This is a genomic window from Pseudoalteromonas sp. S3431 (assembly GCF_000690035.1).
Classification (GTDB): Bacteria; Pseudomonadota; Gammaproteobacteria; order Enterobacterales; family Alteromonadaceae; genus Pseudoalteromonas; species Pseudoalteromonas fuliginea.
Genome location: NZ_JJNY01000009.1, coordinates 1 through 57,671, shown reverse-complemented (window position 1 = coordinate 57,671; position 57,671 = coordinate 1). Strand labels below are relative to the sequence as shown.

The following is a 57,671-nucleotide window of genomic DNA, read 5'->3' as shown; positions in this document are numbered from 1 at the left end:
ATCATGTCCATAGCTACGCTTCCTACAATACCATAACGCTGCTTACCAATTATTACCGGTGTCCCCTCTTTAGCATGCCGAGGATAACCATCGCCATAACCCATAGCCACAACAGCTAACTTGGTTGGTTTATCGCTTTTCCAACGACCACCATATCCAACAGCCTCATTAGCAGGCACATCACGCACTGCAATTACGCGCGTAGTTAAACGCATAACTGGTTTTAATTTGTGTTGTTGCCCAATGCTATTTGCCATTGGCGATACACCATAGAGCATAAGCCCAGGACGTACCCAATCACCATGACCGCTTGGCCAGGCAATAATACCAGCCGAATTTGATAAACAATGCGCTTGCTCAATGCCATTCACTAAATTATCAAACAACGTAATTTGTTGAACCGTCTTAGCATTATCAACGTCATCAGCACACGAAAAGTGGGTCATTAAATTAACGGTATTTTTAGCGTTAGGTGTTTTTTGTAAGCGGTTATAAAACGCTTCAAACTGCTCTGGCGCAATACCTAATCGATGCATACCTGTATTTACTTTTAACCAGCATGTTATTGGCGCATCGAGCTTTGCTTTTTCAAGCGCAGCTAATTGGTATTCATCATGAATAATAGTTTGAAAGTTATTAGCGAGTAAAATAGGTAAGTCAGCTTTGTTAAAAAAGCCTTCTAGTAAAACTATTGGCTTTGTTAAGCCCCCAGCTCGAAGGGCAAGCCCTTCATCAATACGCGCCACAGCAAATGCGTCAGCATTATTTAAATGCTGCGCAATCGTTACTAATCCATGCCCGTAAGCATTTGCTTTTAGCACCGCCATTACTTTGCTGTTAGGTGCAAAGCCCTTAACTTGCGCTAAATTATGCGCAAGTGCAGCTAAATTAATTTCAGCAGTGGCTAAGCGCATTAGTAATCGTCATCTACCGCTGGTCCCGCATAGTTATCAAAGCGAGAAAATTGACCTTGGAATGTTAAACGCACTTTACCAATTGGGCCGTTACGTTGTTTACCTATGATGATTTCGGCAATACCTTTATCGGTACTGTCTTCGTTATAAACTTCGTCACGGTAAATAAACATGATTAAATCGGCATCCTGCTCTATCGACCCTGACTCACGTAAATCTGAGTTAATTGGGCGTTTATCGGCACGTTGCTCTAGCGTACGGTTTAGCTGCGAAAGCGCAACAACCGGACATTTTAGCTCTTTTGCTAGCGATTTAAGTGAACGCGAAATTTCAGCAATTTCAAGCGTTCGGTTATCAGCAAGGCTAGGTACGCGCATTAGCTGCAAGTAATCGACCATGATCATACTAATGCCGCCGTGGTCACGCGCAATACGACGTGCACGAGAACGAACATCGGTAGGTGTTAAGCCCGAGGCATCATCAACATACATTTTGCCTTTTTCCATCAACAAGCCCATTGTTGATGAAAGTCGCGCCCAATCGTCATCATCTAACTGACCTGTACGTACCTTAGTTTGGTTAATACGGCCAAGAGACGCTAGCATCCTCATCATAATTTGTTCTGAAGGCATCTCTAGCGAGTAAATTAGCACGGGTTTGTCTTGAGTCATTGCGGCATGTTCTGCAAGGTTCATCGCAAAAGTGGTTTTACCCATAGATGGACGCGCTGCAACAATAATTAAGTCAGAAGGTTGCAGGCCTGTCGTCATTTTATCTAGATCGGCATAACCTGTACTTACACCCGTAACACCATCTTGTGGTGATTGATAAAGCTCTTCTATTTTATCAACGGTTTTTTCGAGTATGTTATGAATACTTTGCGGGCCTTCTGTACTTTTTGTACGTTGCTCGGCAATTTTAAATACTTTGCTTTCGGCAAAATCGAGTAGGTCGTGACTAGTACGCCCTTCGGTATTAAAACCCGCTTCGGCTATTTCATTTGCCACGCCAATCATTTCACGTACAACAGCACGCTCACGTACAATGTTTGCGTAGGCATCAATGTTGGCTGCACTTGGGGTATTTTTAGCAATTTCGGCTAAGTAAGCAAAACCACCAATGCCTGCAAGTTTATTATTTTTTTCTAAACTTTCAGAAATAGTGATTAAATCTATCGGATCGCCAATCTCAGCAAGTGCCGTCATCGCCTCAAAAATTAACTTGTGCGTGCGGGTATAAAAATCCTGTGATACAACAAGCTCAGCTACGCGGTCAAAAGCTTGGTTATCAAGCATTAAGCCACCTAAAACAGATTGTTCAGCTTCTATTGAATGGGGAGGAACTTTAAGAGTATCGACTTGCTTATCTGGTTTGGCCATAACTTCACAGTAGTAAAATTGAATGGCTCTATTCTATCGACTTGCAGGGGCTGTGCAAATAGAAAAGCAGGAAATCTTTCCTGCTTTTTGTAATCGTGATGGGGAATGAGTGTTATTTGGTACGCAGCTCTATTCGCCCACTAATTGTATCCATTTCAACATTTGCATTACCGCCATTAATACTAAACTCTAAATCACTGGCTGGGCCATATTTAGCTTTACTGACTTTGTCACTACTGACTTTGTTAATGATTTTACCATTAGCATGGGCTTTAATTTCAAACTTTGCTGATACACTTTGTGGGAAATAAAAGTCGGCATCACCACTTACTGATTCAAAACGTACATCACCGCCTTTTAAAAGCTCGTTAATCTGTACTTCTGCTTCGCCATTGACCGTATTAATACGTAGGTTTTTAATAGCCGATAGCGTAAATTTTATATCGCCATTTACGTTTTCAAGGCGTACATCATTAGCGCTTGAAGTTGATTTAATATCACCATTAACAGCGCTAAAACGCAGCTCTCCACCTGATTGCCTATCGTTAATTTCACCATTTACGGTTTCAAATTGAATATTACCGTTTAAGTTTTCAGCGTTCACATCACCATTTACAGTGGTGAGCTTAATGTTGCCAGTAATATCATCTACCGTAATTTCGCCGTTAACCACATCAACTTCAGCGCCATTTTTAAGCTCTTTTGCAGTCACCGATACATTTACGCCAGCAAACTCTAAGCTACTGCTTTTAGGCATAAATATGGTTAAGCTTGAGCCATCGCCATTATTACCCCAATTTGATTTACGTGGCATTTTTACAATAAACTGTGTTTTATCGCCATTTGTTTTAAGCTCATAACCCTCGGCTTTGTCATCAAGCTCGCCAGAGACTTTAAATTCGTTTTTATCCCAGCCTGTAATATGTATATCACCGCGTTGGTTTTCAATAAAAATAGTGCCGCCACTTGGTACGTCTATTTGCTTATCTATTTTTTCACCCGCAAATACTGCCAATGGAAATAAGCTCAGTCCTAATAAAATCGCTTTCATGTCGTACTCCTAAATGTGCTGCCAACGTGGCGCGTGCACCTTGTTAATTAAATCAAGTTGTTGTTGATATATTTGCGCTAACATTGTCAGTAGCGCTTGGTTTTGTGGTTCGTTTTCAAGAGCTTGCTTTATTGCTTGCTCAGCTTCTTCCAGTTCTTGTAGCTGCGTTTGCCAGTTAGTGGTCAATGCTTCTTTATTTTCGTATTCAACTAACAAACTATTTTTTTGAGCCGAAAAGTAATCACTTATAGCCACTACGGGCAGTGGTTCAGGTGCTATAAAAAATATATTTACAGCAATTAAAGCAGCCACAGTACACGCAGCTATTGCCGTTAGTTTTGGCCAAATAATAGTTCCTTTTAGGTCCTGCTTATTACTAACCATTGCTCGCTCAATTCCCGCCCACAGGTCTTTTTGCGGCGTAATGTCTTTATCAAGCGTGTTTAATGACTCATTTAAATAGTCGTCAAAATTTGGTTTATTCATTTTCATACCACTCTTGTAATAACTGCCTAGCACGATGATACTGTGACTTACTTGAACCAACAGCCATACCTAATTGCTCCGCGATTTCCTCGTGCCTGTAACCTTCAATAGCAAATAATACAAATACCATACGTGCGCGCTCAGGAAGCCTTACTATTAACTTATCGAGGCCATTTAAGCCTTTGCAGTCGTTAGCTGATTGCTCATCCATACCGCTGTGTTCAATACTTACTACTTTTTGTAACCAGTTTTTTTGCTTGCGCAGGTAACTTATCGCTACATTACTGGCAACACTGTAAAGCCAAGTAGAAAACTGCGAACGCCCATCAAACAATGCTATTTTATGCCATACCTGTACAAATACCTCTTGGGCGGCGTCTTCTGCGTGTGCTTGGTCTGCTAATAAGCGTAAACATAAACCGTATACTCGTTTTATATGTAACTCATAAAGCGTTGTGTATGCGCCTTGATCACCCGATTTAACTCGCTCAATGAGTGCAGCTTCGCACAAAAGCGTTGGTTCGGGTTTAACGTGTAACATCCGTGATGCCGCCTTTTAATTATTATTGTTGAATTGCTATTTAAGTGTATTGATAAGTTAGACGTAATGACAGTTCGAAAAGGTTTAAGGAGAATGAAAGAATAATTGAATAAAAAAGGGGCTTATACGAGGCTTTATACCAATTCGCTTAATTAAGTGATCTATTTTGAGGATGGAAAAACGTGTTGATAGCTAGACAAAAAATTCGCTATTTAGTTGTTCTCGGCAATTGCTCCTGCATTGCTCTACCTTCTGCATCCATGCAGTCGTAAATGAGAATTTTTTAACACAGGTAGCGACACGTTTAGCCCCGCAAAATGATTAAGTATTATTGCGGATTAGTATTATTTAACAGTGCCCTTAACTAATAAAGTTAGCCAAATTATAGGCACAAAAAAGCCGTGCTAATAGCACGGCTTTTGTCGCTTAATTAAAAATTAAGCTTCAGCGATTACGATTACTTTGATAGTAGCCGTTACGTCTGAGTGAACTGAAATTGATACGTCAAATTCACCTGTCTCACGGATAGTACCTAGAGGCAAACGAACTTCTGACTTAGCAACTTCAACACCAACAGCTGAGATAGCGTCAGCGATGTCACGAGTACCGATTGAACCGAATAACTTACCTTCGTCACCAGCTTTAGATACTAATGTAACTTCTGCTAATGCTTCTAGTTTTTCAGCGCGTGCTTGTGCAGCAACTAACTGTTCAGCGATTTTCGCTTCAAGTTCTGCACGACGAGCGTCAAACGTTTCAATGTTAGCTTTAGTCGCAGGAACTGCCTTACCTTGAGGGAAAAGGAAGTTACGTGCGAAACCAGATTTAACTACAACCTGTTCACCTAGGCTACCTAGGTTAGCGATCTTATCTAGTAGAATAACTTGCATGTTTCTACACCTTTTAAAAACTGTTAATCCGCTGCTTACTTATGTAAGTCAGTGTATGGAAGAAGGGCTAAGTAGCGAGCACGCTTAATAGCAGTTGCTAGCTGGCGCTGAAATTTAGCGCTAGTACCTGTGATACGGCTAGGTACGATTTTGCCACTTTCTGTAACATAGTTTCTAAGAGTAGCTAGATCTTTGTAATCGATTTGTTTTACGCCTTCCGCTTTAAAGCGGCAGAACTTACGACGTCTGAAATAACGTGCCATGAGATTAATTCCTCAAATAATTCTTTCGATATGCTGAGCATGCAAAACCAATTGGCTAAGGCCGTTACGACCTTCGTGGCGATTTAAAAAACCACTCACTTGCAATGCCTGCCCAACGTGCAAATGTTGAGTCTGTTGTTGCATTTGCTTTCCACTGGCAACTACCTGAAGCCTCACGTAACTATTACGGTTAAGGTCTGCTTCGGTTTGCATCGATTTATGTTCTACAACAAAAATACAATGCGGGATGCCAGCTGGGCTTTGGCTAAACTTGGGCGTTTTACAAACTACCCCAGATATAACCAGCTGATTCATAAAAGGGCTAACCATTTATATTTACCGCCAGTTAAACGCCATGCTTGGACTCAAAACAATTAAGCAGCTGGTGCTTCTTTCTTCTCTTCTCTTGCAAGAGGAGACGCTTCAGTTTCAGCAGTTTTAGTGCGGATAACTAAGTTACGAAGCACTGCATCGTTGTAGCGGAAAGTAGTTTCTAGCTCGCTGATTACTTCAGTTGGTGCTTCAACGTTCATTAGAACATAGTGAGCTTTATGAAGCTTGTTAATTGGGTAAGCCAATTGACGACGGCCCCAATCTTCAAGACGGTGGATAACACCACCAGCTTCAGTGATAGAACCAGTATAACGTTCGATCATACCAGCAACTTGCTCACTCTGATCTGGGTGAACCATGAATACGATTTCGTAATGACGCATGGATATTCCTTACGGTTAATAGAGCCTTCTACCGTTTCGGCCGGTCGGTTTAAGGCAAGGAATTAATAGTTTAAAAGCCGAAATGAGCGCGCATTTTACGCTTAGTAGGATAATTAAGCAAGCAAGTTTTTAAAGCTTTTATAGATAAGTGTATATAGGTAAGTATTACGAGCTTTGCTCGTCGCGTCAGCAAGCTGTACGCCTACAGGTAAAGCTAAACTTGGGGTTTAATATTTATTGTAGACGCCGAGCTTGCTCGCGTGAAAAGCGCAGCTTTTAATCAAATCGTTTATTCTAGTTACGCTTACAACCAAAAAACATTACGAGCTTTGCTCGTCGCGTCAGCAAGCTGTACGCCTACAGGTAAAGCTGAACTCGGGGTTTAATATTTATTGTAGACGCCGAGCTTGCTCGCGTGAAAAGCGCAGCTTTTAATCAAATCGTTTATTCTAGTTACGCTTACAACCAAAAAACATTACGAGCTTTGCTCGTCGCGTCAGCAAGCTGTACGCCTACAGGTAAAGCTGAACTCGGGGTTTAATATTTACTGTAGACGCCGAGCTTGCTCGCGTGAAAGCGCAGCTTTTAATCAAATCGTTATAGTTACGATTACAACCAAAAAACATTACGAGCTTTGCTCGTCGCGTCAGCAAGCTGTACGCCTACAAATAAAGCTAAACTCGGGTTTAATATTTATTGCAGACGCCGAGCTTGCTCGAGTGAAAAGCGCAGCTTTTAATTAAATCGTTTATTCTAGTTACGCTTATAACCAAAAATTAAGCACTTATGATTCAATCAATATGTTGTTTAAAATATAGCCTTGCCATTTATTTAACAGCAATTTATTCTAGGTTACAGTTGATGTAGTCGCATAAAAGGTGATCAATAAAATATAAACTAAAATCAAAAGGATTTTTAAAATGATATCACTAACATCACTTGATCGCGTTGTTCCTTCCTCATATTTAGCACCAGCTAAAGCCCACGACTTACTCGAAAGCCTATCTTCTGCCGCAAATTTAAAAAAGTACTTTAATATTGATGAAGCAAATAGCACTAAGCTTTCTGATATTATTACTTTGGTTAACAGTGCTTATGGAATTATTAAAGACCCCAATATAGATGACCTAGTCGAGGAAATAAAAAAGGTCATTGAAAATATAGTCGTACTTTTTTCAGCTGAACAAATAAAAAAAATTAAAAGCTCTGAAATTTATCAAGAAGCCTATAAAGCATTTCAACTTTGGTCTGTTCTTGAAACACCAATTGGTGAACAAACTAACGGATTAAAAAAAGAGTTTGAATTTACTAAAGAGCACAAATCAAAAATTGATCAACTTAGTGTTGGTGTAACAGCTGGTGCCTACGGTGAATTTAGTATCTCTGTTTTAAATGACACAAAGCGCCCAACATTTTTATCCAAAACACTTCCAAATGGGTTTTGCCTCGTCAATCAAGATGTAAAAGCTGCCTATGATATTAATGTATCAACATCAACCTCTGCTAATATTTTTAAAATAGGTGCCGGTTTAGATAAATCAGGTAGTGTGGAGTTTGATTCGTACTACCAAGTAAATGAAGAAACTACTAGCTATAAAACCCTGTGGAGTATGTTTAAAAAACCAGTTCGCCCTTGGAACTTGAACGATATAAACACTCAATTAGTCAAGCGTACTAGTAGTGATGCTAGAGAGGGATATCGTGCATTTTCAATTAAAATGGCATCTTCTCTAATATTATCTGGCGAATTAGAAATTGGAAAATCGCTCGCTTCAAAAACAAATCTTAAAGGGCATCTTATTGGAGTAGACGCCTCCGTAGCAGTCTCACTTTCAAGGCGCCAAGAAATAGCTGGTGACTTGGAACTTGATGTATATCGTAATGATCAACAGCAAATAGAACTATTACTAACTTTAAGAGAAACAGAGCAGACAAAAAACACCTTAAAACTAGCACTTGAAGCAGAAATTGAAGGAATGGATGCACTCGCCAAACAGTACATAGAAATGCTGCTTGGTAAAGGTAATGAACTGGTTAGTAAGCTTGAGGAATACAGTAACCCTGGCCAAATCTTGGTTGATGACATATTACATACAATTGATGAAGATACATGGTACAAGCCAATAGCCGAAATCACACTAGGACAAAATGAGATCGATGATGTAATTAAAAAGTTACTTGATGATGAGCTAATCGTGCAATTCAATAAGACATTGCTCTCAACAGAAGCGGCCCCAGACGACTTAGCAACATCTATAATTAATAGATTACTGAGTTTATTTGGCGTTGTGCAATCAAATGCTGACCCTATTTTTATGGCTGCTCAGCACAAGTCAGAAAAATATCTGTCTGAAAAAATAAAAATATTACAGCAAAAACTTCGTGAGAAAGCGGATGAGTTTGCTAACGATTTAAAAGAGAAAACAGCTTCCCAACTAAAACCTATCGCTTCGCTCGGCGATGACGTAGCACAGACGATTGCTAATTTTGATCAAAATATAGAAGCTAATTTTAATCGTGTAATAAATCGATACCAGATATTTAAAAAGAACATCACTGAAAAATTAGAAAAAGCAGCCAACATTAAGTTTGGTCTTAATTTAGAATCGATTAAACAACAACGTTTATTCGAACTTCAAAAATTAAAAATAACAATCCTCCAACCAGAAAATAAACAAGTACAAACCTTATTCCGCTGTTTAGCGATAGGCGACGGGAAAAAAGCCTCATTACTTATGCAAGCATTAAACAGAGCGGGTGCAATAAACTTAATACCTATCACTACACGGTTTGAAACAGCACTTAATAGTTCAACTCGGCTGGGCCTAAACATTATTGGCTTTGATATTAGTAAAGTACGCGATATTAATCGAGACTTAACGGTTGAAGTTGATGCCAATGGTAACTTATATGTTAAACACGATTACACCATTAAAGGAACTGCATCAGGGCTTTCAGAATCCAGACAAGCAAAATTAGGAATCATCTTTGGTGTTGCGCAATCAGCATTAGATCCCGAGTTTAATGGTGCTATTTCACTTGAATATACAAATCAAGATAACAAACTGCACAATTTAAGAGAGATTGAAGACTTCTTTGATTCCCTTGATTTGTCGACCCACCGTCATGCCGACTCTTTACCAATAGATGTACCCATACTTATTCCCGAGCAAAATATAAAAGTCGCAATTAGTCGTTATCAACATAGTATTGAAAACAGCAACATTTATACTAGTAGCGTCATAGCAATGACGATGCGTTCTGGGCATGAAGTCTATGCACAATTTGAACAGCTAAATGGCGATAAGCTATATCATAATGCAGCACGTTATTTAATTTACTTACAAAGTGGTTCGCCTTTTGAAAGGAAAGTTATTTTTAATATACTGCATTTATATGCCCTAAAAGATGAATCATATAATGATCTAAGTATATTGTTTGACCATTTATTAGATGGGGATTCTAGTAGAACCGTTGATTACCGTCGTATTAAAAAAGATTTAAAAAATACAGATAAATGGGATGACTATCTTGCGCTTGTCCCTGATTCTCAAAATGGTGCCAATGCAAATAAGTCGTGGAAGGGAGTAGCTAAACGCCTTACAACCATTGGAAAAGCTGCAAGAGCGCTAAAGCGTTTTCCAACAACATTAAAAAATGTAAAAAAAGCAGTTAAAGCATTTGATGCCAGTACAAACCATTTTGAAACGCTAGAAAAACTAAATCAAACCTTACTAAAACTCACTCACGAATTGGAAGAAGACTTAGATTATTGGATTGGGGTTAAAAGCATAACGCAAAACCTGATAGATGATTTATTCTCAAAATTAGGATGGGGTAAAGCAGGAATAAATACGCGTTTACTTATTTTTTGTATTTTACTAGAGGACTCTATCGAACATGAGAGTTCACTATTTTTAACGACCATCACGTTAAGTAATCAGTCCAACAATAGAGAAATCATTAAAATTTGATAATTAACCTGAATTCTGGTTAAGATACTTACTAACCTACTGAATTATATTGATATTTAAATTTATTTTCTCTAGCCAGAGATTTTCAGTGAAAACAAGGCGAATTTACGCGTCAATAGCTGACCTATTGCAAGTAAATTCAACGCAGTGAGCGCTGAAAATAGTTGCTTGAGGTAGATTTATTATCCAGAGTTCAGGTTAACTAGCGGCCCATAATAAGCTCGCTTACTATAGTTATTGTTTAGGGTAATTGGAAGGGAAAAATGCTTTTTTAGCATCTTCATCAAACTCTTTTTTAAAGGCTATATCAGTACCAATTACGCGTGCACGTGCAACCGCTGGGCGGCTATCAATGCTTTCAAACCAACGTTTAAGATTAGGATAAGGCGCTAAGCCCTCTTCACCTAATACAACCGACGCTTTATCAATCCACCCCCATGCAGATACATCAGCAATGGTATATGTATCACCCACAATAAAGTCACGACCTTCAAGGTGCGTATCAAGCACTTCGTAGTGACGCTGTGCTTCACGCAAATATCGATTAACCGCGTAATCAAGCCCTTCTGGCGCCATATGTCTAAAGTGTACACTTTGCCCAGAATACGGACCCAAACCAGATGCAATAAACATTAACCACGACAGCATTTCAGCGCGGTCATCGGCCTTCCCCTCTAGCTTTGCATATTTTTCAGAAAGGTACATTAAAATAGCATTCGAATCGAACACACGCGTTTCACCATCAACAATGGCAGGTGCTTTAGCGTTTGGATTAATTGCTTTAAATTCAGGTGTATGTTGCTCACCTTTCAAAGTATCAAGAGGAACAAGCTCAAACGGCAAGCCTGTTTCTTCTAAAAAGAGTGCCACCTTCATTGGGTTAGGCGTATGGTGAAAATAAAATTTAATCATGTAAAGTCCCTCAATAATTGAACAATGATTAAAGCACAACTTGAGCGGGTGTTCAAATTAAGTTTTTAATAGATAAATATACGGTTAAAACGTGATTTAATTGTGAGTATTTCGTGATACTTCATCTACAAATATCACTTATGCTACAGACAGTATAAATCTTTTCGAGAAGTAACATGCCTTTTAAAACACTGTCTCAATCGCTTTTTCCAGCATTGGCTGGGTTAATAATATTTTGCTCTCAAAGCCAAGCTGCTGAGCAAGTAACCATTACAAGTACAGCTAATCCAACTACCTTTTTAGAGCTTTACACATCGCAAGGCTGCAGTAGTTGCCCACCAGCAGAGCGCTGGATTTCAACGTTTACAGATGATGAAAAACTATGGACTGATTTAATCCCTATTAATTTTCATGTTACTTATTGGGATTATTTAGGATGGAAAGACCCCTTTGCCTCTGCTGTTTTTAGTAAAAGACAACGCACCTATAAAGCCTTAGGTAAAAGCCGTATTGTAGCAACACCCGGGTTTATGGTTAACGGCAGCGGATGGCAAGGTTGGTTTTATAAACAAACCATACCTATAACTAAAACCCCTTATTTAGGTAATTTAAAAGCGACTATAAACAACAGTAAAATTAACCTCGAATACGATACCGTTAATACCAAAGATGATACTAACCAAAACTTAACAGCTCATGTAGCTCTGTTAGGCTTTGGTATAGAAACACAAATACACAGCGGCGAAAACGCAGGCCATAAGTTAAAACACGACTTTGTCGTTATAGGTTACGAGCAAAGTAACATGCAAACTAAGCAGCAATTATCATTAACTGACTTAACCCTGCCTCGCGCTAAAAAAATATCGCCAACAAAGCAAGCATTAGTGTTTTGGGTATCTAAAAAAGGCGACCCGACTCCACTGCAAGTTGCAGCAGATTGGTTTTAATATGGATAAAATAAAAAGCTAAAGTTTAAAAAGTATCAGCTGTTTAAAATCTATCTCAAAAAAGTCTAAAAGTAGGCCACCATAATGCCTTTAACTATACAACTTGTTAGTAATCCACTCATGGTCATATACGTAAATATAAAGCGTTGCTAGGTATCTCTTTTTAAAACAAAAGAGACTAAAAATAGGGTCGCGATAATAACCACACTCAGCACAACTCCATAAATAAATGAGCCGCAAAAATGTGATAAAACAGATAAGGAGAGCGCGGTTAAGTTAGTGCCAAAGAATGCTATTGGTTCTTTAACTTTTCGTAATAAAGCGAATAGGAATATGGCGAAAGTTAGGTCATATAATAGAATAACAGCTGTATGTTGCAGTACTGGCTAATTCAAATCACATAAACACTATTTTTATCAACGTAAAACTGACATCCAGAGCTCTAAATACTGCACTCCCAGAGTTTAAAAAGTTTTACCCGATTAAAAAAGTAACTTACTAAAAAATTTACTGCTGACTCAATAACCACTCTTTTGGCGCTTGCCCCGTTTTTTTCCTAAATACACGGGCAAGTGCGGAGCCATTTTCGTACCCAACTTGATTAGCCACTAAATCCATATTTTGATTTTTTAAAATAAGCTTTTTAGCAACCGATAAACGCCAATCAGCCAAATAGTCAGCCGGTGTTTGCTCAATTACTCGCTTAAAGGTATCGGCAAATTTAGAACGCGACATACCACACTCCTCAGCCATAGCGCTAAGCGACCAGCTTTGCTCTGGGGTTTGATGTATTTTAATTAATACCTTAGCCAACTGAGGATGGGCAAACCCTGCCATCATTCCGCTTTTAATTGTGCCTTCTTCTAGTACTTTTCGCAGCACACTAATTAAAAATACATCGCATAAGCGATCTATAATTAAATGCTTACCGCTGGCGTCTTTAAATGCCTCATCAAAAATCCAAAAAGCACTTTGCGCTAATAATCCATCACCCGTTAATTCGTAATTTAAGCAATAAGGCAGCGCCTGCAATAAAGGGCTATGCCCACCGCTTTGATAGCTAATTTGTGCACACACTAAATCAGCCCCCTCCCCCTTATCCGAAAATAAACAGTGCCCTGTAGAGTGAGGAAAAAATATAACCGAAGGCTTAGACAAAACGACTTCGAAGCCATTATTACTGCGCACTTTTAACGTACCTGAGCGCAATAAATGTAAATGCCCAACACCTTTATCGTCACTAAAGTCGCTAGTACCACACATGTTCCCACTAAAAAACACATTGGCATTAAGTGAAAAATGCCTCAGCACACTCGAAAGTACGTCCATAAACGCCTCTTTGGATTATTGGTATGAAAATGCAGACTAATAGACGCATATTAACCAAACAATAACGATAAAGTACAGTTGAGTTTTAAACAAACACACTAATTAAATTCCCCTTTGGAGATACACATGAAATTTTCGACACTCACTAGATCAGCTTTTTTTGCAGCATCGGTACTTGCAAGTTCACTAAGCTTTGCAGCAGACATAGACACAAATGCCGACGTTAACGACATTGCAATTAGTGGTTACGATACCGTTGCTTACTTTACCCAAAACAAAGCGGTAACAGGCAGTTCTGAATATACTGCAACGCATAAAAATGCCATTTATAAGTTCAGCTCAGCTAAGCACCGCGACTTATTTAGAGCTAACCCAGAAAAATACGCCCCACAATTTGGTGGCTTTTGTGCATTTGGTGTATCAATGGAGAAAAAGTTTGACGTAGATCCAGAGGCTTTCAAAATTGTTGAAAACAAACTTTATTTAAATCTTGATAAATCGGTTCAAAAACAATGGCTAAAAGACGTACCAGGCTTTATTAATTCAGCCGATTCAAACTGGTTTGACATAAAAGACAAAACAGCCAAAGAGCTTTAATTAGTAAAATTTAACTTAAATATAATATTATGAGGTTGCTTTAGCTTACGCCAGCAACCTTAAGTTTAGTGCGTTTTAGAATTAGTAAAAGAGAGTTTTATGTTGAAATCGTTGTTAGTTATTATAAGTGTTACCTTTTTATCGTTCAGTGCACACGCAGATAAAGCCTCTGATAAAGTCGCGATAAAAGCTGCAGTAAACGACTACTTTCAGGGTCAAGGTGAGGCGAATAAAGAGCGTTTATTTCGCGCATTTGCAGCAGAGCACGCAACAATGGTTGGTGTAGTAAAAAACGACGACGGTAAAAACGTTATTAAGTCGTATAAAGATATGACCAGTGTGCTTAACCAATGGGCATCAAACAAAAATCCAGCGGGTGGAAACCTCGATGGTGAAATTATTAGTATGAACATAGTTGACGATCGTTTAGCTGTTGTTTTATTTCGTTCTACTAACCGTTTTTATGATGCACTAACATTATCTAAATTAGATAATGAATGGAAAATAATCGCTAAAGCTTACATTTTGCAATAACTGTTAAGCCAGTAATCGCCGTTATAAATTTTAGCCTATTTATTTAATCATTAACTTGGTTCAAATATTACTTTGATTTATTTAACAGCGATTTTAAATCAGCAAACGGAGAATGCGTTGCAGCCTCTACTTTTCGCTCTGTAGTCGACCCGCCATACATAATGTGTTCGTGGTATTTATTGTGCTCATTATCGTGGCAATAAATACACAATAACTCCCAATTACTGCCATCCTCAGGATTATTACTGTGGTTGTGATCAACATGATGCACCGTTAACTCACGTAAATTAGAGTACTCAAACTCACGAGCACAACGCCCGCATACCCAAGGGTACAATCTTAAGGCTTTTATTCGATAGCCTTCCTCTTGCTTCACATAAGCTTGAGGTACATCGTTATTCTTACTCATAATATTCCTGCTAAATTCACTATTACGGTGCTCAATACTAAAAAACTTAATTACTGACAAGTCACCAAAAGAAGTATCTATATACCGGCCTGTTTGTTCTCAAGCGCGTAGTACGACCATAAGTTTTTTATTGTCGGAAGTCCAAGAAATTTCACCGCTGTATGTCGCTACCCAGATCTTTTAAACCTAGATCTGGATTTGTATTATTGAAGGTATAAGAGTTGTGTTGGCCAGATAGCTCAAACTTAGTTGAACATGTATTTTTCGAGAAAATTGTCCTAACTAATTGCCGCCTAAATTGCTAGCCGTGCCTTGCAGCCCTTCAAGCGTTTGATAGTTAAAAGTGATGTTAGAATTTTTAAATTTTCTATAAGAAAGCAGTATATCTTGTGTTTTTGTTTCAACATCATCTTCAAAAATATCGGCTGAATAACCAATTTCAATGTCGTTAATAGCAAAAAAACGCCCAGCCAAATCATCGTATAGTTATGTGTACTGACTTTAAATAAAGCTCTTTATCTAACTTTTTTAAGTGCTTTCAAAACCAGACTTACTTACACGCTTAATTAGATCCGGAAAAAACGCTAGAAACACGGCTTCTAATTCATCGTAGTTACGCGCTATATCATCAGCCGCGCCCGAAAAAGTGTTAGTGAAACGAATACGCTTGGCAATATTATCAAGTGCTAGCCCTATTCCATCAATGGTTTCGTATTCTTTAAACCAATCGTTTTTAGTCATACTTGTTATAACATGCTGCATACGCGTTGGCATAACAGGTATGCGCTGATTTAAAAGCTGGTAGCCGGTGTACTTAAACTCACTTAAAGATTGCTTGCTAAAGTGTTGCCAATGCACAATTAAAAAGTAATCAAACACCACATCAATAGCCACACCAGCAAATCGCTTACGCTCGGGTGAAAAGTACTGCTTGGCGTGTTTAACTAAAGGATGGGAGTCGGTAAATTTATCGACTAAATAGTGGTTATCGAGCCCATTTTTAACCGTGTTTGGTAAGTGTTCTACATGCCTTTTACCACCAAAGTCGCCCAATAAGTTCCCAAAGTGAGAATCGGCTGTAGGCTGTGCTAAATAAAGGTGAGCTAAATAATTCAAAGTGTTCTCGGGCTTGGTATTAATACAGTTAAAATAATAACTTAATTGTAAGCGCTACTTAAAGTGAGATTTATGCCTAATCAAAAGCAAAATAGCATAAAAAAGGTGAAACTAAGTTTCACCTTTTTTATTAATTTTGAAACTAATTAATTAGCATTACGCTGTAGAAACATTACTTGCGCCTGCATTGTTAAGTATTTCTTCAATAGCATTTTTGTTGTCACTATCGTACTTAATACCAATTAATATAGAGCCTTTTTCAATGGCATCTTCGTAATACTTAATTTCATGCTCAGGGATAAACGCACCAACTGCGGCCCCTAAAGTACCACCTACTGCAGCGCCTGCACCACCAGCAGCAAATGCAGCGACTAATGGCCCGGCAACTAATAAGCCTGTACCACCGGTTGCTACAGTCCCTACGGCAGTAAATCCACCAATAATTGCAGCAAGAATACCACCTGAAGCTGCGCCTATAATGCCGCCCTCGGCAGCTTTAGTACCTTCGTCTACAGCAAAATCTTCCTTTGCGTATGAGTCGTTGGCTACAATGCTTATGTCAGCTTCGTTGATACCTAAAGCTTCTAATCTGTAAATTGCGAGTGTTGCTTGTGATGCACTTTCGAATAACCCAGTAATAACGGTACTCATAATAACTCCTTTATTTATTTAAGAGAATACACTTACTACTGAGCAAAACTCGAACCAAATAAATTATTATTTTAAATCAATGAGATAAATTAAAATCCAGTTCTAACATTCTTATTATTAAAGTAAAAATTACTAAATTTTGTAAAAAACTCCTACCCATATAATTACACTCATCAACAAGTAGTGCGCGTTTTTATATAAATAACATGAACTCTAGTTAAGTAGATCCCAGAGTTCACTTACAGCACATAAAGGTATTGATGCCCTGTGGCAAGCATGAATAGCGTAACTATAAATAAAAACGAGCTTCCAAGTCACCATGCCCTGGACATAAGCAACTGACGAGTAATTTATTTCATGACGTTTACGTTCAAATCACTTAATTGCCTCCGGCATCAAACGTAATGATCGGGGCCAGAGAAAGCGAAGACTCCTTCCTTTTCACTGTAATCTGTACCACTGCAATCCTAGGGCGAAAAAACCTTAAACAAGGTTTTAGTCATTGCCTAAATTAATTGCCCAACAAAGTTAACACTATTATGGGCTAGGATTGGAAATACCAAGCTCCCCGTTCGCTCTCTTAGCCACAGTAAAATAAAACCATAACCTCCGGTTAATAAAATAGAGGTAAACGAAAAGTACCACTCACCAGCGCTAAACATAACGCCGTGCACCAAGCCAAATAACAAAACTAAAAGTAATCCACCTATATTTATCGGCGCGCTCGCCAAACTGTATCGCTTAGATACTATTGCCAAGGAAATACAAAATAGTAAGACCCCTCTAAACATCGGTTCTTCGTCAAACCCTGGCATGGTTGCTTGATAAAGTAATGTTTCTAAATCATAGCGAGGCTCGCCACTCCAGAACCATGAAACAATGACTTGGAGAACTACAAACAAGCACAGAACAATAAAAGCAGGTTTTAAAGAACCTTCACTTTGTTTGAAAGTAAAACCAGCATCAGCAATACGAAAGCCATGTTTATATTTCGCTAAGGCTAGGATTGCACTCCCCCACAGGATAATTACAGCTATTTTTCCTGACCAATTCCAAGACATATCAGTAAAAAATATATCCAAAGGAATTACCTCGGCGCCTCTAAATAGAGCAAAAACGTAACACGTAAAAATGCCTAATGAGATTAAAGACCACGTTATATTTATATCGACTTTATTAAATACTTTTAATGTTAAAGCTAAAATTAAGATAGCACCGACATTTGCAAATACGGCTATGAATGCATCTTCCATGTATACCTCTTTAGTAAAAGCGCATTGCTTCTTACTTTTATTATTGTTTAAGTAGTTTCTAATACTAATCCTAAATTGGATATTATTAAACAACTACTTAGTTAGTAAAGTAGCCTTAGGCTTCATAAATTACAGAGGCGTATTTGGAGAGCTTTTGTAAACGCAGTAAACTTTGAATAAAATTTTATACCTTGAGCGAAACACTTAAGCACTGGCGGTAGAATCCGCTTATTGAGCTATCACCCAACGCATCGGCAAACTATGCGCCAACAACGAATAACATTCACATTTATCTATAGCTCTGTTTGTTACATTAGCTATGCGTTGGGTTTCGTTTAACTCAAATCAACCTACGGTTGTTGCTTGCCTACAAGCTTGCGTATAATGGCCCCATTCCGGCTGCATTTTTTAGCCGCTAACTTGGATTTTAATAATGAAAAAACTCTCTGCGGTGCAAATAAAACAGCAAGCACTTGTACTTAATACAGCTGAAAAATTAGAAGAACTAGGCCGCGCTGAGCTCCCAGGCATGCTGCAATGCTGGTTTGATGTTCAATATCATTTATTTCCAAGTTCACTACTTTTGTGTTTTCAGTTTGAAAGCGAGCAAGCCTTAGCGGCCGCAGAGCCAAATTTATTAAAATGGCAAAAACGCTTAAGTGGCGAAATGCTTAAAAAAGGCGTTATTTTAAAAGATATGCGCAAGCATTTAATATTTACGCTCAAAGGGCTTGATGACTAAATTAGGCTTAGGTAATAGTGAGCAATCCCAACTAAAACCCATGATTAAAAAAGTGGATACTGCCACGCTCGTTTATAAATCGATATTTGGATCTGTAATACGAGCAAAAACCAGCTTAAGCTTATCTAGCGGCAATCGATTACTGAGCTTCTGATATTGCCCTGGGATCAACTGCTGATCTTTTTGTTCAGCAACCACAAATGAAAATACATAGTTGCCCTCTACCCCCATTCTTAAATCACTAATAACAACCTGTTCATTTTGCTGATAAACACCGTAAAGCCCTTTGGTAAATCGTTTTAATAACACGATCTGCTTTGCATCATTGAGCTTAGTTAACAACGCGTTTTCTGTAGGGTAAAATTGAATATCAACGTTTTTAACTTCATCAAACACAGATACATAAATCTCATAATGACCTTGCTTAGTAATAGCCACAGCGCGCCACAGCAAAGTATTAAGCGGAGTCGGCGTGCTTTCAAAATGTGAGAATGTGATATTTTTTTGATTCAGCGCCTGATAAATTTTACTATTAATGTGGTATTTAGCCGCAAAGCCCCAAATTAAATACAACGAACTAATGACTAACGCGCTCGTGTTTATAAGTTGTGCATGCGGTCGCATACGTGCAAAACACAGCGCTATACAAGACAACACAAGAGGCAAAGTATACGCAGGGTCAATAATAAATATACTCGAAATACTAAAAGGATATGTCGACAACGGCCATAACAACTGCGTACCGTAAACGGTAAAATTATCGAGTAATGAATGCGTACTTAAAATTAAAAAAATGCCAGCCGACCAACGCGTCATCGTTATACATTTAGCCCAATTCATTTTGAGTAAAAGCCACGCAAATAAGGGGCTCAATAACAGTTGTATAAACAAAGAATGACTAAAGCTACGATGATAAACAAAATTTTCAACATCGCCACCAAAATTAATTAGCACATCTAAATCTGGTAAAGTGCCAAACGCCGCCCCAATTAATAAAGATTTGCGACCTAATTTACTGCCCAATGTTGCATAAGCAACTGCACTGCCAAGCACCACTTGTGTGAGTGAATCCAATTAAATCCCCTTTTTTCAAATCAATTAAAGCACGCATTATAATGTACTGCTTCGCAGGCTCTGTCGATCTTAAAAAATAGACACTTGTTGGGTTTGGCAAAATATACATTAGCGAGAAAGACGCAAAGTGAGACCCCTCAAGCGACTCATTATCTATTGCATCGTGTTTGGATTAGTAATTAAAAAACACTAAATCACTGTGTTATAAAATGAAAAAGGCAAGATACAAAAAGCTCAAGGTGGCATTTTGGCGATAAATTTGGAGTAGTAAGATTTACCTCGTTTAAATTTGTAAGCCCTGAATACGTATGTAATGGGTATCTATCGCACCACCTGAACAGTAACATAATTATAACGTATATTTAACGAGCGATGATTTTTGTCTATGTCTTCATATATTTCTCATTTACAAGCCTTTAGAGGCATTGCGATTTTAAGTATTGTCGCAGCACATGCGTGGTCATTTGCTATTTTTTGGACTGGCGATTTAGATTCCCTCGGTTTAAAAACGCTTTTTTACTCAACTGAACTATTGTTTCACGGCAGCACACTATACTTCGCCATTATCTCGGGATTACTTTTCAGCAAAATTTTACAGAATAAAGGGTGGATTTCATTTTATAAGAGTAAAATACTAAATGTTGTTTTACCCTATGTTGCCGCAAGCACAATAGCGACAGCTGTGTACTGGCAATATTATCTTGCCGATGGTGCAGCAACCGATATATCGTTTATTATCACAGTCGCCACAAACCTAGTATCCGGAACCGCAGCTATTCAATTTTGGTACATCCCGATTTTATTAGTACTTTTCATATTGACACCATTGCTAGATTTTGTGAATAAACGCACACCAAAGCTGATGTTTTTTCTTGCATGCGTGCCCTTGGTTATATCCCGCAGCGCCTTTCCTGATTTTCTAAGCATGCAGAGTTTGGTGTATTTTTGTGGTGCATATTGTTTCGGAATGATAATAGGGAGTCATTACGAAAAGACAATGGCTAAGGTCAATCAATATAAAACGTGGTTAATCGCTTTTATTGCCTTGATCAGCGCAGCCATCCTTACCCAATATATTAATGAATATAAAGTAGATGGGTGGTATTCATCTCGACAAACTCTTTTCTACATTCAAAAAATATTAGCTTGTTTACTACTCTTAAAGTGGCTTCAAAATATTGAAACACGTCTACCCAAAACCATATGCAACATTGGTGAATATTCGTTTTCTATTTATTTTTACCATGTTTTCTTCGTTGGTTTTCTAATTATGGGCCTGCAAGACTATATTCAAAGTCATCGAGATGCTTTCATTATCGGCTTATTAGGTATTGCAAATATGATTATTGGTGTCGGTGCAACGATGGCCTTCGCATGGCTAATAAAGAAACCAATAGGGCGACACTCACGGAAGCTAATCGGTACCTAACGTATTGGTACAATTAAATAAGGGTTGTGGTGAGTACTTGTCGTTCGGATAAAAATGTGGGGTTCCTCAAGGTTTGGTCCTTTTGGATTTCAAGTAAAAAATTTGTCATGCCAAACACCGCCTACTAAAAAAGTAACTTAACAGTAAAGTGGAGTGCTTATGTTACGGTGTCATTAATTGAGAGCATTGGTGTTATCCAATAAACCTTCATAACTATTAAAAGCAAAAATATCATAATTTATAAGGCCACAAATGTGGCCTTATAATACAAAATTAAACGTAATTATTAATCTAATTCAGCATTTAAAAATACATATACGTAATTACTAAATTCAGGCTTAGTTAAATGCCCGCCTTCAGTAATCGTATCTAAAAGCTTTGCATAACTGTTTGCATCAGTTGCATTACCTGCGTAACCAAACAGAAATAATGTGAGTTCTTCTAATATAACTTCATCAGTAGGTTCAGGAAACACAGTACCAAAAGATAAATCTGGAATTTGACCGCTTATGCCACCTCTTATTGTCCAATCAAATCGGCTTTCTGCTTCATCATCAACCAAAAAGCTGTAATCCCATACTGCTCTTGCAAATCGGCTATCAACATTACTAAAATCAAAGCTTGAATCATTGCTTTCAGTAAATTGAAGTAAACTGAATCCTAAATCTTCGGTTATAGTAGGTAGCTCTGTCAACTCATAACTACCATCTGAATCTACACTACTTCGAGCATAACTATGCATGTCGATTCGGGCACCATCAACTGTTGTTGGCTCAACCGATGAATCTGTTTGTACATAAAAGTTATGCTCAGTCACCGTTGGGAAAACAAATAGCGGTTCAGGGGAGTTAATGTATGTAAACTGTACAAACTCATAGGAATTTATATCTTCTATATACCCTCGAGTACTAACAGAAGTTGCATTAAAACTGCCTTGATTAGCCACCTCCACACCATCATGGCTAAAATCTGTATCCGTTATTTTTATCACAGACGCATTTTGCGGAACTTCAATAACAGCCACTTTAGCGTCATTTGAAAAGTAAGATTTTGCGGTAAGGTAAAGGTTTTCTGTAGTTGGGCAAATAAAAACAGAATCTGAAATTTCTGAGCCTTCGTATTGATACACCCTGTAATCATTAGGTATTGTATTTAGTTCAGATGTATCTATGCTCACTGCGCGACAACCACAGCTTTCGCTAAACTTATTAAAATGGTATTTACCTAAATTAGTTCTATTTTCAATATCAAGCTCTGTAAATATGTGCGTATAAGCACCATCGGCTTCATCAACAACATCACCCAGTACTGATACATGTTTTGTACCAGAAGGTAGTTCACCTGAAAAACTACCTTGGGCGTCGGTTTTAACAGAGCCGATAGCATCACCATCATCATTGTGAAATACCACATCAGTTTGATACGCAGAATCGGTTCCACACTGGCGAGTTAATGTTTGTAATGAAATGGTTTGAAGCTGAGCAGTACTGCCGCCATTTGATGAGCTTGCAGAGTTCCCCTCTGATGAAGAGCCGCCACATGCGCTGAGCGTTAAAGAAAGTGCAATAGCGAGTGGGGTAAGTATAAATTTATTCATTTTTATTAGTCCATTATGTTTATTCCATTTCATTATCTCAATTTAATTAGGTCAAAAACAGGTTAGTAAGTAACTAAATTGAAATGATTTGTAAACAAAAATAAAACATACACCTCACAAACAAAGCCAACAAATAGTCATCCCTGCAAAGTTAAACATTTATTAAAGCTAAAGTTACTCGCTAAAACCTAGAATACAGAAGAATGCTAAGTGTCAGGTCTTGTTTCTTGCCAAGACCAAAAAGTATCACGTTTAACACCTTCCCACGTCACCATGCCCTAAAAATAGGCAAGCATGGATATGTTTTCACGGACTTGGGGGCAAATCCTGAGGGATCTTATTGGTAATACTCAAAAACTATAAGTAGCGGAAGCTTTTAAATAAAAGGGGATAAATAGCAACTAACTCAACAAGCTCTAATATTCTCATTATAATTGCCCTTTCGTTTACGATATTCGTTAGGAATACCGCCGACAATATCTTTAAACACACGATTAAACGTAGCAAGAGAAGAAAAACCACTTTCAAGTGCAATGCTCAAAATACTCCACTCTTTGGCTTGTTCACTTGCTAATAATGTCTTCGCATAATTTACACGGTATTGGTTAATAAACAGATTAAAGTTGGCTACTTTGTAGTGATAGCGAATTGCTCTACTAATTTTGTATTCCGGCACTTTGAGCGCTTGTGCAAAATCTGAAATTTTAACGCTAGTTTGTAAAAATAACTGCTGCTCGTTCATCAGTTCAGCAATACCTCCTATTAATTCTGGGGGCACTTGCTGTTGGTGATGAACACTATCGCAACACTCTTTTACATCATCAGTATCAAAAACAGTCTTGCTCTTACTATTGTGATGTAACTTTTGCTTATTAGTAGTAATTGCTTGAAGCAGCATAACTCCCTGCATTGCAAATACAATTAAAAGTGCAGACGAAGTTATGATAATGGGGTTATACAGCTCAATTTCAGCCGCACTAAAAATAAACTTAGGAAAAATACTTGCATTAAACACAGCTAAAACCCAAGCGCTCCCAAAGATGACTGATTGCATTTTTTGTGACTGTGTTTTTTTACTATAACCTCTAAACGCCTCCCAAAAAGAAAGCGCAAGGATACTTGATGAAAGCAATATGGTGACCTCATTCACCCCTTGCTTTAAGCGCCACATTATATCACTGGTAGGTAAAGGGTGAGGATCAAGGCTCACTAAGTAGTGCCATGTTTGATTAAACATGATCAAGCCGGCAATGGTTGCAGCAAAAGCCACATGCCTGCGGGAAATTGGCGAATGCTCACGAAATAACGTTCTTGCAATCAGCCATGAAACATTACATGTTGCGCAAGTGAACAACCCGATTAGATATTGATACGCGCCAATACTTTGCGCACTGAGCTTTTGTGCTGCCACCATACAAAGGGAGCCACAAAATATCACAAATAAATAATGAACCAGCTGCTTATCTTTTTTCAGCGCATTTAAAAACATTAACCCCATGCAAACAAAAAGAAGAAGATAATAAGGGGAATAATTTTGCATAATAGCGTGCTCTTAAAATGACGTTTTAACCAATAACGTGGCCTGAATTACATGGTACAAATTAACATGCATGTTGGCAAAAAAACTTTGTTAGTGAATGTGCCTATACCGCCCTAGCTAATTACAAAAAATTATCAATATATCGTTGCTCAAATTCCGAATTTGAGAAGCAATCACCATGAAAGTCTTTATATTTGTGCTATTGAAAAGATTTTCTGGAAAAGCACATGTTAATGCAAATAATAAAAAAAACGCCCAATGAGCTACTTGAGATGAGTAAAAAAATGTGGTTCACGTGCCTGTTAATGGCACAAATCTGCTTTGTTATTTACCTCTCCTTGGGATACGGGCTTACGGGGATCACTACGGGAATATCTGGCTGGAGTCGTCTAAATAGCACCGCCTATGTTGCCAGCGATCCCACCGGTAATTCAATGTACGCTCTGCATGTGTTACTCGCCATCGTGATGATAATTGGCGGTAGCTTACAGCTAACACCCGCAATAAGAGCAAAGTATACTAAGTTTCACCGCTATAATGGCCGCGTGTTCGTAATGTTAGCCTGTACCATCTCTTTAGCAGGTATGTACCTTATGATAGCCAGAGGAACCGTTGGTAACACCTTGATGCATGCGTTGACTATGCTTGGTGGTTGCGTGGTTATTTTAGCGAGTATATTAACCGTACAAGCAGCCAGAAAGCGGAATATCACTAAACATAAAATTTGGGCGATACGTTTATACCTTGCAGCAAACGGCGTTTTATTTTTTAGGCTAATGATTTTTGCCTGGTTGTTAATATTCGGCTCACTAGGAATTGATACTGCAACGTTTACAGGTCCAACCGTGTTAACTATTAGCGTATGTTCTTATATTATGCCGCTGCTTATAGCTGAGTTAGTCAGGTACGCAGGTAAAACGTCTAATAGAGTAATAATAATCGCCACCACTGCTTCAATGATGTTGATATCCATTGTATTTTTAGTCGGCTTATTTGGTGTAGTGTTTGCAAGTTGGTACCCAGCGATAGTTGGCTAACATACTCAATAATCATTGAAGAAGAAAAGAGAACGATGTAAGTGGACAAATACAGTGTAAAAAAAAGTTAAAAAACGTCATCACTTAAAAAGTGTATTTTTTTATTCTATTCATAGCGGTCTAGACATAGTAATTAACTCAACGAGCAACAAACTAAAAACCTAGGCACTTGATGTGTATTCAAAGTTTAGTGCCTTTGGTTTCAATAAAGCCTTGGATAAGATTTTTATTAATAGAAGCTTGATTCAACTTCTTTTAGAGCTTCTTCGTCTGACAATTTTGAAGTCTCACAACGAACATAGCCTTTTACCCTCGAAATTATATACTTTGCGGCTCCAGCAGTTTCAACATGCTCAAACTCATCTTCTGCTGATTTGATTACGTTATAATTGCCAGCACATAACTCTTTAGCTCTACGATTAAACGTTTCATTGGCTGCATCAAAGTTAGTCCATGGTGCAAAATTTGTCTGAGCAGTGATTTTATAGACACCATCAGCAATAATACGATCTTTAAATCCCCCACCTAATGAGCTTTCACCGTCTTCATTTATATTGTGATAACTAGAGCACCCTGTAAGTATGAATAAACTTAAAACAGTCAGTATTTTTTTCATTATTAAAACCTATTTTTATTAATATAATTATTTAAACTTCTGCATTTTAGGGGAAGTTAAATGAAAAAAACACTATGACTTTTACTAACCCTCATATATCTGCTTAATTGCGATGTTCAGCAAAGCTGAACCTGAAATAAAAAATATATTCTCGTGCCTTATTTCACGGTTCATCACATCATAAAACGCATTTTCATACTCTTTTCGCAGCACTCTAGGCATAGTAATTAATCTAATGAGCAACAAACTATAAATCTAGACCTTTAACATGTAGTCAAAATTTGGCGCCTTTGGTTCCACTAGAAAGTCGACTTGCTGCACAAATATTATGGGGCTTTAAGGAATTGCATGAAGGCTAAATCCTTTTACCATACTATAGAAATAATTACCCCCTCGCAGGGCTCTGAGCTTACGGGTAGCGGGAGGGGTGTTGTTAAGGGCAATAATAGAGATTATAAGTATAATTTCAAGGCATTTTTTGGTTGGGCCGATATTGGCACTAAACGATGACTGAGGCGAAAGCCAAGGGCCTTAATTAATCATCAATAATGCTTAATTAAACTGCCTAAATTCATATGGCGTTCTTTATTCAAGCCACGGTGAATATTCACACCAATCGACGTCATTAATAGTTGTATAGGGTACAGTGCGTAGTCATATTTAAATTGAGTTTAAATAATAAGAACACTTGGTTTTTTGAATAAAAAGTTCAAGAAAACACAGCTGCCTGCTTGACCGGAACTTTCTAATGGGTGGTTACCTTGGTTAGAGACTCCCTTGGTTAAACGGATTACTGGGGGGAAGGCTTTACACTTCCCCTTAATCACAATTAGTAGAAAGACCGCCCCCTGCCGAATGCTATAATTGCTGGTAATCGAATTAAGTTAAGCCTTAGATAAAACATTTCACTGAAACTTTCTTATTAACTGATTTGCATTATTTATATGTATTTGGCACTTTTCTTTAGTTAATAAGCTTTCACCTAAAGATTTATCTTTATCTGCATTTTCAAATGAATTAATGAAATCAACCTGCGCACTATAAAACCCATTACTTAAATCAGAGTTTGACTCCAACTCAGAGCTTAAATAACTATTGAGCTCATTATATAACTTGCTATATTTTTTTATTTTTTCGACAGTGGCTTTATTATTTAAATTTTCACAAAGTATTAATCCTGCCGAAGTTTTTCCAGCAAGATGAAAGTCCGCACTTAGCGAAGCTATTAGAAAAAAGCTAAACATAATTTAAAATTCCTTTTTAAATATATAAAAATAAATTGTGATAAACTCGGATAATATAGCAAGAAACATAACGAGCAATAAAAGCCACTCAGAAACAGGAAATATAGCTATTATTGGTAGTATAAAACCCAAACCTAAGGCTATTCCATTATGAATACCATAAAGAATTAAAGTTTTATTAACCCCAAATTTAACAGCTTCGCTTGTAGGCTTAAAAAGCTTAATTCTTCCATAGTAAATTAATAGAACTACGCCTAATATTATAAGCCCTATCATTTTGGTTCAATTAAACCTCTGAGATATAATTCATTTAAAGCTTTTTCTTCATCAACCATAGCCATAGTTCGTACTCCACTTGCAAGTACTGTAACTAAAGCTGCGAACATACCGAGCTTAGCAGCTGTTGTGGTTCTAATTTTAGCTTGAGCAGCTATATCAGCAGTTAACTTACTATTTGAAACAGAATTAAAAGCAGCTTTCCCTCCTGCTTTAACTCCATTTTTAGAGATCTCCAGTAATATTCCTCCAATTACTGGAGCTTGACCAACAAGCGTTCTCATATCTAAACCAATAAAACTCAAAGCAGATGATACTCCATTGCTACTTTCGTAATGTGCTTTTAACTCCGAATTACTTAATGACCATTTAAATTTATACTTATCAGCAACTAGCTGCGGAGGTATTGAAAACAATGTACCATGTAGCTTCGGGTTTTTTTCTCGAACATTAGCGATTGCCTTCATAACTTGCATGCGCTCTATATGGTTTAGTTGGTTGTATACTACTATGCCTGTCAATATATAATAAATATTATCAACTTTACGTAGCTCTTTTTCTTGCGACTTCAACCCTATTAATTTGATGTAAAAGCCTAATGGATCTGATTGTGCTAATTTAGTTGCGTAATTCCTTTCACTCATATTTATCCCTAGATTATTTTAAGATGCTTCATTAAACTATAAATTACCTTATATAAAATAAAACTACAACATCAATGTAAGCTAATAAGTTCAATATGATAATTATTAAAACCTGTGGGAAATAGAACTTCCAAAAAATATTTTTAACATTAACAATCTGTATTATTCCCGAATTCAGATAATAAGTTCACCAATCATGGTTCAACGAACCGAAAGGGGTCCAAGCGATGGGGTCGGTCCGGGGCTTGAGGTCACCCATTGGTTCCATTTGAGGGATTTTTGTGTTGAATATAAATTCATGTCATATCTTTATTATATCTTTTTCTGTAAAATCTAACCTAGCAGCCCAATTTAACTGTACAAAAAAATAGTGTTATTCTACAGTTAGAATAAAAAGGCATTTCGACAAATAATAATAGGTTGTAGCTATATGGAAAACTTGGAAGTCCTTGAATATTCGTTACATAGAGTTGATGTTAAAACAGACGCACCAGTGTCAATGGCACTAGATGGTACAGCTGAAGGTTTAAAAACATATACTGAATTAGTTTTGAAAGAATTGTTAGAAAGCCCTCGTAGTCGTTATTTTCAATTTAAAGATATGGATGAGCTTGTACCATCATCGCTTGTTGCAATATCTAGTGGTGAAGATTGGACAGCTAAATCAACTCAAATAGCCCAGAAATTGTATGATGTTGAACTTATAGTTCAGGATAAAATTAAACAGTTAACTGATGTTCGAATGGGTGGATTACTACAACTTAAAATCAGACATGATGAATCTTTAAAGTTTGTTATTATCAAAATTGACAATAGTGAATACCTTGATGAAGACAATTTAGATTTAAAGTCTGGTTTACCTACATCAAAAAGTCGTTTGCAAAAAGCTGCTGTAATTACTTTTACACCAGAACATACTGTAGATGAAGTTATTGTATCTGATAGTAAATCAACAATTACTAAATATTGGTATTTATCCTTTCTAATCGCAGAGCAATTGCAAGACTCTGAAACCAATACAAAGAATGCATTTAATGCAATCGACAATTTACTCACAAAAGAAGTAAAGAAGATATCACCCGTTGATTATTGGTTCCTAAGAAATGATATTGTTAATCACTTTAGAAATGAAGATTCTCTAGCTTATGATGAGCTTGTTGATAAGGTTAAAGCTCACAAACCTGAAACTGATGAATTCAAAGAAAAATTTGATTCTTTTGTCAAAAAGTTTGAAGAGCTACCCATAAAAGCAGCAAAGACATTTGATACACAATTTGATCTAGTATCTAGTTCAATCAAGGCCAGAATTGTTAGAAAAGTTATGTTAGATACAAACTTTGAACTACGTATAAATGGTGAAGTTGACGATTTGAAATCGCGAATTTTTGCTAGACATGATGATAAAGGTAAATTCATTAAAATATATTCTGACAAAGGGTATGATGAATTTAAAACTGCTGAGGACAACTGATGTCTATTGTCAAGGAAATTTTAAAGCTTTTTGGTGAATTAAATGAAATTAGAATCGTAGAAAACTTTAGCATATACGAGTCTACGCATACGTTTAATTCATCAGCGGCTTTAAATGGGCTAAATGAAGAGTTAACTGAATATCTATCTGCTTTAAATGAGCTTGGAGTTGAGTTAACTCTGACTATTGAAGTGCAAGATCCAGTAAGGTTTATTACTAGTAACCTGGATACTGTGGCTGAAAAAGTTGAGTCACTAATTGATCAATTAGTATATCTTGATGATGACAAGATTAAGATTGAACTTAGGATTGATAAAGATCAATCCAAAAACTTTAACATTTTTAACTTTTCAAAATTTTACGATCATGTTGAGTCATTAACGTTGCAAGAAAGCTTTGAAAAGTGGAATAAATTTAATTTTTCATCTCTAATCAAAATCAATGTCTGGGAAGATGTTGAACCATTTTCAACAGAATCAATTATTTTTCAATCAGTATACCCGATTGATAAATCTTCTGTAAATCAATCCTTAACTGCTATTTGTCAGGATGAAAGAGCTAATCGTATTGAAAAACGTGATAAATGTGGCCACTTTGCAAATGCAGCTCAATTTAACTTTATCCCAAGTGATTTTAAGCCTTGTGTGACTAATAATATAGATCTTGAAAGGTACTTCAATGGTCTATTTAATACATTATTAATTATTTTTCTATCTGATTTTTCTTCTGTTGAATCAAATATAATCAAATACCGACTTAAAGGTTATAAATTACTTTCTGAAAGTATTAGTTTCGGTAAGTTAAAAGCTTATGATCCTAGTGAACTAAAGCGTATTTATGAATGGACTTATTTAGAGGGCAATTATACCGACAAAATAGGTCTTGCAAGAAATATAATATCAATCCACTTAGAAAATGAAACTCTACTCTCAATTGAAGCAGGAACATCTGACTCTGTTGAATCTGGTTATGATCTTTACCTTAAGGAAAATGTAAAACAGTACATTGAAATAAAGAATAAAATTTCTGAGTTTATACAAGATCAATCTGATAAAGCCTTAGAAATGACTAAAAGTATGTTTTCCATGTTTAAAACAGGATTATGGACTTTTACTACATTTTTTATAACTGTCTTTCTTCTTCGAGTAGTAAATAAGGGGACTTTCTCTGGTGCATTTAGCTTTGAAGTATTAATGATAAGTATATTGCTTATAGCTGTTTCATTTATATATTTAGCAATATCAATTTTTGAAATAAACTCTGATAGAGATCGTTTACTAGGTAAATATTCTGAAATAAGAAGTAGGTATAAAGAACTTTTAAATAAAAAGGATCTCGATAAAATTCTGAATGAAACGGAAATAACAAATACAGAAAGAACTTATATTAATACAAAAAGAAACCGTTACATTTGGGTATGGATAATAACAAATATTTTGATTCTTACTGTAGTAAGCATCCTTTACTGTTCATCCGTAAACGAAACTACAACAGAAGCAGCTCATGCCATTGAAGCTGCTAAAGCGATTGAAGTAGCTAAAGCTATTGAAGAAGCTAAAGCTATTGAAGAAGCTAAAGCTGTTGAAGCAGCTAAAGCTATTAAAGAAGCTAAAGCTGTTGAAGCTGCTAAAATTAAAAAAGCTTAATAAATATTGTATTTATAGAGATACTAAACATCAACCTTATAACAGTTCACTAGTGCAGCGAATATTCTAGTCTTTTCTAATTCTATTTTTGAAGCCTGCTGATTGGAAACCCCTTATTCTACCTAAACGATCATTTTAAATTCTCAGTAAAAATAAATTATTATTGAACAAGAACGTACGAGGACAGGTCTTGCATTTTGCCAAGACTAAACACCAAACTCACGTTTAACGCCCTCCCCCGTCATCACGCCCTGAAAATAAGCAATTGATGAATGATGCATTTCATGGATGAAATGAAAGCCATGCTTGCACATGGATGTGCTTTCATGGCGTTTACGTTCACATCAGTTGTGGTTTGAAGGAAATAGCGTGATGCTCGGGTGCGCTGAGAGGTGACGAATAACCGAAGCGCAGCTTCGCAGTATGAGGAAGTGAAGGCATGGATGCCGACAGTAACCCAGCTTCAAGGATGAATTACTTGCAGCAGCGTTAAGTTTGAAAATCTATAGCTCCGCGTTGGCTCACCAAGCCAGCGCGACAAAACCTTGAATAAGGTTTTTTAATGTAGGTCGCGGATTTATCCCGACAATATATGTAAGTTAGCAAGTTTGAAAACAACATATTTACACGCAATAACACAGAATTTCAAATAAGCTCTGCAAGTTAAATTCACTGTTTCGCCCTAAAGGACGACCTACAATTTAAATCAACCTCGTAGGGTTTCGTTCCCATCTACCCAGCCTATGCAATTTGTGTTGAGGAAATACAGAGGGTCAGGTCTTGCTTCTTGCCAAGGCCAAGCACCAATCTCACGTTTAACACCCTTCCCCGTCATCACGCCCTGAAAGTAAGCAATTGATGAGTAATGCATTTCATGGATAAAATGAAAGCCATGCTTGCACATGGATGTGCTTTCATGGCGTTTACGTTCACATCGATTGTGGTTTGAAGGATTAAGCGTGATGCTCGGGTGCGCTGAGAGGTGACGAATAACCGAAGCGCAGCTTCGCAGTATGAGGAAGTGAAGGCATGGATGCCGACAGTAACCCAGCTTCAAGGATGAATTACTTGCAGCAGCGTTAAGTTTGAAAATCTATAGCCCCCTCTTTGGCTGCTGTCGCCAGCGCGACAAAACCTTGAATAAGGTTTCTAATCCCTCAATGAGCCAAAAGGAAACAAAGTATGCGCCTTCAACAATTAAACACCTTTTGGGCTGCGCCCAACACGCCAGCAAGCTGTGCGTCTACAATGTTTAAACACACACAAAAAAGCCGCTACATTGCTGCAACGGCTTTTTCAATTTTATAAATTCCCAATCTTTAATTGGAAATTTTAAAAATTATCAATCTCTATATGTCTCAACCGCTGGGCATGAACATACTAAGTTACGGTCGCCGTACACGTCATCAATACGTGTAACGGTTGGCCAAAACTTGTTTTTAGCCACTGCAGGCACTGGGAATGCAGCGTAAAAACGGTCGTACGCGCGGTCCCATTCGTTACCTAATACGTCGCCTTGTGTATGCGGTGCAAACACTAGCGGGTTGTTTTCGATTGACCATTCGCCAGAGATTACTTTTTCGATTTCGCCTTTAATTGACACCATTGCTTCGATAAAACGGTCAATCTCACCTTTTGACTCAGACTCAGTTGGCTCAATCATCAATGTGCCAGCTACTGGGAACGACATAGTTGGTGAATGGAAGCCGTAATCTTGTAGGCGCTTAGCTACATCCATTTCAGTAATGCCTGATTGCTCTTTAAGCGGGCGTAAGTCAACAATACATTCGTGAGCAACACGGTTGTTACGACCACGGTATAAAATTGGGAAGTGCTTGCTTAGCTCATGCGTTAAGTAGTTAGCATTAACAATTGCCATTTCAGTAGCTTGTTTTAAGCCCTCGCTGCCCATCATGGTGATGTAAGCCCATGAAATAGGTAAAATAGCGGCTGAGCCGTAAGGCGCTGCCGATACCGCACCGTTACCGATGTTAGTACCTGGTACGTTAATTACGCTGTGGTTTGGCATAAATGGCGCAAGGTGCGATTTAACACCAATTGGGCCAACACCTGGACCACCGCCACCGTGTGGAATACAAAACGTTTTATGCAAGTTTAAGTGCGATACGTCAGAGCCAATAAAACCTGGGCTTGTTACGCCAACTTGCGCGTTCATGTTTGCGCCGTCCATGTAAACTTGGCCGCCGTGCTCATGAATAATGTCACAAATTTCGCGAATTGTTTCTTCGTATACGCCATGCGTAGATGGGTATGTGATCATGATGCACGATAAGTTTTCAGACACTTCCTCAGCTTTCGCTTTAAGGTCAACCATGTCTACGTTACCGTTTTTGTCGCAGTTAACTACCACAATTTTCATGCTCGCCATTTGCGCTGATGCAGGGTTGGTACCGTGCGCAGAGCTTGGGATTAAACATACATTACGGTGTGCGTCGCCGCGTGATTCGTGATATTTACGAATCGCGATTAAGCCTGCGTATTCACCTTGCGCGCCAGAGTTTGGCTGAAGTGATACTGCATCGTAACCGGTAATGTTTACTAGCCAGTCGTGTAGCTCGCCAATCATTATTTGGTAACCCTCTGCTTGATCTAGCGGGCAGAATGGGTGAAGGTTTGCAAACTCAGGCCACGTAATTGGGATCATCTCAGCAGTCGCGTTTAGTTTCATGGTACATGAGCCTAACGAGATCATTGAGTGATTAAGCGATAAGTCTTTGCTTTCTAGTCGCTTAATGTAGCGAAGCATGTCTGTTTCGCTGTGGTAGCTGTTAAAGTTTGGATGCGTTAGTACTTCGTCATCACGTACTAAACTTGCAGGGATTGACTCGCTGCCATTTGCTTCAACGTCTGCTGCAATAGCGTCAACACTTAGGCCATGGCCTTCGCCTAAAATAATATCGAATAACTCAGTAATATCGGCACGTGTTGTTGTCTCTGATACCGAAATTGAGTACTCGCCTTCGTGATTTGTTGCAAAGTTTACGCCTTTTGCAATTGCACGCGCTGTTACGTCGTCTTTGCTGTCGCTTACTACTGTTAGCGTATCAAACCAAGTACTGTGCTTAAGTGCGATGCCTTTAGCTTTTAAGCCTGTTGCTAAAATATCAGCAAAGCGATGTATACGCTGCGCGATAGTTTTTAAGCCTTGTGGACCGTGGTATACCGCGTAAAACGCTGCCATGTTGGCAAGTAATACTTGCGCTGTACAAATGTTTGAGTTGGCTTTGTCGCGGCGAATGTGTTGTTCGCGCGTTTGCATTGCCATACGTAGTGCGTCGTTACCTAAACGGTCTTTAGATACACCAATAATACGACCTGGTAATGAACGTTTGTACGCGTCACGTGTTGCAAAAAATGCAGCGTGTGGACCGCCGTAACCCATAGGTACGCCAAAACGTTGAGCCGAACCAAGTACTACGTCTGCGCCTAGCTTACCCGGTGCTTTTAATAGTAATAAACTCATTATGTCGGCAGCAACACAGGCAATGGCCTTTTTGCTTTGCACGCCAGCAATTAGGTCTGTTATGTCTACCACTTCGCCTGATGTAGTTGGGTATTGGAACAATGCGCCAAAAATGTCGTGGTTTACGGCATCTTCTGCTTTACCTACAATTATTTCAAAACCAAACTGCTCGGCACGCGTTGTTACTACGTCGATAGTTTGTGTGTGTACGTCGTCGGCAATAAAAAAGGCATTGGCTTTTTTAGCTTTTGATACGCGTTTTGCAAGGCCCATAGCCTCTGCAGCGGCTGTTGATTCGTCAAGTAGTGATGCACTTGCTAAATCAAGACCAGTTAAATCTAGGGTCATAGTTTGGAAGTTTAATAATGATTCTAAACGCCCTTGTGCAATCTCCGGCTGATACGGTGTGTACGCTGTATACCAACCTGGATTTTCTAGTACGTTACGTAAAATTACGTGCGGTACGTTAGTTGGGTGGTAGCCTTGGCCAATGTACGATTTGAAAACTTTATTTTTGCTTGCTACTGATTTTAAGTAGCTTAGTGTTTCAACTTCAGTACGGCTTTCGCCAACTGTTAATGGCTGCTCTAAGCGAATGCTTGCAGGTACAGTTTGGTCGATCAGCTCTTGCACACTCGATACTTCTAAAGCACTTAGCATATCGCTTACTTGTGCTGGGCTTGGCCCAATATGGCGGCGAATAAAATCTTGCTTTTGCTCTAGTTCTTCAAGAGATTTGGCGTTTGACATGTGTCCAGATTCCTATGATCCAAAAAATGTGGCTACTGCTGATGGGTAAACAGCAATAACTTAAAATTCTTATAATTTAACAGCCCACTTTGTATGGAAAAGTTAACTGTAAAATCATAAAAGCCCCGATATCTAAATAAAACACGCGGGGCTTTTAGTTATCTACAAAGAATAATTATTCTTCGTCGATAGTGTGCGAGTAACCTTCAGCGTCTAATAAGTTATCTAGCTCAGACTCGTCAGATGCTTTAATACGGAATAACCAACCGTCGCCGTAAGCGTCGTTGTTTACTGTTTCAGGTGAGTCTTCAAGTTCTTCGTTAATAGCAACAATTTCGCCACTGATAGGTGCGTAAATGTCTGATGCTGCTTTAACTGACTCTGCTACTGCACAGTCTTCGCCAGCGTCTACTTCGTCGCCAACTTCTGGTAATTCAACAAATACCATGTCGCCAAGAAGTTCTTGTGCATGCTCAGAAATACCAACAGTAAATGTACCGTCGCCTTCACTGCGAACCCACTCGTGTGAAGGTGCGTATTTTAACTCGCTAGGAATGTTGCTCATTTTATTTGTCCTTTGGTTTATATTGGGAGGATATCAATCACTGTAATTACACTGATTGATATAACCAAATTATTTAAATTATTGATTTACCGTTACGTACAAAGCTAGGCTTTACTACTTTAACGTTTACTAATTTTTTACGCATTTCTACTTGAGCTGTATCGCCTGTTGAACGTGGTACACGTGCAAGGGCTACACTAAAACCAAGTGTTGGTGAGAAAGTACCTGATGTAATAATACCTACCCCACCGTCAACAATTACTTTAGAACCGCTACGCAAAACGCCTTTTTCTTCAAACACTAAGCCAACTAGTTTGTCAGTGCTTTTTTCTGCGCGTTGCTTAACAAGCACGTCACGACCAATAAAGTCACGATCTTCTGGTTCCCATGCAATGGTCCATGCCATGTTAGCTGCAAGTGGTGATACGCTTTCGTCCATATCTAGGCCGTAAAGGTTCATACCTGCTTCTAAACGTAGCGTGTCGCGTGCACCTAAACCAGCAGGCTTAACACCTGCGTCTAGCAGTTGTTGCCATAAATCGGCTGCTTGGTCGTTCGGTACTACTATTTCGTAACCGTCTTCGCCAGTATAACCCGTTGTGGCAATAAATAAATCACCTACTTGAACACCAAAAAATGGCTTCATACCTTCAACAGCGGTTTGTTGCTCAGCATTTAAAAGAGTGGCTGTTTTTGCTTTAGCGTTAGGGCCTTGTACTGCAATCATTGCAAACTCTGGGCGCTCTGTAACAGTTACGTCAAAGTCGCTCGATACGTTAGCTAAATGCGCTAGGTCTTTTTCGCGCGTTGCTGAGTTAACAACTAGGCGGTAAAACGTTTCACTAAAGAAATAAATAATTAAGTCGTCTATTACACCGCCTTGCTCGTTAAGCATGCCGGTGTAAAGCGCTTTGCCTGGTACGGTTAATTTTGCAACGTCGTTAGCTACTAGCTTACGTAAAAATGCTTTTGCTTGAGGCCCTTCAATATCAACAATAGTCATGTGTGATACGTCAAACATACCAGCGTCGGTACGCACGCTATTGTGTTCTTCTATTTGTGAGCCGTAGTTGATTGGCATTTCCCAGCCATGAAAATCAACCATTTTTGCACCCGCTTCTAGGTGCTTAGCATGTAGTACAGTTTTAGAAGTCATAACATTCCTTCACGTTTAAATTAACCCTGTTTAGGGCGTGGCTTAAATAGATATAAAAACAGGCAAGCATTGTTATGCTTACCTGTTGTTTGTATTCGTTATGCGGCTTCACTATGCATAAGTGCAAAACCTTGCGCTTGCATGTAGCTTTGCCATTTTTGTAATTCTTGTTGTTTAGCGACTAATACAAAGTGTTGTTCGTCGTTATTATCAATGGCGGTAATAAATACATCACCGCTTTGTGCACCGTAACAAAGTTGCGCGTCAGAAAGGCGCAAACCTGGTGTTAATTTAAAAGCATTTACTAGGGTGTCAAATGCATTGCTACCGCTTAGAGTAAAAGTAGCTAGGTCGGTTCGCATTACATAATCGATATCAAAATGAAGTTGTTGCTCATTTATAAGCGCTTGTAATTGAAGGCTTGCGCTGTGTGGCAGTACGAATCTAAACGCAGTTTCACTAAAGTAATAAACAGCAAAGCTGTAGTCAGAATTATAGTCGCCATCAAGCGTGCCTTTTAAGCCTAAACCGCTGGCGGTAAGCTTAGTTAAATCAAGGCCTAAAATAGAACTTAAAAATACACTGGTTTCGGTGCCACTAAAATCCATTACAACATTGCTGCTGTTTGCTTGCAAAGCGTTAGTAACCGCACTACTTGCGTTGCTGTGGCGGGCAAACATTATTGGGTTAAAAGTCATAACAAACACCTGTGTATTTTCAATGCTAAAAGTATATTGCGCGAGGTGTGTAACAACAAATTGTAATTATTTATCAATTGATAAATAATACTTATATATATAGCCATATAAATTGTAATTATAAATATGAAAAACATATCAACCGACAGTTTACGCACCTTTGTAATGGTAGTTGAAGTAAGTGGTTTTGCTAAAGCAGGCGACTTACTTGGCCTATCGCAACCTGCGGTAAGCCTACAAATAAAACGTTTAGAGGATGTGCTTGGCTATAAACTATTTAAAAAACAAGGACAGCGCCAAGTATTAAACCAGTACGGCGAGCTATTACTGCCTATGGCAAAACAGATGATGCAACACAACGATGCTATTTTGCAGCAGTTCACCTCAGAAAACATTGCAGGTAAAGTGCGCTTAGGTATTCCGAGCGAATTTGCGGCGCGTATTTTACCCTCAATTATTGGCGACTTTGTGGCACTCTACCCAGAGGTGTCGTTAGAAGTTAAATCGCGTTTAAGTAAACATTTGCTTTCGGCCTCAAGGCAAGATCAGTTTGATTTAGTGCTGGCGCTAAATGAGCGTCTCAGCTCTGAAAAATTCCCTATTTTTATGCAAGACAAACTCGTATGGGTAGGCGATTTATCACTTGCACAAAACGACGTGGTTACGCTAGTTACCGCACCAGAGGGGTGTATTTATCGTCGCCGTGCTACTGATGCATTAAAAAGTGCAGGTATAAAATACCGAATTGTCTATAGCAACGCCGATTTAACCGGTCTTATTGCCGCGTTAAAAGAAGGCTTAGGTATTACGGTACTTGCTAAAAGCACAGTACCGAGTGAGCTTAACTATCAAGTTCAAACCAAGCATTTACCTGCTCTTGGTAATATTGGTATTAGTTTGGTTAAAAGTTCGGGCGAGTCGGAAAATGCAGTAGATAAACTTGCTGAGTTTATCGCACTGCGTTTAGGCTAACACCAATAAACGTAACCAATTGAAAAACAAAACAAATTAACAGCAATCACATCTAAACCAGTTAATATAAAGCGCTTAAAAGTAAATATACCTAGTTCAAACTTTATAACTAGTTAAGTAATTACAAACTGCTACAAAAGAAATAATTTAGTTAACTAAGTTGCATAAGTAGGTGTTTTTAGTTCTAAAAAACTGAATCATTAAATAGTTAATAACATTGATTCGTATTCGTTAACGTGTTCCAATTACGCCAATTTGGATAATTGACATAATTAGGAACACAATGAACCCTAAATTTTTAGTATCTACCCTAGCAACTGCGGTTGCTTTGTCTTTTAGTGCTACTGCAATAGCAAAAGACACCAGCAATAAAGAACAACGCTTTGAACAAATTACCGTTATTGGTTCACAACAAGCAATAAACGATATTCCTGGTTCGGCTACGTTTATTTCTGAAGAAGAGCTTCAAAAATTCCAGTTTACCGATATTTCTCGCGTTTTAGCGTCTGTTCCGGGCGTTTACGTGCAAGAAGAAGATGGCTACGGCCTTCGTCCTAATATTGGTATGCGCGGTACAGGTACTGGCCGTAACGATAAAATATCAGTAATGGAAGACGGTGTGTTAGTTGCACCAGCGCCATATTCGGCACCTTCTGCTTACTACTTCCCTACTATGGGTCGTATGGAGTCTATTGAAGTATTAAAAGGCGCAGCCTCAGTTAAGTACGGCCCTCGTACTACAGGTGGTGTTTTAAACTTACTTTCTCGCAGCTTACCAACTGAGCCAAATAGCTCAAAAGGTATGGTAGATGCAGCCCTTGGTAGCGACGGTTACTACAAAGGCCACGCTTACTTTGGTAAAGAAAAAAATAACACAGCAGGTTTAATTGAAGTATTTACTTACGGCGCAGATGGCTTTAAAGAGCTGCCAGTAGGCAATGACAACACCGGTTTTGAAAAAACAGATTTACTATTAAAGTTTGGCCATACGTTTGGTCAAAACGATGCGCATAATCTTGAGCTAAAAATTAAGTACTCTGACGAAACATCAGACGAAACATACATGGGCTTAACTGACGAAGATTATAAACAGAGTCCTTACCGTCGTTATGCTGCATCGCAAAACGATGAAATGAATACGCGCCACAACGCATACCAACTTAACTACGCGTACCGTTTTGGTGATGGCTATGAGTTTTTAGCAACCGCTTACTTAAACGATTTTCATCGCAACTGGTACAAAGCCAGCAAAGTAAGCGAAAGCTACCTTGAGCAATACAGCGAATTTGAAGCAAACCCGACAAGCGAAGGTATTGAAGGTATTGGTATTAAAGCTAATAACCGCGATTACCAAGCTAAAGGTATTCAGTCTGAATTACATATTCCTGCAGGCGATCACTATGTGACTGTTGGTGTGCGTTACCACGAAGACGAGATGGATCGTTTTCAGTGGGAAGACAAATACACACTTAATCAAGACCTAAGCTTAACGCTTACAGAGCAAGGCGTTCCGGGCTCTGATAGCAACCGCGTAGATAGTGCCGAAGCAAGCACCTTGTTTATTCAAGACGAGTGGACAATTGATGCATTAGTAATAAGTGCTGGTCTTCGATATGAAGACATTACTATTACGCGTGAAGAGTGGTCTAAATCAGATCCAACGCGCAGCAACGGTTTAACTAAAGATGTGTCGAACGATACCGAAATTTTAGTTCCGTCGTTAGGTGCTACTTACACGCTTAACGAAAACGTAACGCTACTTGCGGGCATTCAAAAAGGTTATGCGCCAGCAGCACCTGGTAATGCAGACCAAGAAGAAGAAGAAAGCGTAAACATTGAGTTTGGCTCTCGCTTCAACATGGATAGCTTTAGTGGTGAAATAATTGCCTTTTATTCTGACTACGACAACATGCACGGTAACTGTACTGCAGCGGTTGGTTGTAGCGACGACAACATTGGCGACCAATACAACTACGGTGAAGTAGAAGTAGCAGGCTTTGAATTTAGTGCAGCACGTACGTTTGCAACTGATACAGCTATGTTCCCAGTTAAATTAACATACACCTACACAGACTCCGAGTTTAAAAACGATTTTGATTCAGAAATTTGGGGCGCGGTAGAAAAAGGCGATGCAATGCCTTACGTACCAGAAAACCAAGTAGCGTTATCGTTAGGTGCAGAGTTTTCTGCGTTTGTAGTTAACAGCCAAATACGTTACGTATCTGATGCGCATGCTAACTTAACTGAGTCGGGCTTAAACGCAATTGATAGCCGCGTAGTATGGGATTTAGCCGCTAAATACTTAATCGATGAAAATCAAAAAGTATACCTAAGCGTTGATAACTTGTTTGATAAAACATACGTTGCTAACCGTTCAAACGGTGGCATTCAGCCAGGTAAGCCGCGTACTGTGCAGATGGGCTACACTTACTCATTCTAAATTGAAGGCTGGTTAAAAGGTTCACTAACAGCATTAATAATTTTTTATGTAAAAGCACTACACATCTAAATTATTGCCTTGTTATTAAACCGTTTACCTGCGCTTTGTATAGGGTAAGTGGTTCACTAACAGGGTTGATAATTTTTTATGTAAAAGCACTACACATCTAAATTATTGCCTTGTTATTAAACCGTTTTCCTGCGCTTTGTATAGGGTAAGTGGTTCACTAACAGCGTTAATAATTTTTTATGTAAGACCACTACACATCTAAATTATTGCCTTGTTATTAAACCGTTTACCTGCGCTTTGTATAAGAGAAATGGTTCACTAGCTGCTTTAAAAACAACTGATATAAGAACAACTATATTTCGTTATTTTTGTCTTGCTATAGAGCTATTTTCCTATCGCTATAATAGAGCATCAATTGGTGTAAAATTAAAGCGTAAATTACAGACACAAAAAAGCCGAGATTGAATTTCAATCTCGGCTTTTTTAATACTTAATTTAAATTAGGTATTATTTATTAGGTATTAGTTATTTGCGTTACGTTGGCGTAAAACTTCAAACAAACAAATACCCGTGGCTACCGATACGTTTAAGCTTGAAACTGTACCCGCCATTGGAATTTTAACAAGCATATCGCAATGCTCACGCGTTAAGCGTCGCATGCCCTCACCCTCTGCACCCATAACAATAGCCATTGGGCCTGTTAAGCTTGCATCAAATACGTGGTTATCAGTTTCGCCAGCAGTGCCTACAACCCATACGCCCGCATCTTTAATTTCGCGAAGCGTACGCGCAAGGTTAGTCACTTGAATAAGCGGTACTGTTTCGGCTGCGCCACAAGCTACTTTACGTGCTGTGCCGTTAAGCTTTGCAGAGCGATCTTTAGGTACAATGATAGCGTGAACACCAGCAGCGTCTGCACTACGTAGGCATGCACCTAAGTTATGCGGATCGGTAATACCATCAAGCACCAGTAAAAACGGTGTGTCTTCACGAGCGATTATCGCATCAAGATCTTTTTCGTTAAACGTTGGCGCTGCTTTTACGTTAGCAATAATACCTTGATGCTGCTCACCTTTTGATTTGCTATCAAGGGCTTTGCGCTGCATAAACTGTACTGAAATACCAAATTTACGTGCTTCATCAATAATCGGAGTTGAGCGTTTGTCGTCACGACCTTTAAGGGCATAAATTTCTACAAAGCGCTCTGGTTCGCTTTCTAAAATTGCTTCAACAGAATGAAAGCCAAAAATTAATTCATTACTCACGTATTGTCTGCTCCTGGGCTAGTACGTTTACGGGCATTTTTGCCTGCTCTTTTAGGCTTTTTAACGGCCTTTTTCTTCGGTTTTTTCTTTACGGCAGTGTCTGCTGCTTTTTTATCTGCAGGTTTTGTTGCAGACTTATTTGCAGGCTTGCCTTTATCTTTATTTGCTGGCTTTTTTTTACCTTTAGGTTTGTCATCGCTGTGCGACTTTTTACCCGGTACTTTGCCTGCTTTTAATTGCGAACGCACACTTGCTGGCGCATGCTCAGATTTGCCTGAGCCTTTTTTAGGTGCACGACGACGTGAGTATCTGTCTTGTGCAACATCGCCTTTAAGCGTTAAGTTTATACGGCGATCGTCTAAACTAACCGATGCAACTTTAACTGTTACTTTATCGCCAAGGCGATAAACAGTATGCGAGTGCTCACCTATTAGGGTGTGTTTTGCAGCATCATGTGCAAAAAACTCATCGCCTAAATTAGTAACGTGAATAAGCCCATCAATTTGTAAATCATCTAAACGAATAAACAAACCAAAGTTAGTGACCGATGAAATAACACCGTTAAACTCGTCACCTACGTGATCTTGCATAAACTCACATTTAAGCCAATCAGCTACTTCGCGAGTTGCATCATCGGCGCGGCGCTCTGTTGTAGAACACTGCTCACCTAGTTGATCAACTTCGTCGTCGGTATAAGCGTATTCGCCAGACGTTTGCTGACCTTGTGCTTTTATTACTGCTTTAATAGCACGATGCACGACTAAATCTGGGTAACGACGTATTGGCGATGTAAAATGCGCGTAAGCCGATAACGCTAAACCAAAGTGACCAATGTTATCTGGCTGATATACAGCTTGTTTCATTGAACGCAGTAACATAGTTTGAATAAGTTCAGCTTCTGGGCGGTCACCTAGTCGCGCTAATACTTGCGTTATTTCTTTTGGTGTTGGCTCGTCGCTTAATGTACTTTCAATACCTAACTCGCCTAAAAACTTAGTAAAGTTACCTAGTTTTTCTTGGTCTGGTTCGTCATGCACACGATAAAGCGCGCTTGCTTCGTGCTTTTCAAGAATTTTAGCCGCCGATACGTTGGCTAAAATCATACATTCTTCAATGAGTTTGTGCGCGTCGTTACGAATAACAGGCACTATTGATTCTATTTTACGTTGAGCGTTAAATACAAAACGTGTTTCTAGGGTTTCAAACTCAATGGCACCACGGTCTTGGCGTGCTGCTTTAAGTGCCATGTACATTTGCTGTAAATCAGTTAAATGTGGCACAACGGCTGAGTATTCTTCGCGTAGTTTTTCGTCGTTTTGTAAAATGGCATTTACTTTAGTGTAAGTTAAACGTGCATGCGAGTTCATCACGGCTTCGTAAAACTTATAACCCGAAAGTTTACCCGCGCTCGACACGGTCATTTCGGCAACCATACATAAGCGATCTACTTTTGGATTAAGCGAACATAATCCGTTAGAAAGCACTTTTGGTAGCATCGGAATTACTTGCTCAGGAAAATACACTGAGTTACCACGCAAAATTGCTTCTTTGTTAAGCGGCGTGTTCATTCCTACGTAATGCGATACATCGGCAATGGCAACCCATAAGCGCCAGCCACCTGATTTTTTAGGTTCACAATATACGGCGTCATCAAAGTCGCGTGCATCTTCGCCATCAATAGTTACAAGTGGTAAATCACGTAAATCTACGCGACCTTGTTTGTCAGCTTCTTCAACAAATTCACCTAGGTGAGCAACTTGTGCTTCAACTTCTTCTGGCCATACATGTGGAATATCGTGATTGCGCAGTGCGACTTCAATTTCCATACCTGGGGCTAAATGCTCACCAAGTACATCTATAACTTTACCTACCGCGTTCATGTTACGGCTTGGATTTTGCGTAATTTTAACCTGCACCATTTGGTTATGGCGGGCACCGTTTTCGTTGCCTGGTAAAATCATTATATCTTGCGTTATGCGCGGGTCTTCAGCGACTACCACAGCAACACCGTGCTCAACAAAGTAACGGCCAACAATTGGCGCGCGCTCGTTAGTAAGCACTTTTATAATACGTGCATCGCATTTTGAGCCAGAACCACGTTTAGTGCCTTTAGCTAGTACAATGTCGCCATGTAACACCATATTCATTTGGTGCTTAGCAATAAACCAATCTTTACTCTCGCCTTCAACTTCTAAAAAGCCGAAACCGTCTCTGTGGCCTATTACTTTGCCTTTGGTTAAACCGGCTTCGTCAATTAGGGCGTAGCATTTAAATTTATTGAAATACAGCTGTCCGTCACGCTCCATAGCGCGAAGGCGGCGTTTAAATGCTATTTGGCGTTCGTCATCGTTTACTGCTAGTTCTTCACATAATTGCGCGTAGTTAGCAGGCTTTGAACGCTCTTGAAGGTGAGTAAGTATAAACTCACGACTAGGGACTGGGTTTTCGTACTTTTCTTGTTCTCGACTGAGATTTGGATCTTGGTTTGACATTCACTATCTTGTTAGTTGGTTATGTAGGTATTTTAACCCATATAGTTATAATGAGACAGGTAAAAGCTATTAAACTTTTAAGAAAGCACTTTTACCGTACTGTATAGTTTAAAAATCTAGCGCAATGGGACTTAACGATCCCTTAACTGCAAAGCATTTAGTCATTTCGTAGCAATGCTAAAACCTATACTATTTTTTTTGTAGGTTTTTCCACAGCAGTTTACTTATATTATCAATAAAGCTTGGGTCTTCTTCTTTCATCGTAAGTAAAATCTGCTTATTCATTTGTGTTTTATTTTGAGCGTAAATCCAACGGTTTTTATTAAACTGCTGGGCAAACTCAAGTGCACCCGCTTGTAGTTCGTCATTATTTGCAAACACAGCTTCAACTACTTTGTTCTCTAGCAGCTGCTCTGCACCAACCCGCTCTCCTGACATAGCTAGACGATTAAAGAATGTTTGCGAAATTGCTTTATTAATTATAGGAAACATCGACGGAACAAACGGCACCATTACATCCACTTCAGGAAAACAAAAAAAGCCTTTGTCTGATTTCATAAATCTAAAGTCGCACGCACACGCAAGTACAGCACCATTACCATAGGTATGCCCGTTTAACACAGCAATAATAGGCATAGGAAAAGTAACGATGCGTTTAAATAAATCGCCTATTTGCACCATAAAGTCAGAAATTGCTGCAGGTAAAATACTTGGATTAGACATCCATTGAAGGTCGATACCCAATGACCAATTTTTATCACTCGAAGACGTTAAAATAACTGACTTAATATTTTGATCTGCTTCAATGTGGTCTAGGTGTAAATTAAACTCAGCCAAAAACGCTGGATTATGACGGTTTTCAGCGGTATTCATGGTGAGTATAGCGGTGTTATTTGTAGTTGTTAGTTCTATTAAATTTGCCATTAAATCCTCTTTTTTGCTTTTTAAGTTAGCTCTAAGCGCAGTTCATTATTTTTATAGTTATCAATAATACCAACTCGATTAATTAAGTGGTCTATTTTGGGGCAAGAAAACCTTGTCGATTATAAGGCAAATTAGTTGTTCTATATCAAAAATTTTAACACAGTTAGTGTCAGATTTAATCCCTCAAATTGATTAAGTATTATTGCGGATTGGTATAAGGCATGTTTATTTTTTGAGGTTAAATTTTCAGCGGTATGTTTAACTTGGCGCTTATAAAATTCGAGGTTTGGTAATTAATCGTCTTGAATTCAAGTGTTTAGTTTGGATGAATTTCAAAAAATAAGAAGCACTTAATTTAACTCAATATAAACATTAAAAAAGGCGCTCTTAAATTAAGCATCGTTCTTTACAAAACTTATTGTCGATGTTTTTACTTTCCTATCGCTTCTTTGGCGAACAAGTGTTTTATTGGCCCTAGGTTATCAACTAGCGACAACCCTACTCCGCGAATAAGCTTTTTAAACGGATTAGCCCCTTCAAATAACTCTTTTAGCCCTTGCATCATGGCTATGTGTTTTTGTGCGTCGAGCTTACGGGTACGTTCGTAATCGCGCAGTGTGCGCGTGCTTGCAAACTCCTTGCTATCACTTGTTAAAAGCTCAATTAAATAAGCCGCATCTTTTAGGCCTAGGTTCATACCAAGCCCTGCAAGTGGATGGATTGTATGTGCAGCATCGCCAATGAGTACCACTTTGCCTGAAACCCATTGCTGAGCGTAGCGCATTTTAAGTGGAAAAGCTGCGCGCGCACTTTGCACTTCACATAGCCCGCATTGGCCATCTATTGCTGCCATTACGGCTTTATTAAAGCTGCTGTCGTCCATTGCAAGCAGCTCATCGCAGTGGTTTGGGCTGGTAGACCATACTATTGAATGCGTATTTGCATCGCTCAGAGGTAAAAATGCCAGGGGCCCGGTTGGTAAAAACACTTGGCGTGCGGTGTTTTCGTGCGGCTCTTTGGTTTTTACGGTTGCGACTAGCGCATGGTGATCGTAATCTTTAAAGCTAAGCGCCATATTAAATTGTTTGCGAATAGCTGAGTTTGCCCCATCAGCGGCCACCAGCAGTTTTGCAATAATTGGCTCGCCGCTTTTAAGCGTTATAAATACATCTGATTCGCTTTGATGTATTTGCTGATACTGCGTATCAAACATTAGCGTGGCACTGCTTTGTTGCTCTAGCTCTTTTATAAGCGCGTAGCGGATAATGTCGTTTTCAACAATATGGCCTAAATGTTCAAGCTCAAGTTGTTTGTTATCAAACGCTATTTTGCCAAAACTGTCGGCGTCGCGTACGTCCATATGCGTATAAGCGCACGCTCGCTGTGCGATAATTTCGGGCCATACGTTTAATTGTTCAAGCAAGGTTTGACTTGCAATGCTTAGCGCACTTACGCGCAAACCATATTCGTCAGTTGGTAATGTTTGTGTTGGTGCGCCGTCGAGTACAACTACGCTTATATCGGCTTTTGCCAATCCAAGTGCTAGTGTTAGCCCTACACAGCCGCCACCTACAATACAAACCTGTGCTTGCTTCATAAACGCCTACCTTGTTTAACTTGCCCCATTAACTGTTTAGCTAATGGCGCTTTTAATGCGGGAAATAAATCCATCGAGAACAACCCAATACTCCGCCCCAATGCGAGCACTCGCGATGAGTTTGAAAAAAGCCTAACAAGTGCATCGGTTAAACTCATTACGGTTTTTATATCATCACTGCGCTTTTTAGAATATTCACGTGTAAACGCATAGCTTCCTAAACCGTGTTGGCTGTTTGCTATTAAATTACTAAGTACTTGCACGTCGCGAAGGCCTAAATTAAAACCTTGTCCTGCAATAGGATGAATAGCATGTGCAGCATTACCAATGACCACTGTACGGTGCGCAGTCAAAGACTCGACTTGCCCGTAAACGAGCGGGTAACTCGTGCGCATGCCTACTTTAGTAAATTGACCACCGCGATAACCAAACGCACTTTGTAGGGCACTTATAAAGTCTTGTTCATTAAGTGCCATGTGCTGTTCAACCTGATCTTGGCTCATACACCACACCAACGAATAACGGTTATTGCTCATGGGTAATAACGCCATAGGCCCGCTTTGTGTAAAACGCTCAAAGGCATGATTATTATGCCCACCAGCCACTTCTACATTAGCAATAATTGCGCCTTGTTCATAAGGCTGGGTATTAAAACCAAGCCCGAGTAAATTACGTGTGGGTGATTGTGCACCATCAGCAATAACCAATAGCGCTGCGTTTAATTGCTCGCCGCTTTGCAGTGTGAGTGTATTGCTATGCAGAGTTTGCTCAATGGCAGTTACGCTATCGGGGCACAAAAGCGTAATATTTGATTGCGTTAAACGCAGGTGGAGCGCTCGGCCAAAAGGGTTAACTTCTACTACGTAACCAAGTGAAGGCTTAGCAAATTCGTCGCAATTAATGTGCGCTTTGCCAAAGTGGCCTCTATCAGACACGCTCACTTTTTTGATTGCTGCGGTGTAAGGGGCATTTTGTTCAAATAAATTGAGGCTTTGTAAATACTCTACCGATTGCTGAGCAAGTGCAATACTTCTGTCGTCAAAGCTTGGGTGGTAGTCGCCGGTTACTTGATTAGCTTCTACAACGGCAATATTTAACGCGGGATTAGTTTTAGCCACACTTAATGCGCAGCTTGCTCCTGCTAAACCACCGCCAATAATAACTACATCAAACTGCTTAGCCACTTTACTCTCCGAGCTTTATACGTTTTTAGCACTTTGCATAAGTGCTTCTATATCGCTAATTTTTTTAGGTACGCTTAGGGTCAAGTTTTCATGGCCGGTTTCGGTAACTAGCAAGTTATCTTCGATACGAATACCAATGCCTTTGTATTTTTGCGGTGCGCTTGAGTCTTCGCTTATATAAAGCCCAGGCTCTATAGTGAGTACCATACCCGGCTCAAATGCACGCTCAACGTTATTTACTTTGTAATCGCCAACATCATGTACATCTAAACCAAGCCAATGCCCAAGCCCGTGCATGTAATATTCTTTACATGCCCCTTTTGCCATTAGCTCATCAAAGTCGCCGGTTAAAATACCTAAATCAAGTAAACCTTGGGTCATTACTTCCATTGCACGTTTATTAGCATGCGACATAAACCCGCCGGGTTTTACTTCATCAAAAGCAACTTCTTGCGCTTTAAGAACAATATTATAAAGCGCGGCTTGCTCTTCGCTAAATTGTCCATTTACTGGAAAAGTACGGGTAATATCGGCGGCGTAACCTTGTAGCTCGCAACCGGAGTCTATAAGTACCAGGTCGCCATTTTTTAATACGTCGCTATTTTGCGTGTAATGTAAAATATTGGCGTTGTCGCCACTACCAACAATTGTGCCGTACGCCGGGTGCGGCGCACCATTCATGGCATAATGATGATGCAGCTCTGCCTCTAGCTGAAATTCAGTAGCTCCGGGGTGTGAAAAACGCATAGCGCGCATGTGCCCTCGCGCACTAATTTCACAGCCTTCTCGCATAACATCTATCTCGCTTGGCGATTTAAACAAACGCATTTCATGAATAAGGCCGCGTATTTCTTTTAAAGTACTCGGTGCTTTAAGGCCTTTTCGTGAGCCACTTCGAAGTGTACCTAGTAACGAAAACACTTTAGTATCAAATGAAGGATAAGCACCTTGTGCAAAATAAATCGCATCTTTTTCATTTAGTATATCGAGTAGCTTATCGTTTAATTCACTTAGCGGGTAAGCTTCATCAAACAAGTAGTCACTTTTAGCTTTATCAAAGCCAACCCTGCGGCCATGCCAAATTTCGGCAAGCTTGTCTTTATCTAAGCAAAATAAAGTACTCGGTGCATTGCTGTTGTTACATAGTACAAGTACAGCGTCGGGTTCGTTAAAGCCTGTTAAATAGAAAAAGTCGCTATCTTGTCTAAATGCATATTCGGTATCGCGGCTGCGCGTAACTTCGCTCGCAGCAGGGATAATAGCAACGCTATTTTTATCCATTTGCGCAAGTAAACGCTCGCGGCGTGCTTTAAATTCTGACTTTTGTACTTCAACCATTATTAACCAACCCGTTTAACTTTTTAAACTAATGAAGTGTTTTTTTAGTACTTTGCGTGTTTTGCTCTTTACCAAGCTCTGCAAAACAAAGTAGTGCTGATACACGCACATACTCAACGACTTCGTGCAGCGCTTGGCTGTCTTCTTCGGTCTCTTCAAAAGTAGTATCTAAGCGAGTGATTTCGCTAAAGTCAGTAATAACTTCTTTAACATCGCTCGATAGTTTACCGTAATCTTTTTGCTTTAAGCCAAAACCAAGCATAAAGCCTGCTACCCATGATACGAGACCATTAGCCTGATCGATAAGTGTTTCGTCGTCGCTTGGTAAAAATAAATCAAACTGAAATTCATCATCATTAAAGCTAGCGACTACTTGCTTATAAATAGTGCCAAAAAACTGCTTTAAATCGTTACTAAACGATTCACCATCGTTAAACACATCGCTTAAAAGGCCTAAGTATTCTTTGTCGTCAATGGTTAAACCACACGCAAGTAAACCACTAATTACACCATGCGCTTCAGCAGGTGATACAAATATTTCGTTTTTTTCTAAAAGCAGTTGAGCTTTTTCGTAATCGGGTAAATCGTTCATAATCGAATCTTCGCTTTGCAAGTTAAGGCAATGCTACCACTCGATAAAAAGCAACTCCAATTAATTGTATGATCAAGCTCAAAAACCATGCGATAAAGTAAATGGCGAGTTAAAGGTGCGGGAAAACTAAGCGAACGGTTTAATTTTTTACGTTTGGGGTTTAAGGATTGGATTATGTCTTATATACTTAAATTGTTCCCTGGGGTACCGGAGCTTGGTTAAGTCCCTGAGCCGATAAATTTTATACCAGGATTTCTGTTCGTCTACTATTGTGCAAGCTCGGCATGTACCGAGAAGCCTACGGTAAACCGCAGATTTCCGCCCTGAAACCTTCTGGTTTCAGGACTGAAACCGGGTACCGTATCTTGGGGAACACCTTCTTATTTTTATACTCCCTCTTATTGCTTATTCATTTTTTTGCTATACCTTCGTACATTATTTTTATAATTTTTGGCAAAAAAAAGCTGCAAGCAATTTCTTACTTACAGCTAAATTTTAAATGCTTACGCTTATTTACTTAAACCAACCTTGAAAGCGCTCCATCATCATGTAGTTTATTGGCACTAACAATAAAGTAATAAAGGTCGCAAAAATAATCCCAAACCCTAGACTTACCGCCATAGGTATTAAAAACTGCGCCTGAGTCGCTTTTTCAAATAATAACGGCATTAAGCCAATAAAGGTCGTTAAACTAGTTAGCATTACAGGGCGAAAACGCGATGCACCTGCAATTTTAACCGCATCTAGTAATTTGCCGCCTTCACTGCGCTTTTTATTGATAAAATCAACTAGTACAAGGGAGTCATTTACTACCACCCCAGTTAAAGCGAGCATACCAAGCAAGCTCATAATGGTTAAATCCATGCCCATAATCCAATGCCCGACTACAGCACCTATCATGCCAAATGGAATTACACTCATTACTATAATTGGCTGTAAGTAAGATTTAAGCGGTATTGCTAATAGCGCATAAATTATGAAAAATACAAACACAAGCGCCCAAGCCAATGACCCAAACGACTCTCGCTGCTCTTTAGCCTCACCTTCTAGTTTATAATCTACTCCAGGATATTGTTGCATTAACTCATCTAAATACTCCGTTAGGTCAGCCTGAAGTATGGTCATGTTGGTGTTATTTTTTTCAATATCCGCTGTTACATTTAAAGTACGGTAGCGGTCTATTCGGTTAATAGTTGACGGGCTCTGCCCTGCGGTAAGAGTTGCAACATGCGATAACGGCACCGAGCCACCAGCTGGTGTATTTATAAGTATATTTTGTAAATCGGCTACAGAGCGACGCTCTTCAATAGGCAAGCGTACCATTACACGAACATCATCACGTCCGCGCTGAATACGCTGTACTTGCGAGCCAAAGAAGGAGTTACGCACTTGCCCTGCAACATTAACTCTATTTAAACCCAGCGCTAAGCCTTGCTGCGTAAGCTCTATTTGTAACTCTTCTTTACCATCAGACATGCTATCGGCAATATCAAACACCGTTGGGTAGGTCGATAAACGGGTTTTAATGTGATCAGCCACGTCTTGTAAAATAGTCAACGAAGTCCCGCTAAGCTGAACATCAATTGGGTCAGAACTTCGGCCAATTTCGGCTCTAAACGTTAAGCTTTCAGCACCTGGAATGACACCAATTAAATCGCGCCATTCGCTGGCAAGCTCTCTTGATCCTATTTCTGATTCACGCTTTTCAGCCGGTGTTATTTCAAAGCGTACAGAACCTGAATTAGATACACCACCGCGCCCACCTGTTGTGGCTAATATATTTAAAATAACGCTTTCACCTGTATCTGGGTCGCGGTATTTTTCTTGTAATTGCTGCGCCTTTTGCGACATATCAATTACGTATTTATTAGTGACTTCAAACGGCGTACCTGTTGGTAGTGTTAAGTTAACGCGGACTGTTTCGCTTGGTATACGCGGGAAAAATACAAACTTAGTCCAACCGCTAGTGATCATGGTTAAAATTATTATAAACACACCAACAAACAAACTTACCGAAGCCAATTTATGGCGCAGTGCTAAATTTAAAGTTGGTTGGTAATATTTTAAAATCGCGTTTTCAAATCCATCTGCAAAACGCTGTTGAATAACATCAAACTTTGAAGGTTCGCCTTTTTCGTGGCGTAGTTTTATATATTTTAAATGTGCGGGTAGTACAAATTTAGATTCAATCAATGAAAACAATAATACCGGAATAACCACTACCGGTATTTGTGCAAACAGAGCACCGCGCGCCCCTTCAATAAAGGCTAAAGGTAAAAAGGCGGCAACGGTAGTTAATACACCAAATGTTACTGGTGTTGCGACTTCTTGAGTGCCTAAAATTGCAGCTTGCTCGCCCGATTTAGCTGTTTTTAAATGGGTATAGACATTTTCGCCAGTAACTATGGCGTCATCAACAACAATTCCCAGTACTAATATAAAGCCAAATAAACTCATAATATTAAGGGTTACGCCAAATATAGGCATCGCTATAAACGCCCCCATAAACGAAACCGGAATACCAATAAATACCCAAAATGCAATTGCAGGGCGTAAAAACAAAGTAAGTAAAGCAAGTACTAAAATACCGCCTTGTAGGGCATTGGTCGTTAGTGTGGCAATTCGACTTTTAACCAGCTCCGAATCATCATCCCAGTAACTTAGTTCAAATCCTTGTGGAAGGGAGCTTTGTTGCTCTTTTATGTAATTTTTAACTTCGTCAGCAACAGTAATCGCACTTTGCGGACCAATTCGATATACGTCGATAAATGCAGCCTGCTTACCATTAAAGCGAGTACGTACTGGGGTTTCTTCAAAATCGTCTTTAATTATTGCAATATCGCCTAAACGAATAATCGTGCCGTCAGCTTGGTTTTTAACAACAATATTGGCAAATTCATCTTTACGATATGCTTGCCCTTTAGAGCTTATAAGTACGTCCCCACCTTCAGTTTTTAAGTTACCAGCAGAAATATCAGAGCTTGAATTAGCAATGGCACTCGATATTTGTGCCAAACTTAAATCGTACTGGCGAAGAACGTCTTGGCTTACTTCAATGGCTATTTCGTAATCACGAACACCACTTAGCTCTACCTGCGTCACATTTGGTAAGCGTAGAATTTGATCGCGTACTGTTTCTGCATATTCACGGGTTTCTTTTTCGCCGTAATCACTCGATACAGTAACCGCGATAACTTCGCGAATTCGCTCCGCAAGCGCGACTATTGGCTTTTCAGCATCGGCTGGAAAGGTGTTAATTGCATCTACACGACTTTTAATATCGGCTAAAAGCTCACGCGGGTCGTAGCCCGTTTCAACTTCTATTGTTACAGAGCCAGAACCTTCAGAAGAGCGGCTAAATATTTGCTTAATACCTTCTAAATCTTGTACGGCTTCTTCTATACGAATTGTTACGCCTTGCTCTACATCCTCTGGTGTTGAGCCACGCAAACTTACGTTCACGCTTATCATGTCGGTTTCGAATGAAGGGAATACTTCAAGCGGTATTTTAGTCGATAAACTAAAAAGCCCCGACAGCAGCAACGTTACTAGCAATAAGTTAGCTGCAACATGGTTTTTGGCAAACCAAGCTATCATGGCTTATCTCCTTGCTTTGCTGGACGGCGTTTTTTTAACTCTTCAACACTAATACCAAGCTCTTTTGCTTTTTGTTCAAGCTGCTCTGGAGTCGGGCGTTTTCCTTTACCTTGCCCATTCGCTCCACGGCTTTTAGGTTGATCTGCACTTTGTTCACCTAAAATACTTACTTGAGTTCCTGAACTTACTTGACCAAGTGGAGTAATAACAAGCTTATCATTTGCGTTTAAACCGGTTTTTATCATCGCCTGAGTCGCATTTTGCCAAGCTAGTGTGATGTCTTTGCGCTTAAGTACGCCACCTTCAACAATGTAAACGTACGTTCCTTGATAAATTGTACTGTTAGGAATTATAAGTGCGTTAGATACTGTTCTGCCGGTAATTTGCGCTTTTATATACTGCCCAATTTTTATTGGGTACTGGTTATTTGCTGTTGCTTTATACGGGTCATTAATTTTAGCAACGACATAAAGCTGCTGTGCGCCTTCATCTATAGCACCTTCTGTGCGTGCTAATTGACCTTGCCACGTTTGCTCACCTACTAAGTCAGAAGTAAATTTAACAATTGAACCCGCTTGGTTTTTAGCACCATCGCGATACTGCTCTGGTAAATTTACAAATGGGAGATCTTTATTTTTAATTGGTAGGCGAATCTCAACGCTATCGATTGCGTAAATGGTGGCTAGCTGTGTGTTGTTAGTAACAACTTGCCCTAAATCAACACTACGGCTGAGTATACGCCCCGCATATGGCGCCGTTACTTTAGTGCGCTCTAAATCAAGCATCGCTTTTTCAAGTGCTGCCTGCGCCGATAAAACCTCAGCTTCAGCGGCTGCTAGTTGTGGCTCACGTAGTACTAAACTGCTTGCCTGATTTGAGCCGCCAAGGCGTTTCCAATCGGTAATAGCTTGTTGCCCACGCGCCTTCTCTTCTAGCAAACCTTGCTCTGCGGTTAATAAATTGGCTTGAGCAGATTTAACTTCAGCCTGATGATCTCTGTCGTCTAGTTTTAAAAGTACATCGCCTTTTTCAAAAAAGCCGCCTTCTCTAAAGTCATCACTTACTTCAATTATTTGCCCAGATGCCTGAGCCACTAACAAGCTTTGTGTACGTGGTTTTACAGTACCGTAGCTGTCTATCATCACTTGATAATTTTGTGGTTTTAGCTCAAGCGCAGCCACACTTATTGATGCCTTAGGAGGTATCCCAAAGCGTTTAGCCTCAGGCGTGTTATTTTTAATAAACATAACAATTAAAATAGTGGCAACTATAACCACCGCTGGAATAATAATTTTTGCTGTTTTAGTTTTCATCGTTATTGCTCTTTAGTTCACTTGAGGGCTTTGCAAAATCACCACCAAGGGCAATGTGTAAGTTAATTCTATTGGCTATTAATTGGTTTTTAATATCGATTAAGGAGCTTTGCGCGTCAAAAGAACGGTCTTGGGCATCAAGCACTGTCGTGTAAGTTACCAAGCCACTTTGATACTGCTCAAACGACAATTGCTCTGCAGCAAGTGCGTTTTCTTGTGCCTCTAATGTGCTTGTATATTGAGCTTTAAGGGACTGCTGCTGCGAAATTGCATTTTCAACATCGCCAAACGCGTCATAAAGCGTTTGTAAATAAAGCTGCTCTTGCTTTTGAGTATTAAGACGCGCTATTTCTTCGTTGGCTTTTAAGCGCCCTCCTTCAAAAAGTGGCGCTGAAATACTACCTAATAAAGACCATGCAAGGCTTGATGGAGAAAACAAGTCGCTTACTCGGTCTGTACTATCACTTAATGAAGCTGTTAAATCTAAACTTGGAAAGCGTTGTTTATGCGCATATGCCAATGATGCATCGGCTGCTAAAAGCTCATACCAACTTGCACGTAGAGTAGGTTTTCGCGTTATAAGCTCAGAAGGTAATCCTAGAGGAATATCGGTATTAATAACAGGTAAGTCACTACTAGCAGTAATAGCGCCTTTTGGGTATTCACCAAGTAAACGCTCAAGTACACGTGCTGATGCCGATAAACTCGCTGTTTGAGTGGCAATGCGAGAGCGTTCATTATTAAGCTCATTACGCGCTAAATACACATCGAGCGCTTCGTTTATACCTTGGCGATAGCCAGACTCAATAATATCTAGATTTTGTTGTGCATTGGCTTCACGACGCTTAAATAAATCCAGTAATTGCTGCGCCGTAACCACATCAAACCAACCTGTTACCACATCAGCAACAAGTTGCTGTTTAGCTTGCTCAAACCGCGCCTGCTGAGCTAAATAGTTAAGATTAGCTTCGCGCTTAGCGTCAGAAAGCTTACCCCATAAATCAACCTCGTAAGTTAAATTTAAACTTACGGAGCTTGCGTTGTCGTAACTTACAGGGCGGTTGTCTTTACTACGGCTTGTACGTGTTGATAAATCGAGGCTTGGCCAAAGTGCAGCGCCCGAGACTATAAGTTGCTGCTTTTGAATTTCAACATCATAACTCGTTTGCAAAAGCTGTTGGTTGTTTTTAAGTGCTTGTTGTACAAATTTATTAAGCGTAGGATTTTGTAATTGTGTAAGCCATTGCTCTTGTATTTTTAATACTGAGCTTGATGCTTCTTGCTGCCATTGCTGAGGCATATTATTAGGGACTTGCATGCGCTGAGACGAGTTTAAATCACTCGCACAGCCGCTGAGCAGCATCACACTAATTGCCAGTAGGGTTGGCTTGCATTGCCAAATCATAATTAAACCTAAATTACTGCTATTTATGAACGTAATTCAAGCACTTTGGCAAATTTTGCTCAACTTACTTTACATAACATTACATAGCTAGCGATGAATTAACATAATAGCCAGTTATACGGTAAAAATGAGTAAATGATCAGCAATTTTTAATACTAAAATTAACTTTTTGTAATGTGTTTAAGAGATTAACTATACAAAAACAAAAAAGCCCCGCTATAAGCGAGGCTTTAAATAAATGTGCCGACTAACCGACTCGAGCAGGTAACTTATACAGACTACTGATTACAAGTCAGTTGCTTTGCTCTTAACTATGGGTATTTTTCATTCTCAAGTTGAAAACAAAAAAGCCCCGCTATAAGCGAGGCTTTAAGTAAATGTGCCGACTAACAAAGTCGAGCGGGTAACTTATACAGACTACTGATTACAAGTCAGTTGCTTTAAGTTACCTAAATAAATGGTGCCGACTAACCGACTCGAGCGGGTAACTTATACAGACTACTGATTACAAGTCAGTTGCTTTGCTCTTAACTATGGGTATTTTAAATTCTCAAGTTGAAAACAAAAAAGCCTCGCTATAAGCGAGGCTTTTAAATAAATGGTGCCGACTAA

The 57,671-nt window shown here is 39.1% G+C and carries 50 protein-coding genes and 1 other RNA gene (1 of these 51 running past the window's edge); 13 read left to right on the top strand and 38 right to left on the bottom strand.

All coding sequences use genetic code 11. The features are described from left to right. The 9 genes from alr to rpsF form a co-directional block, all read right to left on the bottom strand. A protein-coding gene (alr, locus tag DO88_RS15595) for an alanine racemase (protein WP_008135689.1) crosses the window boundary here: on the bottom strand, window positions 1-914 show its 5' portion. 166 nt of this gene lie to the left of the window's left edge; 914 of the gene's 1,080 nt are visible here — the first part of the coding sequence; the start codon lies at window positions 912-914; the stop codon falls past the left edge of the window. Beyond that, a complete protein-coding gene (dnaB, locus tag DO88_RS15600; protein ID WP_002963050.1) occupies window positions 914-2,293 on the bottom strand; it encodes a replicative DNA helicase in 1,380 nt (459 codons plus the stop codon). The genes alr and dnaB overlap by 1 nt, the downstream gene beginning before the upstream one ends. Before the next feature lie 112 nt (window positions 2,294-2,405). After that, the gene (locus DO88_RS15605; protein WP_033038114.1) at window positions 2,406-3,344 is read right to left on the bottom strand and encodes a DUF4097 family beta strand repeat-containing protein; all 939 of its coding nucleotides are present in this window, start codon (window positions 3,342-3,344) and stop codon (window positions 2,406-2,408) included. A 9-nt stretch (window positions 3,345-3,353) separates the two neighbouring features. Beyond that, window positions 3,354-3,836 (bottom strand): hypothetical protein, encoded by a 483-nt coding sequence (locus DO88_RS15610; protein ID WP_033038112.1) that lies wholly within the window; start codon window positions 3,834-3,836, stop codon window positions 3,354-3,356. Further along, window positions 3,823-4,371 (bottom strand): RNA polymerase sigma factor, encoded by a 549-nt coding sequence (locus tag DO88_RS15615; protein ID WP_033038111.1) that lies wholly within the window; start codon window positions 4,369-4,371, stop codon window positions 3,823-3,825. Before DO88_RS15615 ends, DO88_RS15610 begins: the two co-directional genes overlap by 14 nt. 437 nt (window positions 4,372-4,808) lie before the next feature. Continuing rightward, the gene (rplI, locus tag DO88_RS15620) at window positions 4,809-5,261 is read right to left on the bottom strand and encodes a 50S ribosomal protein L9 (protein ID WP_002962755.1); all 453 of its coding nucleotides are present in this window, start codon (window positions 5,259-5,261) and stop codon (window positions 4,809-4,811) included. A gap of 35 nt (window positions 5,262-5,296) precedes the next feature. Continuing rightward, a complete protein-coding gene (gene rpsR / locus DO88_RS15625) occupies window positions 5,297-5,524 on the bottom strand; it encodes a 30S ribosomal protein S18 (RefSeq protein ID WP_007378475.1) in 228 nt (75 codons plus the stop codon). A 12-nt stretch (window positions 5,525-5,536) separates the two neighbouring features. Next, window positions 5,537-5,854: a primosomal replication protein N gene (priB, locus tag DO88_RS15630; protein WP_033015549.1), complete on the bottom strand. Its 318-nt coding sequence runs from the start codon at window positions 5,852-5,854 to the stop codon at window positions 5,537-5,539. 44 nt (window positions 5,855-5,898) lie between these two features. Beyond that, window positions 5,899-6,240, bottom strand: a complete 342-nt coding sequence (rpsF, locus tag DO88_RS15635) for a 30S ribosomal protein S6 (protein WP_007378473.1) — start codon at window positions 6,238-6,240, stop codon at window positions 5,899-5,901. 920 nt (window positions 6,241-7,160) lie between these two features. On the opposite strand from rpsF, the gene DO88_RS15640 reads away from it, so the two are divergent. Further along, window positions 7,161-10,214, top strand: a complete 3,054-nt coding sequence (locus DO88_RS15640) for a hypothetical protein (RefSeq protein WP_033038109.1) — start codon at window positions 7,161-7,163, stop codon at window positions 10,212-10,214. Window positions 10,215-10,448: 234 nt separating this feature from the next. Here the strand turns inward: DO88_RS15640 and DO88_RS15645 are convergent, their stop codons facing one another. Next, the gene (locus tag DO88_RS15645) at window positions 10,449-11,126 is read right to left on the bottom strand and encodes a glutathione S-transferase family protein (protein ID WP_033028864.1); all 678 of its coding nucleotides are present in this window, start codon (window positions 11,124-11,126) and stop codon (window positions 10,449-10,451) included. Between the two features lie 176 nt (window positions 11,127-11,302). On the opposite strand from DO88_RS15645, the gene DO88_RS15650 reads away from it, so the two are divergent. Continuing rightward, window positions 11,303-12,073: a DUF1223 domain-containing protein gene (locus tag DO88_RS15650; RefSeq protein ID WP_033038107.1), complete on the top strand. Its 771-nt coding sequence runs from the start codon at window positions 11,303-11,305 to the stop codon at window positions 12,071-12,073. 507 nt (window positions 12,074-12,580) lie between these two features. On the opposite strand, the gene DO88_RS15655 is transcribed toward DO88_RS15650, so the two are convergent. Next, a complete protein-coding gene (locus DO88_RS15655; RefSeq protein WP_033028866.1) occupies window positions 12,581-13,402 on the bottom strand; it encodes an AraC family transcriptional regulator in 822 nt (273 codons plus the stop codon). Between the two features lie 126 nt (window positions 13,403-13,528). On the opposite strand from DO88_RS15655, the gene DO88_RS15660 reads away from it, so the two are divergent. Both DO88_RS15660 and DO88_RS15665 read left to right on the top strand, forming a co-directional pair. Then, a complete protein-coding gene (locus DO88_RS15660) occupies window positions 13,529-13,999 on the top strand; it encodes a YHS domain-containing (seleno)protein (RefSeq protein WP_033038106.1) in 471 nt (156 codons plus the stop codon). A gap of 99 nt (window positions 14,000-14,098) precedes the next feature. Next, the gene (locus DO88_RS15665) at window positions 14,099-14,533 is read left to right on the top strand and encodes a nuclear transport factor 2 family protein (protein ID WP_033038104.1); all 435 of its coding nucleotides are present in this window, start codon (window positions 14,099-14,101) and stop codon (window positions 14,531-14,533) included. A gap of 67 nt (window positions 14,534-14,600) precedes the next feature. Here DO88_RS15665 and DO88_RS15670 read toward each other — a convergent pair whose 3' ends face one another. The 5 genes from DO88_RS15670 to DO88_RS15690 form a co-directional block, all read right to left on the bottom strand. Continuing rightward, window positions 14,601-14,942, bottom strand: a complete 342-nt coding sequence (locus DO88_RS15670; RefSeq protein ID WP_033028867.1) for a YajD family HNH nuclease — start codon at window positions 14,940-14,942, stop codon at window positions 14,601-14,603. A 282-nt stretch (window positions 14,943-15,224) separates the two neighbouring features. Next, window positions 15,225-15,416, bottom strand: a complete 192-nt coding sequence (locus DO88_RS15675; protein ID WP_008134268.1) for a hypothetical protein — start codon at window positions 15,414-15,416, stop codon at window positions 15,225-15,227. 54 nt (window positions 15,417-15,470) lie between these two features. After that, window positions 15,471-16,058 (bottom strand): acyl carrier protein phosphodiesterase, encoded by a 588-nt coding sequence (locus DO88_RS15680; protein ID WP_033038103.1) that lies wholly within the window; start codon window positions 16,056-16,058, stop codon window positions 15,471-15,473. 156 nt (window positions 16,059-16,214) lie between these two features. Continuing rightward, the gene (locus DO88_RS15685; protein WP_007378461.1) at window positions 16,215-16,709 is read right to left on the bottom strand and encodes a hypothetical protein; all 495 of its coding nucleotides are present in this window, start codon (window positions 16,707-16,709) and stop codon (window positions 16,215-16,217) included. Window positions 16,710-17,215: 506 nt separating this feature from the next. Further along, window positions 17,216-17,962, bottom strand: coding sequence for a CPBP family glutamic-type intramembrane protease (locus DO88_RS15690; protein WP_033038102.1), 747 nt, complete (start codon window positions 17,960-17,962; stop codon window positions 17,216-17,218). Window positions 17,963-18,395: 433 nt separating this feature from the next. Between DO88_RS15690 and DO88_RS15695 the strand changes: the two genes are divergently transcribed. Beyond that, window positions 18,396-18,704: a hypothetical protein gene (locus DO88_RS15695; protein ID WP_033038100.1), complete on the top strand. Its 309-nt coding sequence runs from the start codon at window positions 18,396-18,398 to the stop codon at window positions 18,702-18,704. A 72-nt stretch (window positions 18,705-18,776) separates the two neighbouring features. Here the strand turns inward: DO88_RS15695 and DO88_RS15700 are convergent, their stop codons facing one another. Then, on the bottom strand, window positions 18,777-19,778 hold the full coding sequence (locus tag DO88_RS15700) for a metal-dependent hydrolase (RefSeq protein ID WP_008134262.1): 1,002 nt from the start codon (window positions 19,776-19,778) through the stop codon (window positions 18,777-18,779). Window positions 19,779-20,163: 385 nt separating this feature from the next. Between DO88_RS15700 and DO88_RS15705 the strand changes: the two genes are divergently transcribed. Next, the gene (locus tag DO88_RS15705; protein ID WP_033038098.1) at window positions 20,164-21,207 is read left to right on the top strand and encodes an acyltransferase family protein; all 1,044 of its coding nucleotides are present in this window, start codon (window positions 20,164-20,166) and stop codon (window positions 21,205-21,207) included. Between the two features lie 286 nt (window positions 21,208-21,493). Here DO88_RS15705 and DO88_RS15710 read toward each other — a convergent pair whose 3' ends face one another. Then, window positions 21,494-22,804: a hypothetical protein gene (locus DO88_RS15710; protein WP_033038096.1), complete on the bottom strand. Its 1,311-nt coding sequence runs from the start codon at window positions 22,802-22,804 to the stop codon at window positions 21,494-21,496. Window positions 22,805-23,210: 406 nt separating this feature from the next. After that, window positions 23,211-24,218, bottom strand: a complete 1,008-nt coding sequence (locus DO88_RS15715; protein ID WP_232224776.1) for a helix-turn-helix domain-containing protein — start codon at window positions 24,216-24,218, stop codon at window positions 23,211-23,213. Between the two features lie 353 nt (window positions 24,219-24,571). Between DO88_RS15715 and DO88_RS15720 the strand changes: the two genes are divergently transcribed. Continuing rightward, complete coding sequence (locus DO88_RS15720; protein ID WP_033038095.1) at window positions 24,572-25,381, top strand: DUF2306 domain-containing protein; 810 nt, start codon at window positions 24,572-24,574, stop codon at window positions 25,379-25,381. Window positions 25,382-25,610: 229 nt separating this feature from the next. On the opposite strand, the gene DO88_RS15725 is transcribed toward DO88_RS15720, so the two are convergent. From DO88_RS15725 to DO88_RS15740, 4 genes are all read right to left on the bottom strand, one after another. Further along, window positions 25,611-25,997: a hypothetical protein gene (locus tag DO88_RS15725; RefSeq protein ID WP_033038093.1), complete on the bottom strand. Its 387-nt coding sequence runs from the start codon at window positions 25,995-25,997 to the stop codon at window positions 25,611-25,613. Window positions 25,998-26,902: 905 nt separating this feature from the next. Continuing rightward, window positions 26,903-27,241: a hypothetical protein gene (locus DO88_RS15730; RefSeq protein WP_033038092.1), complete on the bottom strand. Its 339-nt coding sequence runs from the start codon at window positions 27,239-27,241 to the stop codon at window positions 26,903-26,905. Window positions 27,242-27,244: 3 nt separating this feature from the next. Beyond that, entirely contained in the window at window positions 27,245-27,517 is a 273-nt protein-coding gene (locus DO88_RS15735; protein WP_033038090.1) for a hypothetical protein, read from the bottom strand. Then, the gene (locus DO88_RS15740; protein ID WP_033038089.1) at window positions 27,514-28,161 is read right to left on the bottom strand and encodes a hypothetical protein; all 648 of its coding nucleotides are present in this window, start codon (window positions 28,159-28,161) and stop codon (window positions 27,514-27,516) included. Before DO88_RS15740 ends, DO88_RS15735 begins: the two co-directional genes overlap by 4 nt. A 430-nt stretch (window positions 28,162-28,591) precedes the next feature. Here DO88_RS15740 and DO88_RS15745 point away from each other — a divergent pair, with 430 nt between their 5' ends. Together DO88_RS15745 and DO88_RS0118165 are read left to right on the top strand one after the other, a co-directional pair. After that, on the top strand, window positions 28,592-29,632 hold the full coding sequence (locus DO88_RS15745) for a nucleoid-associated protein (protein ID WP_050482419.1): 1,041 nt from the start codon (window positions 28,592-28,594) through the stop codon (window positions 29,630-29,632). Further along, complete coding sequence (locus DO88_RS0118165; RefSeq protein WP_050482418.1) at window positions 29,632-31,278, top strand: hypothetical protein; 1,647 nt, start codon at window positions 29,632-29,634, stop codon at window positions 31,276-31,278. Before DO88_RS15745 ends, DO88_RS0118165 begins: the two co-directional genes overlap by 1 nt. Before the next feature lie 706 nt (window positions 31,279-31,984). Here DO88_RS0118165 and DO88_RS15750 read toward each other — a convergent pair. Then, entirely contained in the window at window positions 31,985-32,182 is a 198-nt protein-coding gene (locus DO88_RS15750) for a hypothetical protein (protein ID WP_033038088.1), read from the bottom strand. A gap of 278 nt (window positions 32,183-32,460) precedes the next feature. Here DO88_RS15750 and DO88_RS19195 point away from each other — a divergent pair, with 278 nt between their 5' ends. Further along, on the top strand, window positions 32,461-32,586 hold the full coding sequence (locus tag DO88_RS19195) for a hypothetical protein (RefSeq protein ID WP_262501067.1): 126 nt from the start codon (window positions 32,461-32,463) through the stop codon (window positions 32,584-32,586). A gap of 34 nt (window positions 32,587-32,620) precedes the next feature. On the opposite strand, the gene gcvP is transcribed toward DO88_RS19195, so the two are convergent. From gcvP to DO88_RS15770, 4 genes are all read right to left on the bottom strand, one after another. Continuing rightward, the gene (gene gcvP / locus DO88_RS15755; protein WP_033038086.1) at window positions 32,621-35,512 is read right to left on the bottom strand and encodes an aminomethyl-transferring glycine dehydrogenase; all 2,892 of its coding nucleotides are present in this window, start codon (window positions 35,510-35,512) and stop codon (window positions 32,621-32,623) included. Between the two features lie 175 nt (window positions 35,513-35,687). After that, window positions 35,688-36,077, bottom strand: coding sequence for a glycine cleavage system protein GcvH (gene gcvH, locus DO88_RS15760; RefSeq protein ID WP_024590231.1), 390 nt, complete (start codon window positions 36,075-36,077; stop codon window positions 35,688-35,690). Window positions 36,078-36,150: 73 nt separating this feature from the next. Continuing rightward, the gene (gene gcvT / locus DO88_RS15765) at window positions 36,151-37,233 is read right to left on the bottom strand and encodes a glycine cleavage system aminomethyltransferase GcvT (RefSeq protein ID WP_033038084.1); all 1,083 of its coding nucleotides are present in this window, start codon (window positions 37,231-37,233) and stop codon (window positions 36,151-36,153) included. A gap of 98 nt (window positions 37,234-37,331) precedes the next feature. Further along, window positions 37,332-37,931, bottom strand: a complete 600-nt coding sequence (locus DO88_RS15770; RefSeq protein WP_033038083.1) for a hypothetical protein — start codon at window positions 37,929-37,931, stop codon at window positions 37,332-37,334. A 126-nt stretch (window positions 37,932-38,057) separates the two neighbouring features. Here DO88_RS15770 and DO88_RS15775 point away from each other — a divergent pair, with 126 nt between their 5' ends. Beyond that, window positions 38,058-38,903, top strand: a complete 846-nt coding sequence (locus DO88_RS15775) for a LysR family transcriptional regulator (protein WP_007378851.1) — start codon at window positions 38,058-38,060, stop codon at window positions 38,901-38,903. A 283-nt stretch (window positions 38,904-39,186) separates the two neighbouring features. Continuing rightward, window positions 39,187-41,343: a TonB-dependent receptor family protein gene (locus DO88_RS15780; protein ID WP_033038081.1), complete on the top strand. Its 2,157-nt coding sequence runs from the start codon at window positions 39,187-39,189 to the stop codon at window positions 41,341-41,343. A 530-nt stretch (window positions 41,344-41,873) separates the two neighbouring features. On the opposite strand, the gene rlmB is transcribed toward DO88_RS15780, so the two are convergent. The 7 genes from rlmB to DO88_RS15815 form a co-directional block, all read right to left on the bottom strand. Then, window positions 41,874-42,617, bottom strand: a complete 744-nt coding sequence (gene rlmB / locus DO88_RS15785; protein ID WP_007378377.1) for a 23S rRNA (guanosine(2251)-2'-O)-methyltransferase RlmB — start codon at window positions 42,615-42,617, stop codon at window positions 41,874-41,876. Next, the gene (gene rnr / locus DO88_RS15790; protein WP_007378378.1) at window positions 42,614-45,109 is read right to left on the bottom strand and encodes a ribonuclease R; all 2,496 of its coding nucleotides are present in this window, start codon (window positions 45,107-45,109) and stop codon (window positions 42,614-42,616) included. The genes rlmB and rnr overlap by 4 nt, the downstream gene beginning before the upstream one ends. A 189-nt stretch (window positions 45,110-45,298) precedes the next feature. After that, window positions 45,299-46,033: an enoyl-CoA hydratase/isomerase family protein gene (locus tag DO88_RS15795; RefSeq protein WP_033038080.1), complete on the bottom strand. Its 735-nt coding sequence runs from the start codon at window positions 46,031-46,033 to the stop codon at window positions 45,299-45,301. Window positions 46,034-46,463: 430 nt separating this feature from the next. After that, the gene (locus DO88_RS15800) at window positions 46,464-47,630 is read right to left on the bottom strand and encodes an FAD-dependent monooxygenase (protein WP_033038079.1); all 1,167 of its coding nucleotides are present in this window, start codon (window positions 47,628-47,630) and stop codon (window positions 46,464-46,466) included. Then, a complete protein-coding gene (gene ubiH, locus DO88_RS15805) occupies window positions 47,627-48,814 on the bottom strand; it encodes a 2-octaprenyl-6-methoxyphenyl hydroxylase (protein WP_033038078.1) in 1,188 nt (395 codons plus the stop codon). Before ubiH ends, DO88_RS15800 begins: the two co-directional genes overlap by 4 nt. A 15-nt stretch (window positions 48,815-48,829) precedes the next feature. After that, window positions 48,830-50,152: a Xaa-Pro aminopeptidase gene (gene pepP, locus DO88_RS15810; RefSeq protein ID WP_033038077.1), complete on the bottom strand. Its 1,323-nt coding sequence runs from the start codon at window positions 50,150-50,152 to the stop codon at window positions 48,830-48,832. A gap of 28 nt (window positions 50,153-50,180) precedes the next feature. Next, window positions 50,181-50,744: a UPF0149 family protein gene (locus DO88_RS15815; RefSeq protein WP_033038076.1), complete on the bottom strand. Its 564-nt coding sequence runs from the start codon at window positions 50,742-50,744 to the stop codon at window positions 50,181-50,183. Window positions 50,745-50,937: 193 nt separating this feature from the next. On the opposite strand from DO88_RS15815, the gene ssrS reads away from it, so the two are divergent. Beyond that, window positions 50,938-51,120: non-coding RNA, 6S RNA (gene ssrS, locus DO88_RS18665), on the top strand. Window positions 51,121-51,257: 137 nt separating this feature from the next. On the opposite strand, the gene DO88_RS15820 is transcribed toward ssrS, so the two are convergent. Genes DO88_RS15820 through DO88_RS15830 form a run of 3 tightly spaced genes read right to left on the bottom strand, consistent with a single transcriptional unit; the run spans window position 51,258 to window position 57,059 of the window. Beyond that, on the bottom strand, window positions 51,258-54,341 hold the full coding sequence (locus DO88_RS15820; RefSeq protein ID WP_033038075.1) for an efflux RND transporter permease subunit: 3,084 nt from the start codon (window positions 54,339-54,341) through the stop codon (window positions 51,258-51,260). Beyond that, window positions 54,338-55,654: an efflux RND transporter periplasmic adaptor subunit gene (locus DO88_RS15825; RefSeq protein WP_033038074.1), complete on the bottom strand. Its 1,317-nt coding sequence runs from the start codon at window positions 55,652-55,654 to the stop codon at window positions 54,338-54,340. Before DO88_RS15825 ends, DO88_RS15820 begins: the two co-directional genes overlap by 4 nt. After that, complete coding sequence (locus tag DO88_RS15830) at window positions 55,644-57,059, bottom strand: TolC family protein (RefSeq protein ID WP_033038073.1); 1,416 nt, start codon at window positions 57,057-57,059, stop codon at window positions 55,644-55,646. The genes DO88_RS15825 and DO88_RS15830 overlap by 11 nt, the downstream gene beginning before the upstream one ends. Between the last annotated feature and the right edge of the window lie 612 nt (window positions 57,060-57,671).

Excerpts from the sequence above, each read along its gene's own strand:
- dnaB (WP_002963050.1), bottom strand. The coding sequence starts at position 2,293 with ATGGCCAAACCAGATAAGCAAGTCGATACTCTTAAAGTTCCTCCCCAT.
- DO88_RS15605 (WP_033038114.1), bottom strand. The coding sequence starts at position 3,344 with ATGAAAGCGATTTTATTAGGACTGAGCTTATTTCCATTGGCAGTATTT.
- DO88_RS15610 (WP_033038112.1), bottom strand. The coding sequence starts at position 3,836 with ATGAAAATGAATAAACCAAATTTTGACGACTATTTAAATGAGTCATTA.
- DO88_RS15615 (WP_033038111.1), bottom strand. The coding sequence starts at position 4,371 with ATGTTACACGTTAAACCCGAACCAACGCTTTTGTGCGAAGCTGCACTC.
- rplI (WP_002962755.1), bottom strand. The coding sequence starts at position 5,261 with ATGCAAGTTATTCTACTAGATAAGATCGCTAACCTAGGTAGCCTAGGT.
- rpsR (WP_007378475.1), bottom strand. The coding sequence starts at position 5,524 with ATGGCACGTTATTTCAGACGTCGTAAGTTCTGCCGCTTTAAAGCGGAA.
- priB (WP_033015549.1), bottom strand. The coding sequence starts at position 5,854 with ATGGTTAGCCCTTTTATGAATCAGCTGGTTATATCTGGGGTAGTTTGT.
- rpsF (WP_007378473.1), bottom strand. The coding sequence starts at position 6,240 with ATGCGTCATTACGAAATCGTATTCATGGTTCACCCAGATCAGAGTGAG.
- DO88_RS15640 (WP_033038109.1), top strand. The coding sequence starts at position 7,161 with ATGATATCACTAACATCACTTGATCGCGTTGTTCCTTCCTCATATTTA.
- DO88_RS15645 (WP_033028864.1), bottom strand. The coding sequence starts at position 11,126 with ATGATTAAATTTTATTTTCACCATACGCCTAACCCAATGAAGGTGGCA.
- DO88_RS15650 (WP_033038107.1), top strand. The coding sequence starts at position 11,303 with ATGCCTTTTAAAACACTGTCTCAATCGCTTTTTCCAGCATTGGCTGGG.
- DO88_RS15655 (WP_033028866.1), bottom strand. The coding sequence starts at position 13,402 with ATGGACGTACTTTCGAGTGTGCTGAGGCATTTTTCACTTAATGCCAAT.
- DO88_RS15660 (WP_033038106.1), top strand. The coding sequence starts at position 13,529 with ATGAAATTTTCGACACTCACTAGATCAGCTTTTTTTGCAGCATCGGTA.
- DO88_RS15665 (WP_033038104.1), top strand. The coding sequence starts at position 14,099 with ATGTTGAAATCGTTGTTAGTTATTATAAGTGTTACCTTTTTATCGTTC.
- DO88_RS15670 (WP_033028867.1), bottom strand. The coding sequence starts at position 14,942 with ATGAGTAAGAATAACGATGTACCTCAAGCTTATGTGAAGCAAGAGGAA.
- DO88_RS15685 (WP_007378461.1), bottom strand. The coding sequence starts at position 16,709 with ATGAGTACCGTTATTACTGGGTTATTCGAAAGTGCATCACAAGCAACA.
- DO88_RS15690 (WP_033038102.1), bottom strand. The coding sequence starts at position 17,962 with ATGGAAGATGCATTCATAGCCGTATTTGCAAATGTCGGTGCTATCTTA.
- DO88_RS15695 (WP_033038100.1), top strand. The coding sequence starts at position 18,396 with ATGAAAAAACTCTCTGCGGTGCAAATAAAACAGCAAGCACTTGTACTT.
- DO88_RS15705 (WP_033038098.1), top strand. The coding sequence starts at position 20,164 with ATGTCTTCATATATTTCTCATTTACAAGCCTTTAGAGGCATTGCGATT.
- DO88_RS15710 (WP_033038096.1), bottom strand. The coding sequence starts at position 22,804 with ATGAATAAATTTATACTTACCCCACTCGCTATTGCACTTTCTTTAACG.
- DO88_RS15715 (WP_232224776.1), bottom strand. The coding sequence starts at position 24,218 with ATGGTGGCAGCACAAAAGCTCAGTGCGCAAAGTATTGGCGCGTATCAA.
- DO88_RS15720 (WP_033038095.1), top strand. The coding sequence starts at position 24,572 with ATGTTAATGCAAATAATAAAAAAAACGCCCAATGAGCTACTTGAGATG.
- DO88_RS15725 (WP_033038093.1), bottom strand. The coding sequence starts at position 25,997 with ATGAAAAAAATACTGACTGTTTTAAGTTTATTCATACTTACAGGGTGC.
- DO88_RS15730 (WP_033038092.1), bottom strand. The coding sequence starts at position 27,241 with ATGTTTAGCTTTTTTCTAATAGCTTCGCTAAGTGCGGACTTTCATCTT.
- DO88_RS15735 (WP_033038090.1), bottom strand. The coding sequence starts at position 27,517 with ATGATAGGGCTTATAATATTAGGCGTAGTTCTATTAATTTACTATGGA.
- DO88_RS15740 (WP_033038089.1), bottom strand. The coding sequence starts at position 28,161 with ATGAGTGAAAGGAATTACGCAACTAAATTAGCACAATCAGATCCATTA.
- DO88_RS15745 (WP_050482419.1), top strand. The coding sequence starts at position 28,592 with ATGGAAAACTTGGAAGTCCTTGAATATTCGTTACATAGAGTTGATGTT.
- DO88_RS0118165 (WP_050482418.1), top strand. The coding sequence starts at position 29,632 with ATGTCTATTGTCAAGGAAATTTTAAAGCTTTTTGGTGAATTAAATGAA.
- DO88_RS15750 (WP_033038088.1), bottom strand. The coding sequence starts at position 32,182 with ATGTGCAAGCATGGCTTTCATTTTATCCATGAAATGCATTACTCATCA.
- DO88_RS19195 (WP_262501067.1), top strand. The coding sequence starts at position 32,461 with ATGCGCCTTCAACAATTAAACACCTTTTGGGCTGCGCCCAACACGCCA.
- gcvP (WP_033038086.1), bottom strand. The coding sequence starts at position 35,512 with ATGTCAAACGCCAAATCTCTTGAAGAACTAGAGCAAAAGCAAGATTTT.
- gcvH (WP_024590231.1), bottom strand. The coding sequence starts at position 36,077 with ATGAGCAACATTCCTAGCGAGTTAAAATACGCACCTTCACACGAGTGG.
- gcvT (WP_033038084.1), bottom strand. The coding sequence starts at position 37,233 with ATGACTTCTAAAACTGTACTACATGCTAAGCACCTAGAAGCGGGTGCA.
- DO88_RS15770 (WP_033038083.1), bottom strand. The coding sequence starts at position 37,931 with ATGACTTTTAACCCAATAATGTTTGCCCGCCACAGCAACGCAAGTAGT.
- DO88_RS15775 (WP_007378851.1), top strand. The coding sequence starts at position 38,058 with ATGAAAAACATATCAACCGACAGTTTACGCACCTTTGTAATGGTAGTT.
- DO88_RS15780 (WP_033038081.1), top strand. The coding sequence starts at position 39,187 with ATGAACCCTAAATTTTTAGTATCTACCCTAGCAACTGCGGTTGCTTTG.
- rnr (WP_007378378.1), bottom strand. The coding sequence starts at position 45,109 with ATGTCAAACCAAGATCCAAATCTCAGTCGAGAACAAGAAAAGTACGAA.
- DO88_RS15795 (WP_033038080.1), bottom strand. The coding sequence starts at position 46,033 with ATGGCAAATTTAATAGAACTAACAACTACAAATAACACCGCTATACTC.
- DO88_RS15800 (WP_033038079.1), bottom strand. The coding sequence starts at position 47,630 with ATGAAGCAAGCACAGGTTTGTATTGTAGGTGGCGGCTGTGTAGGGCTA.
- pepP (WP_033038077.1), bottom strand. The coding sequence starts at position 50,152 with ATGGTTGAAGTACAAAAGTCAGAATTTAAAGCACGCCGCGAGCGTTTA.
- DO88_RS15815 (WP_033038076.1), bottom strand. The coding sequence starts at position 50,744 with ATGAACGATTTACCCGATTACGAAAAAGCTCAACTGCTTTTAGAAAAA.
- DO88_RS15820 (WP_033038075.1), bottom strand. The coding sequence starts at position 54,341 with ATGATAGCTTGGTTTGCCAAAAACCATGTTGCAGCTAACTTATTGCTA.
- DO88_RS15825 (WP_033038074.1), bottom strand. The coding sequence starts at position 55,654 with ATGAAAACTAAAACAGCAAAAATTATTATTCCAGCGGTGGTTATAGTT.
- DO88_RS15830 (WP_033038073.1), bottom strand. The coding sequence starts at position 57,059 with ATGATTTGGCAATGCAAGCCAACCCTACTGGCAATTAGTGTGATGCTG.